Here is a 57,671-nt window from a genome sequence, read left to right as displayed (position 1 = left end):
CTTCCTGCGAATGTTGCCATCACTACCCAGAAGACTGCTTTGGACCGGTGACCGCCTCCCAGTGCACCCTGAATTTTCCCGGCGAAACCCCCGGCAAAACCGATAAAAGCAAAAGCGATGAAATACTCAATCACCATTTGGACCGGGGTCGCAATCCAGGCATCCCCAAGGGCAATCTGCAGGATCCCCCATAAAAAGCCCCCTATCAGTCCGGCTCTCAAGCCTCTTCGATAAGATAATAGAAAGATCGGAACCATGGCAATCGATATCGAGATACTCGGTGATAGCTTAATAGAAGGCAGCAAATCAAGGATGATCGCAAAAGCCGCCATCAATGACGCTTCAAGCAATACGACAAGTCGTGTGTTTTTCATAAAAAAAATCCTCCTTATGAACTGAAACGAAACCATAAGGAGGGAGAATGAACAATCGAAATAAGCACAATGCTGCCTATTTTCCACATCCCTACGCTAGTCCTAACTAACAGGTTCAGAGGGTCAGAACAGATTGTTCACTCTCAGCTTTCGCTCCCCTTGTGGTACCGTTTATAAAGTTGTTAAGGTTTATTATACATGAAGAAACATATTTGAAAAGCATGATAGGAACTTTTTCTTAAGGTGTCTCTCTCAGAGGATCATGAAGGATGATGACGGGCATTGACTTAGGGGTGACCATGAATCCATATACTTTACCATCCTTGTCCTTATACGCTACAGAATAATCTCCGAACTGGGGTGAGAATTCGACGTTTTGGTATTCAAGATCAAGGTCCTGGTATTTCAGGCTCACATACAGGTTGGTGGCGATCCTTGCTGTCAGATGTTGTACAGTGGAAATCCGGTTGGCTACTATTATGAGGATGATTGCGAAACAGAGTAACATGACTTTCTTTGTCCTGGACAATCTGATCATTCATCAAGCCCCCTTTCATTTCTCATAACTACTATACTCGTATACTCACTATTATATACCTATTCACTGAACCATGACAAAAGAGCTACTCTAATGAGGTGTGTCTAAATACCCATTTTTAGCAGCTCTTTTTAAAGTTTATATAGAATTCAAATACAACCTACCATTTATAATACCCACAGATATTTATCCTACTAAACAACTGTTTAACCCACCCAGGCCAGACCAACAAACGTTTTCACGTACTAATCAAACGTTTGTTTAGTTGTCTAACATCTCAGTAAGACGGGAAATTTGGCTGTGGAGTTCGTCGATTGGAACGAAACGTGCTTTTCTGAACATCTCCTTACCGTCTACAAATACGATGATGACAGGCACGGTGAAGATGGAAAATTCTCCTGCTATTTCCGGGATTTCTTCTGCATCGGCATGGATGGATTTCACAGATTCGAAATCCTTCAACATCTCTTCCACCTGGGGCAGGAGTGCGTGACATACAGAACAACCTGGCCTTGATATGTATAGTAGTACCACCTTCTCAGCTTCGAGCTTTTCACGAAGTGCTTTTAGTGAATGGACTTCTTCCATTTTACGGCCTCCTTTCTTTCTATTAGTGTATTGCTCTGGTAAATGATCACCCTGTCCCACCTTGATAAACATACACCTTTCCGTTGGAGGGTCTCCTGAACGACGGCCCGGTAAATCCCCGCTTTCGTAATTCTTTTCTCATAAATATCATGATTCCGCCATGACCTACGATGAGCACATCCTTCCCTTCATGGACGACCCTATCGACCACCACACGGATCCTCTCTTCGATTTCCCGCTTGTTTTCAGGCTGGGAACGATGATTGAACCACCAGGCGAGCCTGATGGATGCCATATGAAGAAAGAGCGGCAGCTTTATGTCAGACCGGAAGATGGGAGATAATCTGATTTCCCTCAGTTCCTTGAGAAAGGTGATTTCTCCTTCATAAACCGCTTCAGCCGTTATTTGTGCCCTGGATAAGTCACTGGAGTAGCAGCCTTCCCAATCAATATCTTTAAGATCAACTTCATTGCCTTCTACGTCCGAGGCATCATACTCTTCCACCCACTTCATCAGCTCATCACTCGTTACATATGAAGCCGGGTAGCCCCTCGTTACTTTAAAGTGCCTTATGAGACCAATCTTCATACACATCCCCTCCCCCATCCATTATACTAGTTTATGGAAGAGAAAAGGCATGCGCTTTGGACGCATGCCTTCTTTTTGATCATCCCAGGGAAACGTCCAGAATCATCATCACGACGAAACCGAGCATCAGTCCCAATGTAGCCAAGTCCGTACTTCCTGAAGATTGTGACTCAGGTATCAGTTCTTCAACGACGACGAATATCATCGCTCCTGCCGCAAAAGCAAGGGCATAAGGCAGGAGGGGCTGCACCATCAAGACTGCAGCAGCACCGATCACAGCGGCTATCGGCTCTACGATGGCTGACAGCTGACCGTAATGGAAGGATTTCAAACGGGACATTCCCTCTCCCCTTAGCGGGATGGAAAGAGCAGCCCCTTCAGGCATATTCTGGATCCCGATTCCAATGGCAAGACCAATGGCCCCCACTAACGTTGCATCCCCGAGGCCAAGTGAGGCAGCACCGAAGGCAACCCCGATGGCAAGACCTTCCGGAATATTATGGAGGGTGATCGCAAGGAATAATAAGGTCGATTTCTTGAATTTAGTTGGAGGTCCTTCCGCATCTTCCGATTCATTGCCCAAATGTAAATGCGGTACGACAAAATCTAAAAGTCTAATGAATACACCACCAAGTAAAAAACCGATGGCAGGTGCAAGCCATGGGATTTGACCGTTTTGCTCACTGAATTCAATTGAAGGCGCAAGCAGTGACCAGAACGATGCTGCTATCATGACTCCTGCGGCAAACCCGAGCATCATGTTCAACGTATGCTTTTCAATTTTCGTAAAGAAAAACACCGTGGCTGCTCCAAGGGCCGTCAGCCCCCATGTCACCAGACCGCCGAACAGTGCCTGCATCGTGGGATTAAATCCACTTAACCAGTCTATGAACATACGAACCACTCTCCTCCGATCAAACATTTTGAATACTACCATCTTGCATCAAGGAAACTTTCTTTGTCAAAGGAAATGTCATACTACCTATTTACCAGAGCCCATCATTTTTCTATGTATATGTCATTCGTTTCAAATGGTGTATGTATCGTTTATACTTTCCCTCCTTACCTAAGGGCTATACAAAAAAAACGCCCCTGCCTTGAAGACAGGAACGTGCTTCCTATTCGTCCCTTATGGCTGTTTTCCATAAAATAAGGTTCAGGACGAATAGAAGGATGAGATAGCCCGGGATACCGAATAGAATCTGCAGGGCCAGGTAATGGAGGCCGAAGAACACCCCTACAATGAGATAGAACGGCAGCACCTTCCAGCTGTCACTTTGCTGAACTCCTTCAAAACTTTCAGAAAAAGGTAACGATCCTCTCATCAGTCCCAGACAGATCACGGTAAAGATACAGGCGCTAATAAATACGATGATGATTTCAGGGATCACGCGGTACCCAAACAGGATGATGAAGACAATGCTTATGATGGCATAAAGCGGAAGGAATAGTTTCATAAGGAATGCCTTCAATGTCCCTTTGTAAATGGCCGCCCTGCCTGAGACAGGCGCTACTTTATATATCCAGGATCCCTTGTATTTACCTGAATAGCTTAGCATCATCACGACTGTCGGTATAACGATGAAACTTGAATAGATCGATAGGTACATGCTTGAAGTCAGGAGGTCTTCCCTTGTCCCATCCATCAATCCATTGAAGATGAAAATGAACGGCATGATGATGGCAAACCCAAGGGCGGGATACACCTTCAGCTTAAATTCCCTTTCATTTTTCATCATATAATGGGCGAACCGGTAAAATGCCCGCTCTTCATTCGACTTGGCGAGTACCTTCATGAGTCCATCCCCGAACCGGAAACGGGCTTTCTTCTTCTTACCGCCATGGGAGGATAATTTCTGAAGATTCTTCTCAAATGTCGGCAAAGCTTTCACATAAACGATAAGAGCCAGGAATGGAACCAGTACAGCTGTACATGAGAGAACCAGGATCATCGTCTCGTGATTACCGTTCAGGAACCATTCAAACGGAGCTCCGAACCAGATGGGAGGCAGAAAAATATTCCACCAATCCGGTGTAAAAGAAATCGTCAAATCCACAAATTCGAAGGAACGAGCCACAACCTGATATCCCACTGCAAGTCCGATAGATAATCCGATTTGCACATAGTTGATGATGTCCTTCAGTTTTTCCCCATCAAAGTATTGGAGGATGAAATAATAGAGCATGGCCGTAAACACAACGATGAAGATATTCATCAGGATGATCCCTGCCAGGAAAAGCAGAAAGAAGGAAAGACCCTGATTGATCAAGCCGACGACCAGCGGAATGGCGGTCAGGGAGCCTGTCAGGAAAAACAGATAAATAAACACGTGAAGCGTTTTAGCCAGGCTGATGGTTTTCCTTTCAACCGGCTTGGTAAAGAGAATCGTATGATCCCGGATGTCCAGTATGACGACTGAGAAATCTGAAATCATTGATGTCATGACGATGAAAATGAGCACGGTAAAGGTGATGCTCATCTGAAAAATATATTGATCTCCCATTACAATGAAAGGGATGACGAATAATCCAAACAGCGCATACACCCAGAGGGATTTAATAAAACGGTTTTCATCCTTCCCTTTCTTCCTGCCTTGTTGCTGGAATATCGTAGGCACACGTCTTTGATCCATTGTCAGCTTGACTTGAAGGATTCTTCTCAACAACCGGTAATCGAATCCAAGCCTTCTAAACAATCCTTGAAACCAATCCAGAAACAACAGGGTACGAAATTCCTTCATCACCCTACACCTCTTGCACAACAGAAACAATTTCCGCTGCCGTTTCTTTATGCTCATTGAATCCGGTTAATTGGTTGAAGATTTCCTCCAGGGATCCTTCCATATTCTGATTCTTTAAATCTTCAAAACTGCCATCCGCCACGATTTGCCCGTTATGCAGCAGAATGATCCGGTTACTGATCTTTTCCACCACATCCATGATGTGAGAGGAGTAGAAGATGGTTTTCCCCTCTGCGGCAAGCTTGGCGAGAAGCTCTTTGAAAATCATGACTGAGTTGGCATCCAATCCATTGATGGGCTCATCCAAAAATAAAACATCGGGATTATGTAATAAACTCGAGATGATCAGAATCTTCTGCTTCATCCCTTTTGAATAAGAGGCGATCCTTGACTCATACACTTCCGAAAGTCCAAACAACCGGGTGAGTCTCTCCGCTTTCTCCCCCGCCTTTTTTTGTTCCATTCCATATAGTTCCCCCATGAATGTGAGGTACTCTTCTGCCGTGAGGTTATCATAAAGATCCGCCATCTCAGGCACATAGCCGATCCGTTTCTTATATTCTACAGAACTATGGGATATATCTTCACCGAAGAGCGTCACCTGGCCCGAGTACCCTTCTTCAAGGCCGAGGATGATCTTGACCGTCGTACTTTTCCCAGCACCATTCGGACCGATATAGCCGATGATCTGTCCTTCATACACATCCAGCCGGACACCCTTCAACACTTCCTTACTCCCAAAATTCTTCTTCAAATCCCTTATCGACAAAACCGGTACACGTCCGTCCATAACAATCCCCTTTTTTCTTTAGATATGCCTATATGCTAACATAAATTCCATTTTATGGTCAGGATATGCGAAATATCACTAAACTTATTCCTGTTAAAATATTTTCATTTCCCCCCTTCCCAAACTGGCAGAACTTGTTATATACTTTAACTGTATTAAGACACGTAGTACACTACATACAGTCGGGAGGGTGGATATGTTTGAGCTTGATTTAAGAAGTCGTAAACCCATCTATGAACAATTAGTCGAAAAACTAAAAGAATTAATCATTAATGAAGTGCTGAAGCCGGATGAACAATTGCCTTCCGTTCGTGCCCTGGCACAGCAACTGACCATAAATCCAAACACAATCCAAAAAGCCTACAGGGAACTCGAATCTCAACGATTCATTTATTCTGTGAAAGGACGGGGTAGCTTTGTCAATCCTTCAAGTCACATTCAAAACGCGGAGAAAATCATGAAAGTAAAAGAAGAGTTGTCTAAACTTTTGTCTGAGGCCCTTTACTTAGGGATCACAACGGAAGACTTAAAGCAGATGATTGCAGAAATCGAGGCAACGGTTGGGGGTAATCAAACTGATGATCGAGATTAAATCCATAAACAAAGCCTTTGAAGGCACAGAAATCATACATGACATCTCTTTCTCTGTTCAAAAAGGTTCGATCTATGGCCTGCTCGGATCGAACGGTGCAGGAAAGACCACATTACTGAAAACCATTGCAGGAGTATTGAAGCCTGATAGTGGAGAGGTGTCCGTTAACACCCAGCCTGTCTATGAAAATATCCCGACGAAAGAGACGTTGTTCTTCATCCCTGATCAACCGTTTTTCTTCGCTCATTATTCATTGACTCAAATGGCGCGTTTTTACCAGAACACGTATAGCCGTTGGAATGAAGAACGCTTTCAATTATTGCGCACTTTATTCGGGATTGACTCCAATAAGAACCTTCATAAATTTTCTAAAGGGGTTCAAAGGCAGGCGGCGTTTATCCTCGCCCTGGCCACTCAACCCGACGTCCTGATCCTGGATGAACCGATGGACGGCCTTGATCCCGTTGTCAGGAAAAAAGCCAAAAGCGTCCTGATTTCAGAAGTGGCCAACCGGGACATGACCATTATCATCTCTTCTCATAATCTCCGGGAAGTGGAGGATATTTGTGATCATATCGGCATTTTGCATGAAGGGGAATTTTTGCTGGAGAAGGAACTCGATGATTTAAAGTCCGGCATTCACAAAGTACAGCTGGCATTCAAAGGGGATATCCCCGGGCAGCTCTTTAGTGATCTTGAAATCCTGCACAACGAAACGAGGGGAAGCGTGTCCCTCTGTATCGTCCGCGGTGAGGAGCAACGGGTGAGAAGCTTGATTCAGTCCTACCATCCGGTCATTTTCGACTTATTGCCCCTGACACTTGAAGAAATTTTCGTTTATGAAATGGAGGACGTCGGATATGCCATCCAAAACATCATGGATCAATAAAGAAATCATCGTTCAAAGCCTGAGGAATGTTGGATGGGTCGGCATCGTCTACTTTATCGGACTTCTCTTTTCTCTACCTGTCGACATCATCGGACAATTATCAAGGGATCCTCAATCGTACCCGGTTGCGATTTATGAAAATTTGTTTAAAATGCAATACCCGATCCAAATAGGTTTATTGCTAGTCATCCCGGTCATTCTATCTTTGTTCCTATTTCGTTATCTGCATGTGAAACAGGCTGGGGACTTCATGCACAGCCTACCGATCACCCGCAGAAAATTGTTTTTCCATTTTACCGGGACGGGGTTTGGGATCCTCATCCTGCCGGTTGTATTGAATACCGTAATTGTCCTTTCCCTTTATTCATTCACGGATCTTCAACAATATGTAGGGGTTCAGGATATTTTTGCCTGGTGCGGCATTACGATACTCATGAGTGTGCTCCTGTTCACAGCCTCTACCTTCGTTGCCATGATAACGGGACTGACTGCCGTGCAGGGTGCACTGACTTACATCCTGCTCCTATTGCCTGCAGGAATGTTTATGCTTGTTTGCTACAGTTTGAAAAATCTATTATTCGGATTCCCCGAGGACTATTTCTTTAATGTACAAATTGAGAAATACTCCCCGCTCATCAAAACGGTCTACCTTGAGAACAATCTCCTGTCCGGTACAGATGTCTTGTTATTCATCTTGATCACTCTCGTATTCTATAGTTTCTCATATGTGTTATACAAAATGAGAAAAGTGGAGGCTGCCTCCCAGGCGATTGTCTATCCTTTCTTGAGACCGTTGTTTAAATACGGTATCTCCTTCTGCTTCATGCTGGTCGGCGGGATGTACTTCGAAGGCATTTATCAGTCTGATGGCTGGACCTTATTCGGATATTTCTTCGGTTCACTCATCGGGTACTACATCGGTGAAATGATTTTGCAGAAACATTGGAGAGTATTCCGTCAATGGAAGGGTTACGCAGGATTCGCCATCGTCATTGCCCTTCTCGGGTTCATCATTCAGTTCGACGTGTTTCACTATGAACAGAAGGTGCCCGAATTGGCAGATGTAGAGAAAGTTCATGTCAGTCAGAGCTATTACTCCCTGACGGACAACCCTGAGAATCTGATTAAAGATCCTTTTATGACAGATCCGAAAGCGATTGAAGCCGTCCTGGATCTTCATGAAGCGATTGTGGATCATCAGCGTGATAAGAATGAAGCAACTGAGAAAAACGAGCAGATCTTTCTCTATTACAAAATGAAGGACGGCAGTAAAATCGTACGGAATTACCTGATCGATATTGAAGATGTGAAATCTCAGTATGCATCTCTTTATGAAAGCAAGAATTACAAAGAGAAAACTCAACAGCTTTTCGGTGTGGACTCAGATAAAGTCGACAAACTCACCATTTATAACGAGATGGGGAATAAACCTGCCATCACCGTAGCAGACCCCGCTGATATCAAGGAAGCCATCGATATCCTGAAAGAAGAAACGTACGATGATTCCTTTGAGGATCGTGACAAAATCAATCTTTATAATGTTGAATTCCTCATGTCCAAAGACAATTGGGCAAATACCGGCGTTAAAAAGAACGATAAGAAGTTTATTGCATGGCTCGAGGCTAAAGGATTCTTAAAAGATCTTAAGATGACGGCATCTGATATCGAGTGGATGTACGTGACGCAGCCACTTGATTACACCGATCCTTTCCCTCAACCGGTGGAAGAGGCGGTCCTCCAGTTAAAGAAAGAAAATAAGGGAATCGAAGTGAAAGATACGGAACAGATCGAATCCATCATGAATGATCTTGTATACGATCATATGACCAGTTCGTACACCGTCATCATCAAATACAAAAACCACGGATCCATCCAAACTTTCGGGTTACAAAAGGAAGATGCCCCTTCCTTTATCAAAAGAGAACTGAACGATTGAATAAAGAAAGTTGAGGTGACCCTATGGACACACTAAATACATCATCATCTCCTCTGACGATAGAGGAGGTGTATGAACAATATCACAAGCTGATTTATCACATCGCTTACAACATAACGAAGGACGTTCATTTATCACAGGATGTCAGCCAGGAAACCTTCCTGAAAGCTTATATCAAAATGGATACCCTTGAAGACCCGGCAAAAATCAAATCATGGCTCACCACGATTGCAAAATGTACAGCCATCGACATCATCCGTCAACGATCCAGGCGCAATGAAACCTGCATAGAAGAGCACGAAGAATTCCATTCCATAGAGGATCACCGCTCCCTGGAAGATGAAATCGATGCCCGCTTCCTTAAAAGCAGCATCCAGGATCATATCACGTCCCTTCCACTCACTCAGCAGGAAGTCATGGCACTGAAAGTCACGGAAGACTTGAGTGACAGTGAAATCGCCACAAAGCTGAACCTGCCCCCTTCCACCGTGAAAACCCGTTTTCACCGGGCAAGGAAGCAATTGTATACAATCGTTCAAACGAAAATATCGGCATAAGAAAAGGAGCCTTGGTGAGAAGGCTCCTTTTTAGTTAATGATAATAAGATGTATATAAATTATTGGTTTTTAGGAATTCTAACCCAAATGATTGACAGCCCTTCCAATAGGTTTCAAAATAGAAGAATAAGTCATTCTCAAAGGGAGAGTTTATGGACACTCATTCGTCTCATTTATATGAATACTTAACCCACCACGCCATAGATTTCACAGAAGACTGGCTGAGATTTCAGAATATTAAAACCGGATCTCACTATTCTCCGGATTCTCCGCCTGAGGTTCTGAATAAAGTCAAAGAACAAAATTCCAATTATGTAAAGGTCATTGCAAGATGTCTATTACTTTCAGATGAGGAATCAAAAGAATTGATCTCTGACTGGACGAAGGAAACGGCCACCGATCGAAGCAAATCCAGTACGACCCTTGATGAAGTCGTGCGAAACTCAGGTATTTTCAGAAGGGTGTATTGGACGTATGTCGAAAGATTCGTCGAAGATCACTCTGAACTACACATCCAATTGAAAGAGGTATTTGAGTGGGAGCGCAAGATTAACTTCGCCCTGGATTATGTGCTGGAAACGTTCACTTCGACATTCCTTGGGATCTTAATGAATAGGCTTCAGGCTCAGTCCACATTGATCCAGGAATTAAGTACACCTGTCATTTCTTTAACCTCTGAAGTTGGGCTGCTTCCGATCATTGGGGATATTGATACAACCCGTGCCCGAATGATCATGGACTCGACCCTTCAGCAAAGTGCTGATGCCCATCTGTCCATGCTGATCATCGACTTGTCCGGAGTCGTATTGGTGGACACCATGGTGGCACAGCAGATCTTCCGCCTCATTGATGCCTTGAACTTGCTGGGAGTCAAATCCGTCATCACGGGTATCCGGCCTGAAGTCGCCCAGACAGCGATCCACCTCGGACTTGATTTCTCCACCATCCATACTGAAAATTCCCTGGAACGGATCATCGCCGAAGTCATCCAGGAAAACAGCAGCTTTTTGCACATGTAAGTAGCGAACGAAAGAAAAGACTGATCCAATCCAAGGTGTGGCCGATGGATTGAATCAGTCTTTTTATTTTATGAAAAATGATGGGAAGCGTTGTAACTGGCCTTCACCATGTATTCATGCTGAAGAAGTTTCACTTCAAACAGGGTGATCGGATCGAAATATCGTTCCGGATTGGCTTTCATTTTCTTCAGTGCTTGCTGATCGGCTGCAATCTCCGCTTCCGTATCCTTGATCGTTACCTCCAGCTGCTTGAACGGGTCAGCGAAGAATGACTGAACATCCTGCTGCAGGGATTTCTCGAACAGATCAAACTGAAGGAAGAACTTCTGGACAACGGAGGCCGTAATATCCTGATAATCTTCGTTCTCCAGATAACGCTTGTACTGGTTGTATAATAATGACTTATTCTGCGGCAGGACCCCAAGTAGCTTTCCAGCGCTTTTCAGAAGGAACTGAGCCGGTTTAAACCGTAACAGGATATTCTCTTTGTCGATCTGTGCCCTCGTTCCCATTCTGCTGACGTCTCTGCGCCAATCATCAACCACTTGGAAATCGCATTGTAAAACGACTTTATCCTTCCCGAATAGACCGTTGAACGTTTCACTCATTTCATTCAAGTAGTCCTGGCTGTCCTGCAGTTCCTGTTTTGAAAAGGCAAGCCACTCCTCAAGGGACGTGACGTAACGAGGCATGAGATCGTCCTGGATGTACTCCTGGATCCTTGTGTTCATCGCATCATTTAATTCTGTGTGGATTTGTTTGAAATCACTTTCTTCGCTGATCAATTCCGAGCAGCCGCTGAGTATGGCAGGAATTTTTTCAGAGATTTCCTTCTTCATGGCTTCCTTCTTTTGATGGAAGGAATCCTTGATGATGGACACCTTATCGCTTTGCATGTCTCCCAAGTAGTTCTCGAATCCGTTTAGACGGGTGAGGATGTCCTCATTTTTTTCAATCGTTTCCTTTAAATCATTTTCATGATTCTTACGCTTCGAGTATAGATCCCTTAACGTTTTCCTCACTAAATAAAATAATTTGCTTCCACGCTCTCCCTTAAGGGCACCGCTCTTCACCTGATAATGCTCCCTGAGGAACGTCTCCACATCTTTACGCTGAAGATGAACGGCTTCAAGGGACGAGTAAGGCAGCACCTCCGCATCCGGGAACCATTCACGGGCTTTGTTCCGTGCAGATTCAATGATTTCTTCCGTTCTCTCGGTGTGGGATACTTTATCCATCTTATTTAATAAGAAATGTACGTTCACAGGCTGTCCGATTTCCGCTAATTTCCGTAGGGTCTGACGGTCTTCTGCATTAAACGGGGCATCGGCATTCAAGACATACAATAACCCGTCGGCTGCAGGATAAAAGGCAGTCAGATCGTCAAGCTTCCTCTTACCCGTTTGAACATCGATGAGGGCCGTTCCATTTTTCTTAAGGAACTCTGATGGAAGCTTATACTCGACAAAGGCTTCACGCTGCATCAACTCTTCGAAGTCTGCGATGCTTTCCACCTGATGAAGACCTTGATCATGGATCTCCTTCACTTCCACCTGCTGATCATGATAGCTGTAGATGATCGTTGATTCTTCAGCTTCTCCGACACTTTCACCCAGGACGGATTGAACGAAGGAAGACTTCCCGCTCGATGCACTTCCCGCAATCAATAGATGATGTTCACTCAGATCCATCAACTGCTCTGCGATCCACTGGGTTTTGTATCCGACAGGCGCTTCATTCCGTTCCGCCCACTGAATGATTTTATTCAAGAACAGAATGATGTCTTCAAACCGGGCCTGATAAGCATTTTCCTCCAGGAGGATCATCTCCGCTTCTTCCGTCACCATTGGTTCGATGCTGTAGGAAAAGACATCGTTCCAGGCCAAAACGGCTGCTGCCGGAAATAGCGGCTCTTGATCCCTGCTCACCTTCAACCAATTCGTCAACATACTTGGCATGAAGCCTTCAAGGTCTTTCACAAGGTAATCACCTTCAAGGAAGCCGATATATGCCTCTTTAAAGTGAGAAAGAATGTCCTGCCAAGAATCGTTCGGAAGGATCTCGACATATTCAAAGATCGTATTCACCGTCAGCATCCATTCGATATGGGCAGCGGAGTGGCCTCTGTAACTCGCCCAGAGACTGGATACGAGATCCTTGAATTGTTTACGGTCTTTTTCATACACTGCGATCAATAAATCATAGAAATAATCCGGAGCAAATGACCTTGTGTACCCTTGATCACCATACTCTCTCAAAATCATGAACCATGCAGGTTCCCTCGTCCGGATGGATTCCTTCACCGCCAGTTCCACTGCTTTATTCCAGTCCCCCTGCTCCTCATAAAAAGTCCTTGCGAGTTCAGTGACGTTCGGATAATCCGGTTCGATCGATAATGCTTTCTCGATCGTGTGATAGGCCGATTGGATCTTATTCCTCTCGATGTAGAGGGAGAATAGCTGCAGGGACACCTCCATGGTCAGCATCGTACTATCGGTTTGGATGGCTGTGTATACATCTTCGGCTGAAGACAGCATCCCGAGCTCATAGTAAGAATCCGCAATGTTCTTCTTAGCCCATGGCTCCAGTTCGTTCAGGATGCTTTCCCATTTGAAGATGGCTGCTTCATAGTCCCTGCTGTGAAAGTAAACCTCCCCTTGGGCATAGCGGATGTAAGTTAAATCATACGGTTCGTTTTGCTGTTCTTCGACAAATGCTCCTCCAAGTACTTCTATTGGATGACGGTTCGTGTCCTGATCTACTAAAAAAGTTCGATAAAATGACTTCTCCATCAGTAATTTTTCTTCTGTCATAATGTCCTCCGTTATATGTGGGCCTCCTTTGCCGGAAGCCTCACAGACTTGTCTATTTCTCTCATTCTAACAGAATTTCAGAGGGGATAAAATTTCATTTCCTTTTCATTTTCCGATTGATACTTTCTGCCGTGATTCAATGGAATTACTTCTATTACAGAAGAAAGGACTATCCATTACGAAAGGCTTTGCTCCCCCTCCAAAATAGATAGTCCTTTATACTTACCACTATTATTCTCCCATCAAACTATGTGGAAGTCTGATGGACAAGCTTTTTTTGTTTCCTGCCTTCAAAAATCGCCACTACGAGGGCAATGAGTAAAAACAGACTGGAAATTTGGAATAGTACACCCGTCTCGACATACTGAGCCAGCACGCCGAATACTAAGCCGCTCAACCCGATACCCAGATCGATGGAAGAGAAAAACATGCCGTTCGCTACTCCACGTCTATGATCCGGCGTCATGGACAATGTCCAGGATTGAAGGGTCGGGATGAGTGAACCGAATCCAACTCCGAAAAGAAGACCGGCGACGACGATCAGTAAATCGGAATGGGCGAAAGACAGTGCCCACATACCGATAAACGTCACGACGATACAGAATAGCACAAGCCCCTTTGGTCCCCGTTCATCAAACCACTTCCCTGCTATCGGTCTGGATAGGGACGCCATGATCGCGTTACATAAATAGAACAGGAAGATATGCTGTATTCCGCGTTCTTCCCCGAAGATAACGATGAATGTTACGATCGATCCGTATCCAAATGTCACCATGATGGTAATGAAAGCCGGGAACCAGCTGGATTTTTCGACTAATGAACCAAGATAGGAAAACTTCAAATCTTCTTTCTTCGTTTCTTTGACCACTTTAGGCGTCTGATAATGAACGATTCCCAATAAGAAGATCGCGATGACACCAAGTACACTTGATGTGATGATCAGATTCGTGAAGGTCGTCACCTGGAATAAATAGATTCCGAGACTCGGGGCGATGATCATCCCGATCGTAATCGACAAGCCGTAATACCCCATCCCTTCTCCCAATCGGGATTTAGGCACCACATCGACGGCTGCCGTTCCGTTGACCGTCGTGGACCAGCCCCAAGCAAGTCCGTGGACAAAACGGAATAATAGAAAGATGAAGACCACACTCGACAATGGATAAATCACCGTAATCGCGAGTAATGAGATCACCCCTATCAAGACAAGGGGCTTCCTGTCCCTGTATTCCAGCATAAACCCAATGAACGGCCGGCTCAACACAGCCCCGATTGAAAACAGCGTCGTCACCAATCCAATCTCAAGCCCTGAAGCCCCGATCGATTTAATATAAGGAGGAAGCGTCGGAATCAACATCTGAAACGACATAAACACAAACAAATTCCCCACCATCAACATAATAAAAGACCTCGTCCATAAAGGATCCTTCACCTTCATAAACAAACCTCCCTTCCCATCTATCAAACCCCACCAGCAGATGGGGATATTATTTCGGATTACTAAATAATAGCACATAAAACACAATTGCGATACGAATTAAAACAACGGAAATGTGTAAGTTTTTAACAGAATGCAAATAGTAACATTGAGAATAGATTCATTATTATATAGAAAATAATTCTACACTCTTTTTTGGCTTATTCCGGGTAGAGAAGGACAACCGAAAGAGCAAATGAATTTGCTCCTTTCGGTTGTCCTTCCCTACCCGGCCTTTCAGCGCACGCTGAAAGGCGAGTGAAACGGACGTTTCACTCGAATAAGCCAAAAAAAGCATGAACACTTACTTAGGTTCAAAGTCATAATCCATTCAATTATTCAGCTAATTCCCATACTTTTATTGAAAACACAAAGAATTATACTATAATAACAACATGGCCAAACTTTCTGAATTATCTTATTTGCGCGGCCACTCATACATATTTACTTTTTGCTCCTTATAAATAGACAACCATGAATGGAGGTCATTCTTTGAAGTATACGTTACGCCCATTAGGCGACCACGCCGTCGTCATCCAATTAGGCAGCTCGATCCAACAAGAAACGCACGACCTGGTGAAAGCGGTAACAAATCTAATCGAAACCCAATCATTCGACTGGCTGGTAGAATATATCCCGGCCTTCACAACCGTCACACTCTATTACGACCCGATCAAACTCACCGATTCTCACAAACCCTTTCAAAACACACTTCCATACACGGTCGTCTGTTCTGAAATTGAAAACATGCTTTCAACCCTGAAAACCGGAGAAAAAGGAGAAGCAAGAATCATCGATATCCCCGTTTGCTACGGCGGAGAATTCGGGCCTGACCTTGAAGAAGTCGCCAACCATCATCAGTTATCCACTGAGGAAGTCATCACCAAACACATGAACGGGGACTATCTCGTATACATGATCGGCTTCGCACCAGGATTCCCTTATATCGGCGGCATGTCTCCGGAAATCGCGACACCGAGAAGAAAATCCCCACGTCTGAAAATACCGGCAGGCTCAGTTGGAATAGCAGGGGAACAAACAGGGGTATACCCCATCGAAACACCCGGTGGATGGCAGCTGATCGGCCGTACACCCCTAAAACTGTTCCAGCCTGATAAAAACGACTCACCGAGCCTGCTGAAAGCCGGGGACCGGATACGCTTCACACCGATTTCACTTGAAGAATATAAAGCATTGGAGGAGGAACAATGATTACTATAATCAAACCGGGCCTCCTGACAACCATCCAGGATTTAGGAAGGTACGGATATCAAAAGTACGGCGTCATCGTGAGTGGAAGCATGGATCCCCTCGCCCACAAAATTGCGAACCTTCTCGTCGGCAACGAAGTGGACGAGGCAACCCTGGAAATCACCTTGATGGGACCTGTCCTTGAATTTAAGGAAACTTCCCTGATCTCGATCTGCGGGGGAGATTTATCTCCGACGATTGACGGGAAGCCCGTTCCTTTAAGGAGATCCCTCTTGATCAAAGCCGGAAGCACCCTTAAGTTTGGAGCATGCACGAATGGCTGCCGCAGTTATCTTGCTGTTGCAGGAGGTTTTCGTGTCGAAAAAGTCATGAACAGCAGGTCCACATATGTAAGGGCGGGAATCGGAGGATTGGAAGGTCGTCCCCTACAGGCGGGCGATACATTGGAAGCGGGACCGATCAACAAAGAATCAGCCAATATGATCGACTATTTACTTCCCTATATCGAGAAGAGTGACTTCACGGAAATAGACTGGTCGATATCATCCGAATTCATTTCCTCCTATCACCAGAAGAAAGTCATTCGGGTCATCCCTGGAACGGAGTACGATTTATTTTCCGAAGAGAGCCGCGAACAGTTTTTCAATCAGCCATTTAAAGTATCTTCCCAATCAGACAGGATGGGATACCGTCTTGAAGGTCCGTCCCTCTATCTTGATGAGGAATTCGATATGGTATCGGAAGCAGTGGTGTTTGGAACGATTCAAGTTCCGTCAAATGGTCAGCCGATCATTCTGCTCGCTGACCGGCAAACGACGGGAGGCTATCCGAGGATAGGATACATTGCATCCGTTGATCTTCCCCTCATTGCTCAAACGAAGCCGGGGGAATCCATTACATTCACCATGATCTCCCATGAAAAGGCGCAGGAGCTTTACATAGATCGTGAGCGCCAATTAAACCATTTGAGGCAAGGAATCGCCTTGAAATTTAACTCTTAGTTCACAACAAAGGAGAGAACCCCTTGAAGAAAAAATCAAATTTCAGCCTATTACTGGGAGCAGCGTTCCTGATGGCGACCTCCGCCATCGGACCGGGCTTCCTGACTCAAACAACCGTCTTTACTGAAAAGCTGGCCGCAAGCTTTGGTTTCGTCATATTAATTTCCATCCTAATCGATATTGGCGCCCAGCTGAATATTTGGCGTATCATTGCCATTTCTGAAAAAAGGGCTCAGGATATCGCAAATGATGTCCTTCCTGGATTAGGGTATTTCCTTGCCATCCTCATCGTGGCAGGAGGCCTTGCCTTTAACATCGGGAATATCGCCGGAGCCGGACTTGGTACGAATGTCCTATTCGGGATTCCACCTGAAATGGGCGCATTGTTCAGCGGAATCGTCGCAGTCGGGATCTTCCTGGTAAAGGAAGCGGGCAGATTGATGGACAAATTCGCTCAAATCCTGGGATTATTGATGATCATCCTTACGGTATATGTCATGTTTACTGCCAATCCACCTGTCGGCGAAGCCGTAACGAAAACATTCGCTCCCGACACCATCGATTTTCTCGCGATCATCACCCTGGTCGGCGGGACCGTCGGTGGATACATCACCTTTGCCGGGGGGCATCGATTATTAGAGGCTGGGATAACAGGGAAAAAAGCCCTTCCTGAAATCACAAAAAGCTCCGTATCAGCCATCGGAATCGCGTCCATCATGCGAATCTTTCTATTCCTCGCCGCGTTAGGGATTGTTGCTCAAGGGTTTGCATTAGACCCAAAGAACCCACCTGCGTCCGTATTCCAGCTGGCTGCCGGTGATATCGGGTACAAGATGTTCGGAATCGTCATGTGGTCTGCCGCTGTTTCATCCGTTGTCGGGGCAGCCTATACGTCGGTATCCTTCATCCGTACATTCAGCCCGCTCCTTGAGAAATATCATAAGTGGCTGATCGTCGGTTTCATTACGATCTCAACACTTGTTTTCGTGATTGTCGGTAAACCGGTTGCCATCTTGATCCTGGTCGGATCCCTCAATGGATTGATCCTGCCGATCGCCCTCGGTGTCATGCTGATTGCCGCCCATAAAACAAAAATCGTCGGTGACTACAAGCACCCGATCTGGATGACCGTATTCGGTGTGCTGATTGTCGTGGCCATGTCTTATATGGGTGTCTACTCGTTGATCCAAGGCATCCCTCAATTGTTTAGTTAAACAAAAATGGAAAGACCTCGGGTCCCTTTGAGGAGATCGAGGTCTTTTTGTGTGGGCTGACTTTTTTGTGTACCAGGTACATTCTGAACTTTTTGTACCTGGTACAATCCAATATTCTTGTACCTGGTATAATCCCAATAAATTGTACCAGGTACATTACTTTTCAAGACATAGAAAAAAAGAGACCGCTCCGGCCTCTTATTTCTGAATAATATTCTTCACCCGTCCAACCTGTCCATCTGCTAATCGGACTTTGATGCCGTGTGGGTGATTGGGGGAATTCGTTAGTATATCTTTCACGACCCCCCGAGTCAGTTTGTCTGTGCGCTGGTCTTTTTTCAGGACGATGTCCACTTCAAGACCCGGTTTTATATTGGAACGCTGTTGTCCGTTCATTGTATTCTCCATTTCTCAAAAAAATTTCTGGATTCGTCCAGTACTAGTCTTCATCCTTCACATCAATATCTTCAGGGATCGGTTCACTTAGATATTCTGCGAGCTGTCGTTTCATTTTCTCCATTTGCTCAAGATGCTGATTGAATTGATCCCGGTATAGTAAATACTGTTCTCCATCGTGGACTGCCCGAATCTTCCTTTGCTGCACGAGGCTTTCAATATACGATTCGGGGAGGGACAGATATTCGGCTGTTTCTTTAATGGTGAGATACATGGTGATCATCCCTCACTTTTCATTCAACTAACTCGATCTTCGCAACGGCTTCACAGTGCATGGTCTGTGGAAACATATCGACCGGCTGCACCTCCGTTGTTTTATACCCGCCGTCTTCCAATATTCTTAGATCCCGGGCAAGGGTTGCCGGGTTGCAGGATACATAGACCACCCGCTTCGGCTTCATGGCAAGGATTGTGTTCAGAAGGGCTTCATCACAGCCCTTTCGCGGAGGGTCCACGACAAGGACGTCCGCTTTGATCCCTTCCTTATACCAATCGGGGATGACCACTTCCGCAGGTCCCGCTTTGAATTCCACATTTGTCATATCATTCAATTCCGCATTTTGCTTCGCATCTTCTATCGCCTGTGGAACGATTTCCACCCCGTATACCTTCTTCGCCTTTTGAGCGAGGAATAAGGAGATCGTACCGATTCCGCAATACGCATCGATGACCGTTTCTTCTCCCTGCAAATCGGCATACTCCAACGCTTTATCATAAAGCACCTTCGTCTGCTCCGGGTTCACCTGATAGAAGGATCTTGCTGAGATCGCAAACTTCACGTCACCGATATAATCGTGGATCACTTCTTCCCCCCATAGGACTTGGGTTGTATCGCCCATGATCACGTTTGTCCGTTTAGGGTTCACGTTATGGACGACCGATTTCAAGCCTTCTATGTTTTCGATAAGTGCATCCACCATCGCCTTCTTATGTGGAAGCTCAGGCGTCCGCGTGACCAATACCACCATCACCTCACCCGTCGCATATGCCGTCCGGGTCATAATATGGCGGAGAGTCCCTTTATGATTCTTCTCATCATAGGGACGGACCTCCAATTTTCCACATACATCCTTCACATGCTGGATCACTTCATCATTTTTTTCATATTGAATGATGCATTTGTCCATATCGATGATCTCATGACTGCGCTTTTGATAGAATCCTGCTACAAACCGTCCGTCCTTTTCCCCTACAGGAACCTGGGCTTTATTGCGGTAGCGCCATGGTTCTTCCATTCCAAGGACCGGATGTACAGGGACATCCTGAAGTTTTCCGATACGCTGCATGACGTCCCTTACATTCTTTTCTTTCGCTTTCAGCTGGCCTTCATACGTCATATGCTGGATCTGGCAGCCTCCGCATTCCCTGTAGATCGGACAAGGAGGCTCCTGACGAAACGGACTTTCTTTCGTGCGTTCTGACAGTCGGCCGAACCCGTATCCTTTACTCGTTTTCACGACTTTGACCCGGCCTTCTTCCCCGGGCAGGGCATTGGGGACGAATAACGGGTATCCGTCGACCTTTGTGACTCCATTGCCGTCATGGGTCAAATCCTCGAATACGGCTTCATCTATATAATCATTTTTTTGAACGGGTGCTTTTTTACTCACGTATATCTTCCTTTACGAATTCCTTTTTAAGACTCTACTGATTGTACCATAAATGGATAAGGAGAATGAAATGGATGGAGGTCCGTCCCTCTCTATGAAAAAAAAGCATCGAAGGGCCGATGCTTTTTGAGTTCAGGAGGAGGCGGATTCTTCCCTGTCTGCGGACTGGATGGATTCGATTGCCTGTTTCAGATAAAGTTCGAAGGCTTCACCCTTTTCGACACGGGTCTCTCCGAGGGATTCCATGATGCACTTGAAATTATCGATGAGATGATCGGATTTCATGCCCCTGCTCACAAGCACGCTGTTCAGCCAGAGGGCATAATCGGAAAACACCTTCGATTCACCTACATCGGCAGCAGACTCCAGGTAATTGAAGTGATGGATATTATCTTCATAGCATTTCTTCCGGCCGGCTTCTCCAAACTTTTCATCCAATTCCGGGTATCGATCGTATAGTTTCACAACGGCTTCATCTATAACATGTTTATACTTATTTTCCATCAGTACGCCACCACTTTATACCGGTCAATGGACGGGATGATGGAGGCCAATTCCTGATCAGGGTATTTCTTTTCCAGATCATGAATCCGCTTATAGTCTTCACTTTGTACCCATTTCATGAAATCTTCTTTCGTATCCCACTCCATATGGACGGTGATCTCTCCCGGCTTTTTCTCATTTTGCAGCAGGAGGAACCGTTGGAATCCGTCTGCTTTGTCTACCAGACCTGAACGGGTATGATAGATTGATATGACTTCCTCTGCCTTCTCATCAGGCACTACAAATGTTGAATGTACGATATACATGATATTCTCCTTCTCACCGGCACATAATCAGACATGCTTTTTATTCACTGTAACACAGTCAGGGAGTGCCGGGGTATACAAAATTTAACAGGCTGTAAAGGAAAGAGACACAATGTACATTTTCTTGTTAGGATGTAAAAACTTACCGCGTTTTATCCGATCTACAAAGGGTACAATGGTATGTGCAACAATTCTAGAAAGAGAAGGTAGATAAATATGAACCAAGACTTCTTAGTAAACCTTATCCTTGTAGGGAATGTTTTTCTTGGAGTGTTATTCGCTCTCAAGTCAAGAAGGTGGTGGCTACCCTATATACTGATCGGACTCACCTTTTTAACCTTGACCTTTGGATTCGGGATATCCCTTTTGCTGAATAAAGAATCGATCCTTGCTTATTTATTTGTGTTCGTCGTCGGGCAACTCATATGGGTCTTTGCCTTTGTGATTGTCGCCCATCTTTTGTCCTGGATCGTCCGGAAGGTTCCTTTCCGTCATAAACAACAGATCGGATGGGGCTTTTTGATCGGATTTCCATTGACGTTTTTTGTGTTTTTACTTATCAACTGAGGAAGCTTTTTATGGCTTTTCCGAAGTGATTCATGGAAACATATATAGATTAAAGGGCTGTTTTCGTAAACATTGTTGCTTTTAAAGTAGCGAGTAGTAGTTGATTTCCGCTCCAGGTGCTCGCTTTCCGCGGGGCGTGAGTTGAGCCTCCTCGGGCGATGCCCTGTGGGGTCTCAACTTTCCCGCGTTTCCCGCAGGAGCTATTCCTGTGAGGTGAGAATTCATCTATTGCATAAAAAAAGACCCTCCGTTATGATGCAGGTGCTAACCAATCGCTCATAACTAAGGAGGATCTTCACATGCATGATAATCGAAATCAACGTATTAATCAAATTTCTGAAACTACACTGGTTGTTGGTATTGACATAGCGAAGCGGAATCATTACGCCTGTGCCGTAGATGAGCGTGGACGTGAACTCAAGAAAAGCTTTGTCATTCGCCAATCCCTTCAAGGATTTGAAAGCTTTTACGCTACTATCCTAAAGCTAATAAGTATTCATAATAAAAAGGAAGTCATCATTGGTTTTGAGCCTACCGGCCATTACTGGATGAATCTCGCAGCTTTTCTAACAGATCATGGCATTCCATATGTCCTTGTCAATCCTCTTCACGTTAAACAAACCAAAGAGCTAGACGATAACCTACAGAGTAAAAATGATCTGAAAGATGCCCGGGTCATCGCAAAAATGATGCCACAAGGATATTACAGTATGCCAAGGGAAATGACTCAAATCGATTCTGAACTTCGTCGGGGGACGGCCTATCGAGTCCGTTTAAAAGAAGAATCGGCCTCTATTCAAAACCGCATCCGACGATGGATCGACCTTTACTTCCCTGAGTTCGCTTCCGTCATCAAAGGTCTTGGAAAACAGGCTCAAGCTATCTTAAAATATGCCCCTTTACCAGAAGATCTTGTGATCTTCTCGCCTGAAGAGCTGATTGACTTTCTTCAGACAAAGGGTGTTCGCTATCTGTCAAAGAATAAAGTAGAGCGACTCCTTCAAGTGGCAGAGCAGTCTATAGGATTGAAAGACAGTCCTGAAATGGCACGCATGGAAATCAGAATGTTGCTTGACCAGTTATTCATGTATGAATCACAGATCCAAGAGCTTACTGAAAACCTTGTCACCCTTGCCCGCCAATTGCCTGACTTTGATTACCTAACATCGATTCCCGGAATTAGTGAAACAACCGTATTGGAGCTACTCTCCGAGACAGGTTCACTCAAACGTTACAAGGATCCACGCCAATTATTTAAACTCGCGGGATTAACACTGGTAACGAATTCTTCTGGTGAATCAAAGGGTAGAAAAAGAATATCTAAGCGAGGGCGAAGAAGGCTTCGAGCTTTATTGTACAAAGCAGTGTTCCCTTTACTACACTCAAACTCGGCGTTTCGAGCACTTTATGACTACTACAGCAATGATCGCGAGAAACCAGTAACGAAAAAAGAAGCACTTGTGATTCTGTGTCGTAAATTACTTCAAATTTGTCACGGACTCAGCCATTATGAAACGACCTTTGATTTAGAGCGCATGATGCGAGATATGCCTTTCCTCTCTCATCTCAAAGCAGCCTAACTATTTGAATTAGAACGTAGTTCTTCTACAACCCAGACACTGAGAAGCCGGCCCATACACGACTTTCGACGATCTACTGATCAGTCCATGCAGGAGCATACGCTGGCCTCTGCGTTAGGGAAAGACCCAACGAAGGAATGTAGGCACTCGATGCCAGGAGATATGGGAGGGTAAGTCTACCTAAACAAGCAGAGATCAAAAGTGCCCATCACTGAATATAAGGGAGACCCTTCCAGTCTCTTAACGCAACGCGTAAGCGTAAATCCCTTTATTTTGAACAAATAAGAAAAAAAGGGAATGCGTTTATCTAATATGATATTTAAAAAATTTTTAAAAGAGAATAAACCGGTTGTAAGCCCTGATATAATAACCTTTCCCGAGGGAGTCGAGCACCTTCCGCTCCAATCAACTGAGATCTTTACAAGAATAATTACTGTCACTGTTTTTTATTATATAGCTCTGTCACGACAAACTTATATAGAGGGAGAGGGGAACTGCGTAGACTCCTGCGGAAAACGGGCGTGGCGAGACCCCGAAGCGAATTTTGCTGAGGAGGCTCGGCCGAACGTCCGCGGAAAGCGGAGCAGTTCCCCTCTCCCTCTTGCAAACACTCAATGACAGAGCACTTGCAAACCATAATCAATGTAAACAAAAAAAGGAATGCCGTAACCCCAACGGCATTCCTTTTTATCATTCTGCTTTATCTTCCGGCCGGATCTTATCAAGTGGGACGAAGACTTGCAGGTGACGATACAGGTTTTCGAATTCGGCAGGAAGGACCCCTCCCAGCTCGCCGTCCACATTCAGCTGCACCTTTTCTTTCGCCTTGATCTTAATCCGATTCGCTTGTGTGTAAATGACGTTCGGATCATTCACATGCTCTCCACGTACTGCCAGGGAAGCAATGCGGATAAATTCTGCCAGATTCGTTTTCTTCAGAATCAGGAGTGAAAATAAACCGTCATTGATCGAAGCATCGGGAGCCAGTTTCTCGAAGCCGCCGACGGAATTGGTCAATCCGATGAGGAAAAGCATCGCTTGTCCTTCAAACAGCTTTCCATCATATTCGATCGATACATCCGTCGGTTTAATAGAAGGAAGCATTTCAATGCCCTTCAGATAATAAGCAAGCTGCCCCATCATGGTTTTAAGCTTACTCGGTACTTCATAGGTCAATTCAGTGATTCTTCCCCCACCCGCGATATTGATGAAATAGCGCTCATTCATGCGTCCAATATCGACTGGGATCGTTTCACCCTTCGTAATCACATCAATGGCCGAGCTGATATCCTTTGGAATGTGCAGGGCACGGGCGAAGTCATTCGTTGTCCCCATCGGAACAATCCCCAGCTTCGGCCGGTAGTCCTGTTCAGCTAATCCATTCACGACTTCATTTAACGTACCGTCCCCACCTGCAGCGACGACGATATCATATTTGCGTTCAACAGCGATCCGTGCCGCTTCGGTTGCATCCCCTTCACAAATGGTGGCGTGTACAGATGTTTCATATCCTGCCTGCTCCAATTTGATTAATACTTCAGCGAGGTGTTTTTTAAAAAGCTCCCGCCCCGAAGTCGGATTGTATATTATTCTTGCTCGTTTCATACCCATCATCCTAATCTGTATTGATTAAAAAAACTCGTCCATGTATATACCATCTTTTAACATCATATACCAATTTAATTTATTCATGCAAAATATGTTCAAAAGGCAGGATTTTTCAAATCGTCCACCGGTCAATATCATAACTCTTTTCATAGGAAAAATCTAATGAAATATGAATTTTCCCACGCCTGATGGGAGCCGGATCCATGATTGTCAGAAAGAATTCATAAATGGAGAGTTATACTGGGAGGGAAGCAAAAAAATAACCGTACAGAATATCACCCTGATATTCTGTACGGTTATGGGAATAGATGTATGTTCCGTTTTTGCAAAAAATGGATGGATTCGTCAAGGGACTTCATATCAAAATGATAGACTTCCCCAATGATGTCTTTCCACTTATCCAGATCCTTCATTTGATACTCCCGGATATTCCGGTAGGTCATGACCTTCAACGTCCGATTACGGAGAAAATAACACTGGTTCCCCTGGAAGCGGACGGCGGTGATTCTTCTCATGGTGATGTTGTCATCGGAATCCAGATAGGACGCCTGTATGTCCCTCTCCAGGTCTTCTTCTTCTAGCGGTATCCACTCTATGGTCTTTTTTACAAACGTCTTCCCGTTCGAACGGCGATCGACTTCGAACTCACGGATGTCCTTCTGGGTAAAGATGATTTCCTCTCCAAATCCGTGAAGCAGATGTTTCTGTCTCGCCTCGAGCTCCACAGGCTTCATGATGGGAGAACCATAACCGACATCGACATACAGCTTACGGTTATCAATCGAAATCATCAGTCCCAGGTGTCCCGGGTTCACTCTGACAAATTGACAATGGAAGCCTAGTTTTTTCAGCAACCTTCCAAAATTAATATTCAGCGTAAAGCACGTTCCTCCCCACCCTTTCAGATGGAGATTTTCCGCAAATGTCTCCAACGAGGGGACAAAGGAGCCACCCTCTGAGAAATAATAAAATTTACTGAATGTCTCATAGGGAATCCGTATCAGATGCTGTTGGATCAACCGCTGTAAGTAGTTCAACGTAGGGGGCTCGATATCCATATTTAAATAGTTCACATATTTTTTTACTGCTTCCAATCCGATCACTCTTTCTACTTTTTCATCAGGCAGACTGTAAACTGGTGCTGAAGAGTAAACTCATGGAGGGAATCGTGACGTCTGGATAAGAAGGTATGTAATGACTGCAGTAATCCTTCTATCTCCGTATCCTCTAAATGAGAGAGCAAGGAAAGGGATCCTACGCGCTCGCACCAGGACTGTATGGTGAAATCGACCATATAGTAAAATGTATAAAAATCTTTGATCGTAAAGTCGGCTTGCTGCCATTCTAACAACCATTCCACGGGAAATCCATTTACTTGATTGCCCGGATCAGCTTTTCCTTCCGGGGTTTCACCGATATATTCATGTAAAAACGTCATCGTATCCTTTACGAGTTCCTGATTTGGAAGGAAGCTTGAATCGCTTACAATGAACGTTCCTTTCTCCTTCAAAATCCGCTTCATTTCATGTATCGCTTTCGGGCGATCGAATAAATGCCAGCTTCTATGACTCATCGTGATATCGTAGTAGTGATCTGGCAGATTCGTTGATTCTGCAGTGCCGGTCAGATAAGGGATCTCGAGGTATTGCCTGCTTTCCAATGCCTTGGCCGTTTTCCTCAGGTCAATAGAAGGTTCGACTCCGATCACTTCGGCTCCACGCTTATGAAGCTTTCGTGTCAGGGCTCCGGTACCTGCACCAATTTCAGCCACTTTCCTTCCTTCCCACACGATTCCTCTTACCTTCAACGTATCAAAAAATTGATGCGGAATATCATCACAAGACGCAGCGTAACGGGAGGTCACATTACCAAAATTCACTTCCATTCACTCTCTTCCCCTATCATAATTGATTTTCACTCTGCTGAACGTTACGATTTCATGTCAACTCCATCACAACCGCCTGCACTAAGAGCCTTCCTACATACTACATTCTGTATGCCAAGGGGAAACTCCTGCCGAGGGACGGACCTCGCTTACCTTTATATCGTCATAATTTGTAATTCTTTGATTGATCGGTTACTTTAAGAAATTATCCTATTTCTACTCGTGGTAAACCTTATCGTAAATTATATTTCTATCATTTTAGAGGCGGATTTCATGAAGGAATAGAGGTCCGTCCCTAAAAAAAACGGTCATCAGAGATGACCGTTTGCTGGGTGGTGTTCTTTAGTTGTTGGCTCCGGCTGCGATCCGCTTTACGTTTTGTTCGGCGGTTTTCGTGAGGTCCGGGGTGAATCCGTTTTTCATTCGCTGATTTTCTTCGTTGAAGTAGTCTTGGACTTCCTGGTCGAATTCTATTTCAATTAGATCACGAATGTCTGTAATTCTGAGGGCGATCATAATGGATACAAGGTGAGCCACTGTTAAGGATTTCTTCTTGAAATTCACTAACTCATTGATCGTAGCCACTCTTAATCCTGTTAAGCGGTGAAGATCGCCTTGAGTCAATCCTCGTTCACGCAGGATTTCTCCCAATTTAATGTGAATTTTATGGGGAAATTTATTTAGCGCTTCTATAACAATTGTATTTGTCTTTTGGTGAATCATGATGCTTCAACTCCTCATCCTATATCATATTAACGTGAATACCCCCATTCGTGAACCGGCAATAAATACCATCAGAACGGGTACTTAAGACCATTCCATTTTGAGCATCATGAAGCACCATGAATTAAATGAAAGAAGACTCCCGGGACGTGTCCCGGAAGTCTCCCCCATCTTAATCGTGTTACATCAATACGTTTTGAACGAGGCTCGTCTTCAAGCTTTCGTATACTTCCTCCCATACCCTTCTATCCTTGATGTATTGGGAGGTCAGGCGCTGAATCATCTCTTTCTGCTTTTCAGGGAACAGTTCATGATCCCTCGGTGGAAGCTTCGCCCGCTCATCATCGACGATCTTTTTCACCATTGGAGCTCGCGGCCCCCATACCAGCTTCTCCTTTCCTTCCTTATCGATAAAAATGAAGATCGGGATCGCTCTCGACGTTCCATTGGTCAGATATTGATCCATCAGTTCAAGATTTTCGTCCCTCAAAATCATCCGGACGTCCAGATTGGCCGCCTCCGCAACAGTAAGAAGGATCGGGATGTTCAGCATGGCGTCACCGCACCAATCCTCCGTAATGGCAATCACCCGCAAAGATTGATCCCCAAGCCGATTCAACACATCTACGTCTTCTCGCGGAATCTTAAAGCCCTTCCGGATGGCTTCTGTATTTTCTTTATGAGCACTCATATTTTTTATGTATTCTTCCGGTGTCATTCCTTTATCAAACCATTGTTCCAAGTTCATCCTTTTTCCTCCTCCAGTGGTTCATACCTGTCGAATCACTGTGTTCTTTTCTTGGAGATTCTCTCTCTAGCATAGGCGTGTTTCTCGTAATCTACAAGTGAAAGTCATAATGGATTTACTCAAATTTTCAATTGTACGATTATGCCTGTAGGAATATAATATAAGAAAAGCAACTTCGTGAACAGGTTCGAATGAACTGCTCCAAGATGATTCATTTCCATTTAAAAAAAGGAATAGCGAAACCGCTACTCCTTATCCATTTTTCCAGAGGGGGATGGAAATAGGTAAGTATGGAAAGAAGCATCTCTTTCTTGCATCTTTCCCTGACAGAAAAAAAGCTGACTCAATTGTCAGTTTCATCCTCTCATTTTTCGGTTACATTAAATGGATATAGGACGACGCTTTCCAATGAACCATCTTAGACATCCTGTGATTTCTCAATTATTTTTGTCACTTTATTGTAGTAGTAGTCCAGCTCGACTAGGCTATCTGCCTCCTTCAGCCTCTTTAAATAGTGGTTCGCTTTTTCATAATCTTCTGGTGGCAGTTCAACCTTGATTCTTTTTTTCTTCCACTTCGCCAACAGGTTTCACCTCATTATGATTTGGAGATCCTCCCTTAGAGGTCGGTTCGAGCTGATAATGAGATAGCTCTTGAATATAGGTTGCTTTGGTCGCTGCTAAATTCTGTTCGATTTTTCGTGTGATGACGGAACTTCCCCCGATCCCTGATAATAAACTGATATAGATCACATACCAGATCGGGACTGTATCAACCACCGGTAACACGGACAGATACCCTGCCAGAACGCCTATGATAATATCCTTCGTTGAGCCAAAAAGATAATGTTTCTCACCCTGGTCATCAATAAATTTTCGCGGAAAAGTGAAATGACCGTTTTTGAAAACCAGAATATGTCCTAAGCCCCCAATACCACCCATCAACATTGGCAACAAGATCACTTCGAATAAGGACATTCTATCCACCCTCTGGAATCATTTACTATTATTATATATTATTTACAGAAAATTCAGAATAGATAATTGGACGCAATTTTGTCCACTAAAGGAGCGTCATTATGCGAAAAATTGTGATGAAAGTCTCGTCAATCGACAAACTTCGATTTCAAAACTATATGATGCAGCTCAAAAGGGCTGAATCGAAAGTAGAAGCCGATACGTATTACCGATTAGCCAAACAAATCCTGGAGAAGGCCAAAAGGAAGCAAATGTGATGATTTCTCACTGTACTTCCTTGTAAAAATACAAAAAAAGAAGAGCCATGACAGCCCTTCTCTCCTCTCTACCTGTTTAGTTGACGCCTACCGCATTATACGCAGCATTCACACTTGCCACTTCAGCACTTCCTGCACCATATAAATCCGTTGCTGCCTGAACCGCCGCTGAACGAAGCTGGCTGAAATTCGAGGATGGTGTTAAATATTGTGTAAGGGCACGGTAGTAAATCTTACCGGTCTTATCCGTTCCGATCCCCGTCACCTTCACACCATAGTGTGTACCACCTTGACTTAACAGGTATGCCGCCTTATTTCCGATTCCGCTGTTAATATGAACACCGCCGTTGTCCTGCGTTCCTGTGTATCTTACAGAATAGTGGTCTGGATCACCGTACTTCGCAGGATCAGACATGGAGCGAAGAGCATCTCCACTTTTGTTCGGTGTATAAATGTCTTCCCCAATTTCCCAATCAGGATTATTATTGGCATCGTATTCTACCAATGTTCCAAAAATATCGGACATGGATTCATTGATGGCCCCTGATTCATTTTGATAAATCAGGTCCGCTGTTGTATCTGTCACGGCATGTGTCAGCTCATGGGCGATGACATCAAGTCCGCCGGATAAGGATACGAACGTCGATCCATCTCCATCACCGTATACCATCTGTTGACCATTCCAAAAAGCGTTATTATAGTTTCTGCCGTAATGGACAGTCGATTTCAAGGCTGCTCCATTGCCGTCGTAGCTATTTCGATTATGGGTATTCTTATAATAATCATATGTCGTTCCTGCATAGTAATGTGCATCTACTGCAGCTGCGTCGTAACTTGCGTTAAATAGGTTATCGCTGTCTGCCCAAAGTGAGCCGGGAAGACGGGTACGGTTGGATCCATCATACGTGAAGATCCCTTTCCCTCTGGTGCGATCTTGTAAGTAATAAGTAGATGAAGAAAGGTACGTATTCAGCGATTTTGTATCACCCAACACTCCCTTACCGGATCCGACCGCGTCCGTCCCTCCGGTTGCTCCTCCACCGCCAGGCTTTCCGGCTCCTTTACCTGCTTCATGGATTTCATTCACCTTGGCAAGGATATCACCTGTGACAGCATCCACGAAATAATTCCAGTTCCCAGGCTCCGGTGCAAGGAAATTATAGTTTACGAGATACGCATAATGAGCTTCACCATCTTTCACATAGATCACTGATTCGGATTTCGGGGCGTATTCATAATCAGGCTGGCTGCCTACTGCCTTAACCAGATCCTTTTCAGCTGATGAAACGGCTTCTTTTTTCGATAGTTTCTTCGCTTGTTTCAGATTTTGTTTCCCATCCAGGTTCGCTGCCGGCGCACCCGATAGAGCTGTGAGCACCCCTTCTTTGTTTACATGTGCTGTCAGAACAGCCCCATAAACAGGAGTGCCCTTATATACCTGCTGGATGCGAAGATATGTAAATCCCAGATCATCCTTCTGCTTTTCTACTACTTTGAACGATAATTTCGAATCACCTTTAAACTTGAACGTCTTTTGTTTGTCTGTTAAATAATCAAATACAACTGTTTCCGGAGCCTTTGAAGATGCCTTCGTCAAATGACCCGAAATAAATTGAGGAGTCCCCATCTGTGAATTGAAATTCACCTTTTCACTCACATTCGAAGCCCCAAATGCTTCCGAGGCCAAGACCGGACTCATCATTAACCCTGCTGTCAATCCTAGTGCAACGACTTTCTTCTTCAATTACAACACCTCTTTGAAAGAATTTTCAAACTATTTGAAACATTAGATATACTATAATACAAGCCTTCTATATTACGAACGAGCCGAAAGACCTAATATTCACCTTTTCCAACCTCGGGTTAAATGACCTACACAAAACGGGTAAAAACCACTAGGGTCAGGAAAATTTGAACAAAAAGAGGGACGGACCTTGAACTATTTCAAGGTCCGTCCCTCTTCCCATAGGAAAGCCCCCTGAAAACCAAATGTTTTCGGGGGGCAATATGAAAAATGTTAGCGTTTTTGAATTTCTTGAAGCAATAATTTGTTTACAAGCGGCGGATTGGCCTGACCTTTTGTCGCTTTCATGATTTGACCGACAAGGAAGCCGATGGCACGATCTTTCCCGTTCTTGTAATCTTCGATGGATTGTGGATTCGCATCCAGCGTTTCCGTCACGATCTTGAGTAGCGCACCTTCATCAGAAATTTGAACAAGGCGTTTGTCTTTCACGATCTGCTCAGGATCTCCACCGTTTTCTACCAGCTCTTTGAACACTTTCTTCGCAATCTTGGAAGAAATCGTGCCTTTTTCGATCAACTCGATCATGCCCGCGAGTCCTTGTGGAGTCAGCTTAACATCTTCCAGTTCTTTCTGCTGTGCATTCAGGTATGCTGATACTTCACCCATCAGCCAGTTGGAGGCAAGCTTCGCATCTGCACCTGCTTCAACGGTATCCTGGAAGAAATCAGACATTTCCTTCGTCAATGTGAGAACCATGGCATCGTATGCAGGCAGTCCCATCTCTTCTACATAGCGCTTTTTACGCTCATCCGGAAGCTCAGGGATCTCAGCACGGATGCGGTCCATCCACTCTTGATCGATGTGAAGATGTAAAAGATCAGGTTCAGGGAAGTAACGGTAATCATCCGATCCTTCTTTGACACGCATCAGGATCGTTTTACCCGTCGACTCATCGAAACGAAGCGTTTCCTGTTGAATCAAGCCTCCAGATAAAAGAACTTTCTCCTGACGTACGATTTCATACTCTAATCCTTTTTTCACAAAGTTAAAGGAGTTCAGGTTTTTAAGCTCGGCTTTCGTTCCGAACTTCTCCTGACCGATTGGACGCAGGGAAATATTGGCGTCACAGCGAAGCGATCCTTCTTCCATCTTACAATCGGAAACCCCTGTGTATTGGATGATGGATTTAAGCTTCTCAAGATACGCATATGCCTCTTCCGGTGTACGGATGTCCGGCTCAGATACGATCTCGATCAGAGGTGTTCCTTGACGGTTGTAGTCGACAAGGGAATAACCGTCACCTGAGTGAGTCAGTTTCCCTGCATCTTCCTCAAGGTGAAGACGAGTGATTCCGATCCGTTTCTTTTCACCATTCACTTCGATCTCGATCCAGCCATTTTCACCGATCGGCTTATCGAATTGAGAGATTTGGTACGCTTTCGGGTTATCCGGATAGAAATAGTTTTTACGGTCAAACTTGGTATCCGTTGCGATTTCACAATTCAATGCGATCGCCGCCTTCATTCCGAACTCAATGGCACGCTTGTTTACCACCGGAAGAACACCAGGATATCCAAGGTCGATCACGTTTGTATTTGTGTTCGGCTCTGCTCCGAAGTGGTTCGGCGCCGGAGAGAACATCTTACTGTCCGTTTTTAATTCTACGTGGACTTCTAGTCCGATTACTGGTTCAAAGTTCATTGATTTCACCCCTTACAGTTGTGGTCTTTTTGTATGGAAATCTGTCGCTTGCTCAAATGCGTGAGCGACGCGATAAATCGTGCTTTCGTCAAAATGCTTTCCGATGATTTGAAGACCTAGCGGAAGTCCTGTTGAAGAGAATCCACAAGGTACTGAGATTCCCGGTACCCCTGCAAGGTTCACTGGAATCGTTAAAATATCGTTCGCATACATCGTTAATGGATCATCGATTTTTTCACCGATTTTGAAAGCCGGCGTCGGTGTTGTCGGGCCGATGATGACGTCATATTTCGCAAATACATCTTCAAAGTCTTTCTTGATCAGCGTACGCGCCTGTTGTGCTTTTTTGTAATAAGCCTCATAGTAACCGGAGCTTAAAGCAAACGTTCCAAGCATGATACGACGCTTCACTTCGTCCCCGAATCCTTCTGCACGTGTCTTCTTGTAAAGGTCAAGAAGATTCTCTGCGTTCGGTGTACGGTATCCGTAACGAACACCATCGAAACGTGCAAGATTGGCAGACGCTTCAGATGAAGCTAATAAGTAGTACGTCGACACACCGAATTTAGAGTGCGGCAGAGAAACTTCTTCCCATGTCGCGCCCATGCCTTCCAATACTTTCAGTGAAGCAAGCACAGCTTGACGGGCTTCTTCCCCGACACCTTCACCTAAATATTCTTTCGGTACAGCAATCTTCAATCCTTTTACATCACCTGTAAGAGCTTCCGCGTAATTTGGAACCTCCACGTTGGCTGAAGTCGAATCATTTGGATCAAGTCCAGCGATGGCTTGGAGTAAGTACGCGTTATCCTCAACATTGCGGGTGATCGGTCCGATTTGGTCAAGAGATGAAGCAAATGCGACAAGACCGAAACGGGATACACGTCCGTATGTCGGTTTTAATCCGACAGTACCTGTGAATGCGGCCGGCTGGCGGATCGATCCACCTGTATCTGAACCAAGTGAGAAAGGTACTTCCCCAGCTGCAACGGATGCTGCCGATCCACCTGAAGATCCGCCTGGGACCGTTTCAAGATTCCATGGGTTGCTTGTTTTCTGGAAACCGGAGTTTTCAGTAGATGAACCCATCGCAAACTCATCCATATTCAATTTACCGATCGTGATCGTATCGGCACTATGTAATTTATTGATGACCGTTGCATCATAAATCGGATTGAAGTTTTCAAGGATTTTACTTGCACAAGTGGTACGAAGACCTTTTGTGACGATATTATCTTTAATCCCAATCGGCATTCCGAAAAGAAGACCTTTACTTTCATCCGTCCCCAGTTTGGAATCCATTTCCTTCGCTTTACTGCGGGCATTCTCTTCATCCAGTGTTAAAAATGCCTTTACTTTATCTTCAACGGCGTCGATTCGTTTGTATGACTCGTCTACCAGATCTGTGACAGAAACTTCTTTCTTATGTAAAAGCTCATGAAGCTCTGATAATTTATGGTCAAATAATGACATGAGGTCCCCTCCTTAGTCCAAGATCGATGGAACGCGAACTTGTCCATCTTGTTTGTCTGGTGCGTTCTTCAATACTTCTTCACGTGGCAGGCCTTCAACAGGCTTATCTTCACGCATCACATTCTTCATATCCAGTACGTGACTTGTTGCTTCCACATTCGATGTATCCAATTCATTCAGCTGCTCGGCAAACCCGATAATCGCATCCAGCTGAGTCGTAAACTTCTTCGCTTCATCCTCAGTGATGGCTAGTCGTGCAAGGTGCGCAACATGCTTCACCTGCTCTTCAGAAATTCTAGACATCTTCTTCACCTCCGTATATGTTCGAACACTCACAATACTATTGATAATACCAAAATTCGCTTCATTAAAGCAACTATGATAAGAGATAACCATTGTTAGGGGCATGGCTGATTCTTGTCCATACCTCCGTCTATTCTATCACGAAATGAGGGGGTGGGTGTGATTTTGTGAGGAACACTGTTTTAGGATGTCCGCCACTGTATAAATGAAATCTTTTAATCGCGTATATCACCATATAATGGGTAGAACTACACTTTTCACTTTTCCAAATAAAGGACTCCCCCTCCCCTAAACCGAATCTATAAAAAGAGGTGATTTCATGAAAATATATAGTTTCAAACAAAAGACCGGAAAATCCATTCATCAATTCAACAGTCAAAACGTTACGATCCATCCTTTACTGAAGCCTGATGATCCATTCCAAATCGGGTATTTTTATTTAGAGGAAAACAGCGTGCTGGGCATGCATCCAGCCATGTGCGATCAGCTTCTGATGATCACGTCAGGACGTGGGTGGGTGAGGATCGAAGGGGGAGAAAAAATCATAGTGGAACCGGGCATGGCCGTCTTCTGGCAAGGGGGAGAAATGCATGAATCCGGATCTGAAGATGGTATGACCGCCATTGTAGCCGAAGGAAGCAGTCTCGACCCCGAGCGGTACCTGACTGCGAACTAAAGCATTCCATTTGCTTCCTTTCCTCCATTTGATTACCTTTAAATAGAGTATGTAAATGGAGAGGGTTTTCACAATGCATCCAATTCTACTAGCCTTCATAGCGGGTGTGGTAGGCGGCGGGCTGTTCACGCTCCTGCACCTTCCCCTGTCCTGGCTTCTCGGTTCCATGGTTTTTGTCTTTCTCATCAACAGATGGACAAAGTTTGAGCTTGCCTGGCCGTCTTACCTCCGGGATCTTGGATTGATCATCGTCGGCTATTCCATCGGGCAGTCGTTCAGTCAGAAAACGATGATTGAAATCTTTACTCAGCTTCCTTCCATGCTGACGATGACGGTTGCGATCATTGCCTTCAGTATGGTCCTTGCTTACATTACGTCCAAAATGACGGGAATCGGTTTGTCTTCGACGGTTACCGGTAGTATACCTGGCGGCCTTTCCCAAATGGTGGCTCTCGGAGAGGAAATGAAGGATATTGACTTAACCGTTGTGACGATCCTTCAGGTCATCCGGCTGCTGTCTGTCATTTTCGTGGTACCTTTCCTTGTGTTCAGTCCCCTTTTAGCTGGAGGAGGAACGGGTCCACGTCCTGCATCTGGTCAATTTGAGATTCCTTCTTTTCACTGGGGGTTTGTCCTTTTTTTCATGATTGCCATTGCAGCAGGCTTCATGGCTAGGAGAATCCACCTGCCCACCCCGACTTTACTTGGTCCGATCCTGGTGATCGGCGGCTTCATGGTGGCTGAATGGCCGGTCCCGCATATGCCAGGACTGTTCATTATCCTGGCTCAATTATCTTTGGGTATTTATTTTAGCTTCATGATGAATTTCTCGTCATCCAACTCGATGGGCAAGTTCATCTTATGGTCGTTATTTACTTCCCTGTGCCTGCTTTTGGGTTGTGTAGGACTCAGCTTTTTATTAAGCCGCTGGCATGATGTGTCTTTTTTGACTGCGTTCATTAGCATGGCTCCAGGTGGCATGGCAGAGATGGCACTGGTCGGACAAGCCGTCAACGCAGATCTTTCCATCATTACCGGATACCATTTATTCCGGATTTTATTTATTTTGTTCATCATCCCAGCGATTTTGAAAGGGCTTTTCAAACTGTCGATTTTCCAAAGGGGGCATCACGATTAGAAAAGCTTATTTTTAATGGATGAGAATAGGCTTTTCTTTGGCTTGGGTTTCGCCTTTGCTTCCATCACTTTCTCACTTTTTTTCTGCACAAAGATCTCTTCCTGATCAATGGCATGATCATAAGCGAGGACGAGTCCGATATCCGTCTCGATCTCCTTATTGGTCACCATGGAAAACGACACATGATACGTATCGGCAAGCTTGATGTATTTAGATAAAAAGGTATAGCTCATGTTCCCATTCAGTAAAAGTTTTGCATCAGGATGCTTCTTCAATTGATCCTGAACTTCCTTGTATATTCCCTTTTCCCTCACCTGGCTTTGGGTAAGGGCAATGACGATCCGCTCTCGCAGGGTCCCCAGAAACTTCCTTCTTTCATCAGGCTTGGTTTGTTTTTGCCCATATATTCCATTTTCCAAGTAATCATCTATGGTTGGCTTACTCAAAAACATTGCACCTCCAAAACGTCTAATTACAGTTTCTCCTACACTATATGTTTACATGTGTTCATTTGGTTCTGTCCCATTTTCTCTTATGGGAATGCTTTCAGGCAACTAAAAGGGTCCGCTCATTCACGTGAGCGGACCCTTTGCCATTTATATGAAAAACGATTGTAAAATTGCCTTCTGGACATGCAATCGATTCTCCGCCTGTTGAAATACGGCGGAACATGGACCGTCGATGACGGCTGCAGTGACTTCTTCTTCCCGGTGTGCCGGAAGACAATGGAGGAATGTCACATTTGGAGAAGCATGACTCAACAACTCCTCGTTCACTTGGTATCCTTTAAAATCCTGGAGACGCTTGAACGCTTCCTCTTCCTGCCCCATACTGGCCCAAACGTCCGTGTAAACGACATCAGCACCTTTCACCGCTTCATTCGGGTCATGGGTCAGGGTGAAACTCCCTCCGCTTTTCACGGCCAGATCCAACGTTTTCCCTATGATATCTTCCTTCGGTTCGTACCCTTCAGGACAGGAAACGACGACCTCCATCCCAAGCATGGCACAGAGGATCATGAAGGAGTGGGCCACGTTATTGCCATCCCCGATATAGACGACCTTCACCCCTTTCAGCGTCCCCTTGGTTTCCAGGATCGTGAGGACATCGGCCAACGCCTGGCATGGATGATACGTATCGCAAAGACCGTTGATGACGGGGACACTTGCATACTCTGCCAACTGTGTCACCTTCTCGGTTTCGAACGTGCGGATCATGATTCCGTCCACATAAGAGGACAGGACGCGTGCCGTATCCGCAATCGACTCCCCTCTTCCAAGCTGGATATCACGGGAATTCAAATAGATGGCGTGGCCTCCCAATTGGAGCATTCCCGCTTCAAATGACACCCGTGTTCTTGTGGATGACTTTTCAAAGATCATTCCGAGAGTCTTTCCTTCGAGGCTCTTCGAATAAGGGTTTTCCTTCAAGTACTGAGCCAATGATAAGAGCTCATGGACCTCTTCCGCCGTGTAATCGAGCCACGTGACGAGGTCTCTTCCTTTTAACGACATGTTCTCCGGAGTTGGTGCAATGGTTGAATGGTTCATACTCGGCTCACTCCCTGAATGGATTTTGAATGGACTAAAGGCTTCGGCTGGACGTATGCATTCTTGCTCCGCATGAAGGCTTGCAGGGTTTCCGCTTCCGTTATGACGGTGACACCCGCTTCCAATGCAGCGATTCTTTTCTTCGCGTCCGTTTCCTCATCATTGAAGTAGACACATGCATGATCGGTTTTGATCCATTCACTGAATGATGCTTCTTCAGCCGTTTGATATTGCTTAGCCTGCACACAATCGACGTAGATGGTTCCCCCTGCTTCAACTCCCGCATGCAGCTCTTCAAATACTTTGTATAGAGCTTCTTCAACGGTTTCCCCGAGACATAGACCTTCTCCCGTCGACTTCATATTCGCCCCGAGGATCTGATCGATCTCAGGTAAAGCATGGGATGAGAATACGGGATACTTCACCCCGACTCCGTTTATTTCGGAAGGAGGGTCAAAAGCATCGATGGTCAAACGCTCCCCGCACATGAGATCCGTAGCCATATCAATCAACGGAAAACCGAGGATCTTACTGACTATCGGTACGGTGCGGCTTGCCCGGGGGTTGACTTCCAATACATACACGTTTTGATTCTGCAGCAGGAATTGAATATTCATGATCCCTTTATACTGAAGCGCGGATACGATTTTACGGGCATACTCTTCAATCGTCTCCTTGATTTCCCCTGATAGAGATTCGGAAGGGAAGATGGACATGCTGTCCCCTGAGTGGACGCCGGCCCGTTCAATATGTTCCATCACACCGGGAACATAGACGTCTCCCCCGTCCCCTACAAGATCGATCTCCACTTCCCGTCCTTCTTTAAATTCATCTACCAATATAGGAAAATATTCTTCATCTGCGGTTTGGATGAAGCACTGCATTTCCTCAAGGCTCTTCACTTTCACCATCCCTTTGCCACCGATGACATAGGAAGGGCGGCATAGAAGAGGGAAGGCCAGATTCCCGGCAACATGCATCGCTTCTTCTTTACTGTGGCATATGTCCCCTTTCACACGGGGGATCATGCATCCATCTAGGAGTTGATAAAAACGCTCCCGATCTTCCACCCGGTCAATGATATCGGATGACGTTCCGAGCAGTGTGATTCCCTCTCCTTCTAACATACCGGCAAGGTTCAACGCCGTTTGTCCACCGAATTGAACCAGTACGGTATCGATCCTCTCATGCTTGATGATGGCAAGGACCGCTTCTTTCGTAATCGGTTCGAAATATAATCTGTCCGCGGTTTCATAATCGGTACTGACGGTTTCGGGATTGTTATTCACCATGATCGTGGTGTACCCGTGCTCTTTCAAACGCTTGATGGCCTTGACGGCGCTGTAGTCAAATTCGACTCCCTGACCGATCCGGATTGGTCCCGCCCCGATGATCAGGACTTTTTTCTCCCCTGGTAAAGACTCGATTTCATTTGTCCCATAATACGTTGAATAGGCGTAGTTCGTGATGGCCTCAAACTCGCCGGCGCACGTATCGACCATTTTAAATACGGGAACGATTCCTTCTTCCATTCTCAAATCGACGATAGACGCTTCAGCCATTCCCGTCAGCCCTGCAATGGTACTGTCCTCAAACCGTAACTCCTTCGCTTCTTTCAATAGCTCTGCACTCAATGAAGATGTACTGAGCTTATGTTCCATATCAACAAGATTGCTCATCACCGACAGGAACAGCTTATCGATCCCCGTCATTTCGTGGAGGGCATCGATGGATCGCCCCCCTCTTAACAACTCCATCAGTTCAAAGAATCGTGAATCCGTCGGCGTCACAACCTTTTTCTCCAATTCTTCCAATGTCAGATCTGACATTCCCCCATACAGGCTCTCCAGTGAAAGGTCCAACGATTGAAGCGCCTTTTGAAACGCCGCCTCTAATGAGCGCTCGATCGCCATCACTTCTCCCGTTGCTTTCATCTTGGTGCCGAGGATCCTGTTCGCTTCAGGGAATTTATCGAACGGCCATCTCGGGAATTTCACGACCACGTAATCAAGGGCAGGTTCAAAGCTTGCATAGGTGGTCCTGGTCAGGGGATTGATGATTTCATCCAATGTGTAGCCGACCGCAATCTTCACTGCTACTTTGGCGATGGGATAGCCCGTTGCCTTGGACGCCAGGGCAGATGACCTGCTCACCCGCGGATTCACTTCAATGACATAGTATTGGTTGCTGTTAGGGTCTAAAGCAAATTGTATATTGCATCCTCCCACTACTTCTAATGCGCTTACGATATCAAAGGCGGCCGTACGGAGCATATGAAACTCCCGGTCTGTCAACGTCTGGGACGGTGCCACGACGATGGAATCCCCCGTATGGACCCCTACTGGATCGAAGTTTTCCATATTACAGACCGATATACAATTTCCTTTCGAATCTCTCATCACTTCATACTCGATTTCCTTGAAACCGGCGATGCTTTTTTCCACAAGCACTTGATGGATCGGACTCGCTTTCAAACCGGATAGCACGAGTTTTTTGTATTCCTCCATGCAGGAAGCGATCCCGCCCCCTCTCCCCCCTAACGTATAAGCAGGGCGGACAATGATCGGAAGGGCAATCTCTTTAGAAAAATCCAGGGCCTCTTCCAGGTCATGGACGATGCTGCTTTCCGCCGTCGGGTGACCCAAAGCTTCCATTAACGACCGGAACTTTTCTCTGTCCTCCCCTTTTTGGATCGAATCAACGGACGTACCGAGCAGTTTCACACCGCACTTCTCAAGGACCCCTTTCTCATCGAGCCCGACAGCCAGATTCAAGGCGGTCTGCCCACCGAGACTCGCGACCAACCCTTGTGGTCGTTCCTTTTCGATGATGGCCGTCAAGGTCTTTACGGTCAGAGGTTCACAATACACTGTGTCGGCATAAGCGGTATCCGTCATGATCGTTGCCGGATTGTGATTCACCAGGACCACTTCATAGCCCTCTTCTTTCAGGGCAAGACACCCTTGCGTGCCGGAATAATCGAATTCAGCCGCCTGCCCGATGATGATGGGTCCCGATCCGATGATCAGGATTTTTTGAATACTGGAATCTTTAGGCATACATTTTCTCTCTCCCCGGTTGTTTAATCGAATGATAGAATTGCTGGAATATCCACGAAGCGTCTTCCGGTCCAGGTCGTGCTTCGGGATGGAATTGAACGGAAAGGATCGGCTTACTATTATGCTGCAGGCCTTCAAGGGAACCATCATTGACGTTCATAAATCGTGGCTCAAGCCCTGTCCCGATTAAACTATCTTGATTCACTACATAATTATGGTTTTGCGATGTGATGAACACCTCACCCGTCTCGTTGTCCATGACCGGGTGATTCGCCCCTCTGTGCCCGAATAACAATCGATCCGTTTCCCCTCCCAGTGCAAGGGCGATCAATTGGTGACCCAGGCAGATCCCGAGTGTCGGCATTTGCAGGATTTTTTCTTTCAGCTGTGGTAAGAAGGACATCATTTCCTTCGGGTCCCCAGGGCCGTTGGATAATACCAGTCCATCGACATTCAGTTGATCCAACTGCGCCAATTGGTGATACGGGATGACCGTCACGAGACAATCCATTTTCAACAAGCTTGATACGATCGATTTTTTTACACCGAAATCGATGACGGCGATATGCTTGCTGCCGCTTCCCATTTGAAAAATTTCTGAAGCAGCGACTTTTTCGATTTGACCGTTGAGTGTTTCTTCTTCAGGCAGCATTTCTGTATATGAAATGTACGCATTTTGACTTCCCTCATGACGGATCTCTTTTACAACCTGCCTCGTATCCACCCCTGTCATGAAAGGAATCTTCCATTTTTGAAGATAATCCTTAAGGGATGAAGCCGCTTTATAGTGGGAAAATGATTCGGCTGAACCGAGCATGACGACTCCTTTCACCTGGGGCTTACCGCTTTCGAAATCGTCTTCATTCACACCATACTGGCCGATGAGAGGGTAAGTGAAAACGACGATCTGATCCTTGTAGGAAGGGTCCGTCAGCACTTCCTGATACCCTGTCATTCCTGTGAAAAATACAATCTCACCCTGAACGGGGCCCTCTTCCTCCATCATGACTTTCCCTGTAAAGGTGCTGCCGTTTTGCAAACATAAATAGCCTGTCATGAGTTGACCTCCTATGAATAAATAATTATACTAAGGTATTTTTATGCATTCAACACGAAAAAAATTTAGTAGACTTCGGTTGATTGGTGTTGCTTGATTGTACGGATCAATATTTGAAGGGCCTGATCGAGTTCAGCATAGGTAACCGTCAATGGTGGTAATAACCGGATGACATGTGCTCCTGCCGGAAGGGTCAATAATCCATTATGCCGGAGCTCGGCAATGATATCACTCACTTCCTGATCAAAGGAGATACCGATCATAAAACCGATCCCTTTTACTTCCTGGACCATGTGATATTCCTGAAGCTTGAGGGTCAGTTGTTCCAGGAAATACTCTGATTTATGTTGAACCTCTTTCAGGAATCCCTCTTCGAAAATCGTTTCCATGGTTGCCGTCGCTGCCGACATCGCTAATGGATTCCCTCCGAATGTCGATCCGTGTGTGCCTTGTGAAAAGGATGGGATGAGTTCTTTCTTCCCCATCATGGCCCCCACGGGAAATCCGCTACCGAGTCCTTTTGCAGACGTGACGATATCCGGATCCAGGGAATAGTGCTGGTAAGCAAAGGGCAGTCCCGTCCGTCCCGCCCCTGTCTGGACTTCATCGATGATGAGTAACGCATCCAGTTCGCGGCATTTGGCTTCAACCGCCTGCAAAAAGGAAAGGGTTCCCGGGTTGACTCCCCCTTCCCCCTGGATCACTTCGAGCATGATGGCGGCCACATCCCCATCCTTCACTTCAGATAGTGTTTCCTCATCGTTGTATGGAAGATATTCAAAGGTCGGCAGCAGAGGACCAAATCCGCTGTGGATCTTCTCCTGTCCGGTCGCACTCATCGTTGCGAATGTACGGCCGTGAAAGGATTGCTCAAAGGTCAGGATCTTCGTCTTTCCTGTATGTTTCTTCGCAAGCTTAATCGCCGCTTCATTCGCTTCCGCTCCGCTATTGCAGAAGAAGACGGCATCAAGGCCACTTGCAGAAGCGAGGAGTGTGGCCGCCTCTTCCTGTTTCGTGATCGTAAACAGATTGGACACGTGCCAAAGTGTATCCATTTGCTTCTCCACTGCTTCTTTTACAATAGTAGGTGAATGCCCTAAGTTACAAACGGCGATTCCAGAGATGAAATCCAAATAGGATGTACCATTATGATCCTGGACCTCCGTGCCTTTACCCGAGACCAATTCAATGTCTAACCGATTATAAGTTGGGAATACATGACTCATATCGCTTGAACCCCTTTTTCTTCTGTCATTCGGGTGCCGATCATTTCCCCATCCTGGATGATGGAATCCCGGCATCCGACAATCATCACTTCTTTAATATGTTTGTTTAAAACCGAAAGAGCCGCCTGCACCTTAGGAATCATCCCACCGTAGATCACACCGGTTTCGATATAATGTTGAACGACGTCGATTGTTACACGTGGAACAAGTTCACCATCTTTCAAGATTCCAGGTACATCGGTGACAAATACCAGTTTCTCAGCCTTCAGGGCTTTGGCGACGGCTGCTGCAGCAAGGTCGGCATTCACATTCACCCTTTCTCCTTCCCCTGTCGTTGCAAGAGGGGCAATCACCGGCAAGTAGTTTAATGAGAGTAGATTGTGCAGCAGCGTGAGGTTGACCTCTTCAATTTCCCCGACAAACCCAAGAGACTCTTGATCTATGAAACTCGCCTCGAGTAATTGAGCATCGTACCCGCTTAACCCGACAGCTTTTACCCCATCCCGGTTTAGTCGGTGGACCAATGCGCTGTTCACCTTCCCCTTCAGCATTTGTTCAGCAATGTTTAAGACATCCTTCGTGGTCTTTCGCTGGCCGTTGATGAACGTGGACTGTATTCCAAGCTCTTTAAGTGTTGCCGTAATCTCAGGACCCCCGCCATGAACGAGGATCACATGGTAGTGCTTCTGAAGATCTTTTATGCTTTTATAGAAAAGGGACGACAGCTTCGAAATGATACTCCCACCGAGTTTCACTACAATCACAGGCTTATGTTCGGTAACTTGCATTGATTTTGACGTAATCATACGTAAGATCGCACCCCCATGCTTTTCCTAATCCTTCCCCACTATTCAGTAATACAGAGATGCAAACATATTCATCACTCATGTACCCGCTGACTTCCTCTTCATTGAACGGTTGGGGAGTCCCTTTTGAAAATACGAGGGTGTCCCCGATGCAGATATCACATTGATGAGGGCTGAAGTCGACGCCACTATGGCCCATCGCTCCGACGATCCTTCCCCAGTTCGGGTCCCCGCCGAAGAGGGCCGTCTTCACCAGATTGGAACCGACGATTTTTTTGGCTAGAATGTTGGCATCCTGATGGGACTGTGCTCCTGTGACATTGACTTCCACCAGTTTGGTTGCACCTTCTCCATCCCTTGCGATTTGTTTCGCCAGATCTTCACATACAAGGGTCAATCCTTTTTGAAAGTGAGTCCAGTCAGGATGATTTTCATGAAGAGTTTCATGATCCACCATGCCATTGGCCAAACTGATGACCATATCGTTGGTGGACGTTTCCCCGTCTACAGTGATTTGATTGAAGGATTGATCAATGGCAGTTTTAAGGGAAGCCTGCAAAACGTCCGATGATATGGTGGCGTCGGTTGTAATAAAACCGAGCATTGTCGCCATGTTCGGATGGATCATCCCCGAGCCTTTCGCACAGCCTCCGATGGTGACGGCTTTCCCGTCGATCATGACCTGATAGCACGACGATTTCTCGATTGTATCCGTCGTAAGGATCGCCTGTTGGAAAGACTGTGCACTTTCCGTGTCCTCACCGACCTGGATGTCACTGCAGCCCTTTTTCATCTTATCCATGAGAAGCCATTCTCCGATGACACCTGTGGATGCAACAGCGACGTACTCTTCGGGGATCTGGAACCGTTCGGCGGTCCATTCCCTCGTTTGATACGCATCCCTTAACCCTTGTTCACCTGTGCACGCATTTGCAATGGCACTGTTTACGACGATTGCCTGTAGTTTATGAGATTGTGAGATGCTTTCCTGTGTGACTTTGAGGGGAGCCGCTTGAAAATGACTTTGCGTATAAACCGCTCCGCATTGTGCAGGCTTCTCGCTGTAAATGACACCAAAATCTTTTTTGGCATATCTCAGGCCGGTATGCATACCGCCAGCCTTATATCCAAGAGGTGACAGAATCGTTCCTCCCTTGATAGGTTTCACTGTTTCTTCTTTTACCAGTTTCATTGATTCTCCCCCTTTTATGGATAAATTGGATAGTGATGAAGACCTGTCGTTTCGTCCAACCCAAGCATCACGTTCATATTTTGCACCGCCTGACCCGCCGCTCCCTTTACCAAATTATCGATGACTGATACGATCGTGACCCGGTTCGTCCGTGGATCTGCTTTGATGGATAGGTCACAGAAATTGGTGCCGAATACTTCTTTGGTGCTCGGGAACTGCCCGACCGGACGAATCCTGACGAATGGTTGCTTTTCATAAAAGCTTTCATAGCGGGTATGTAACTCCTCAGTGGTGCAGGTGTCCTTCAAGTCGGCATACATCGTCACCATGATTCCCCTCGTCATGGGAATGAGGTGGGTGGTGAATGTGATCGGTCCCGCTTCACTACTCCATTCCTTCAACTGCTGTTCAATTTCAGGAGTGTGCTGGTGCTGATGGACCTTATAGATTCGTAGATTTTCCTGTGTCTCGGAAAAATGACTGGATTGACTCGCCTTCCTCCCCGCTCCGGATAAACCTGTTTTGGCATCAATGATCAAGGAATGAGGGTCTATAAGATCCTGTTGATAGAGCGGAGCCAGCCCCAGCAGGGTCGCCGTCGGGAAGCAGCCCGGGTTGGCAATCAGATCCGCTTCCCGGATGGCGTGTCGATTGATTTCAGTCAGTCCATAGACCGCTTTCCCGAGGATATCCTGCGGAGCGGATTCTCCTTTATACCACTCTTCATATTCACCCGGATCCTTTAAGCGCAGGTCGCCTGAAAGGTCGATCACTTTCGCCTTTTTGCCCATGAGCTTCTGAGAGAGCTCCTTTGAAACGCCGGAAGGAACCGCCAGGAATACGAAATCAAGCTGCTGCATCTCTTCGATCATGATCGGCTTCACACTTTCTTGGGAAAGACCGGATAAATGTGGATACTGTTCCGCATATGAACTACCCTCCAAAGAAGATGAATATAAAATACAATTATTCACAATCGGATGGTTTGACAACAGACGGTACAACTCCACACCACCATACCCAGTACTACCAACAATACCAACATCCAATACCTCTCACCCCAAACAATAAATTTAAATTAGGTCTAATTATATGAGTGTATATTAATAAAATCAATAGTATATTTATAAATTTTTCTATAAAGTTACTTTATTCACAAATTCACTCCGATAGTACTAGAAACAGATAAAGGTCCGTCCCTCGCTATTGAGGGACGGACCTACATCTGTATATTAAAAACCATTTAGAATTGTGCTGCCTCCGTTGAACCTTTCAGAGCTGTTGTGGAGGATGTGCCACCTGAAATCACCATGGAGACTTCGTCGAAATATCCGGTTCCGACTTCACGCTGATGCCTTGTAGCAGAATATCCGTGCTTTTCGCTGGCAAACTCTGCTTCCTGAAGCTGTGAATAAGCAGCCATACCTCGATCTTTGTACCCTCTCGCAAGCTCGAACATACTGTGGTTCAGTGCGTGGAAGCCTGCAAGTGTGACGAACTGGAATTTATAGCCCATTTTTCCGAGCTCCACCTGGAATTTGGCAATCGTTTCATCGTCCAATTTCTTTTTCCAGTTAAAGGACGGGGAACAGTTGTAAGCCAGTAACTTTCCTGGATGTTCAGCATGAATTGCCTCTGCAAACCGGCGTGCTTCCTCAAGGCTTGGCTCTGACGTTTCACACCACACAAGATCTGCATACGGGGCATATGCAAGACCTCTTGCGATGGCTTGATCAAGACCTGCATTTGTGCGGAAGAACCCTTCAGGAGTTCGGTCACCGGTAATGAACTGGGCATCATACGGATCGACATCACTCGTGATCAAATCCGCGGCATTGGCATCCGTACGGGCAACGATCAAGGTCGGCACACCCATTACGTCCGCTGCAAGACGGGCGGAAATGAGGTTCTTTACAGAAGTTTGAGTAGGAAGGAGCACCTTACCTCCGAGATGACCGCACTTTTTCTCCGAAGAAAGCTGGTCTTCAAAATGGACCGCTGACGCCCCTGCTTCAATCATGCCTTTCATTAATTCAAACACATTCAACTGTCCGCCGAATCCCGCTTCTGCATCGGCAACGATCGGTACGAACCAATCAATCGATTCATCCCCTTCTACATAATGAACCTGATCTGCGCGCTGAAGGGCCTGGTTGATCCTCTTTACGACGGATGGTACGGAGTTAGCAGGGTACAGACTTTGATCTGGATACATATGACCTGAAAGGTTAGCATCCGCTGCAACCTGCCACCCGCTTAGATAAATGGCTTTCAGTCCGGCTCTTACCTGTTGGACCGCCTGGTTTCCTGTCAGGGCACCCAGGGCATTGATATAATCCTCCTCATGAAGCAAATTCCATAGTTTCTCAGAACCCCTGCGGGCAATTGTATGTTCGATATCAATCGATCCCCTTAGTCGAATAACATCTTCCGCTGAGTAAGGACGGGTGATCCCTTTCCATCGTTTATCCATTTCCCAGTTTTCCTGAAGTGCCGTTACACGTTCGTTATTTGCTTTTACCATGTTAAATCTCTCCCTTTTTTGTTTTTATACATACCGGTGTATGTTTGATGTATGGTCTTGCGTCATCGGTTGAGGTCCGTCCCTCATCCAGGTGAAGCGGTAATTGAACAAAGTGATTATGCGTGTTCTATTAACAGTTGACCGGGTCCGCCCCCCGTTAAAGGATCCGGTAGCCGGGAATGGTGAGGAAGTCTGTGAACTGGTCGTTCTTGATGAGCTGATCGAACAGGTCGACGGCTTCAGTGAATCGGCGTTCCTTGTATCGTTCTTCTCCCATTTGGCTTTTGAGTTTTGTCAGCTCTTCCTGCTTGAGCTGTTCGTAGAGCTCCATGGTGATATGCCGGCCATCCTCGAGGATCCCTTTCGGATGACGGATCCATTGCCATAGCTGGGCACGCGAGATTTCTGCCGTGGCCACATCTTCCATCAGATGATGGATCGGTGCCGCTCCTTGGCCGCTCAGCCAGGATGAAATGTATTGAATGCCTACATTAATGTTCAGGCGGACACCTTCTTCGGTTATCGCTCCTTGAGGAACTTCGAGAAGTTCCTGTTCAGATACTTCCAGCTCCATCAATGTTTTCTCTTCAATCTGGTTCTCTTTTTTCATTTCCCGATTGAATACGTCCATGGCAACCGGGACCAGACCAGGGTGCGCGACCCACGTTCCATCATGACCATCCCTTGCTTCCCGTTCTTTATCCGTTTTCACTTTATTGAACGCTTCTTCGTTCTTGACAGGGTCGTTCTTGACAGGAATCTGCGCCGCCATACCGCCTATTGCAGGAGCTCCCCTTCTGTGACAGGTCTTAATCGTAAGCAGGGAATATGCTCTCATGAATGGCGCCGTCATCGTGACCGATGAACGATCGGGAAGAATCACATTTTCCTGTTCCCGAAGCTTTTTGATATAGCTGAAGATATAATCCCATCTTCCACAATTCAACCCTGCTGAGTGTTCTTTTAACTCATAAAGGATTTCATCCATTTCAAATGCCGCTGTGATCGTTTCGATCAGCACCGTCGCTTTGATCGTCCCTTGGGGAATTCCAACATAATCCTGGGCAAATACAAATACTTCATTCCAGAATCGTGCTTCTTCATGGCTTTCTAATTTAGGTAAGTAAAAATAAGGGCCTTTATTCAGTGAAGTTAGGTGAGTCGCATTATGGAAGAAGAATAACCCAAAGTCGACAAGGCTTCCTGATAGAGACTCTCCATCCAGTTCGATGTGTTTCTCCTCCAGGTGAAGTCCTCTGGGTCTTACGATCAGAACCGCGTGCTCTTCGTTCAATTCATAACGCTTCCCGTTTGTCTCGAAGTCTATCGTGTGGTGTACAGCGTCTCGGAGGTTGATTTGTCCTTCTATGAGGTTGTTCCATGTAGGTGAAGTGGCATCTTCAAAACACGCCATGAAACATTTCGCTCCTGAATTCAGAGCATTGATGACCATTTTCCGATCGACAGGGCCTGTGATCTCCACCCTTCGATCCTGGAGTGCTGTCGGAATCGGAGCAACCTTCCACTCACTTTGGCGGATCGATTCGGTTTCCGTCAAAAAGTGAGGAAGCTCTCCTCCATTGATCCGCTCCTGCTTCTTCTCTCTGTTGTGTAACAGCTCCCTGCGTTTCTCCCCGAACCTGCGCTCCAGCTGTTCCAAAAACTGCAGTGCCTCAGAGGATAACATCTCATCAAAGCCCGGTTTAAGTTCCCCGGTTACCTTGATACCAACCATTTGAGTCGACATAGAACGTATTCACTCCTTAAGCGTATTAAACAAAACGTTATTGTTATAATACAGATTAATTAACATGTTTGTATTGTATAACAGATAGATTGGATTTGGAACACTTTTTTCAGAATTTTCATTCGACATTTTTCGCAAGGGGTGTTACTAACACAAAAAGAGGTCCGTCCCTCATCGCATAAAAGCGGTGAGGGACGGACCTTCAGTAACCATAACCATTTCGATATTTATAGTTTGTTCTCCAAGTCTTTCATTCTCTTCTCCATTTTTTTATTCTGTTCATAAACAAGCGTTGCAAATGTCAGGGACGTTCCAGCCACTATAAGAGCGATAAAACTCATCATCTCAGCTACCTCCTTATTCTTTAATTTTGTATATAAAAGTCTTACTTTCTGCACCACTCGATCGATTCACTAATCTTTTACGTATAAATCGACCTGATCGTTTCATTTTTTTGGAAATACGGAAGGTCCGTCCCTCAAAAAAAAAGAACTAACCCTTTTCTGGATTAGTTCTCTCTCTATTTATTCATATATGTGTAAATAGGTTTCTTTACTGCCGGGCTTCTTGATGATCAGCGCTTCCGGTCCATAGGAAGAGGAGACGAGGAGTTCTACATCCCAGCTGTCCGGGGTCTGTTTGCCGATCATATTGGTCAGATGCTGGGCGAATCCGATGGTTTCCGCTTTCCCCTGGAAGGACAGGGCCACCTCGAATTCCATTTTGGACAGCTTCTGATCTTGATAGAGCGCTTGTCCTGTCAGTCCTGTGTATACAGGAAAATACTTTTCGATGTCTGTTTTCAGTTCATTAAAGACTTTGTAATCGTTCGGATGGTTCTCCTGGGCTTCCGGGGAAGGGAATAAATAATAGTCTTCATTGATCCCTTTCCAGTCCTGAATGCCGGTTTGGTCCGGTTCCACGGTTGTGTAGGCGAAGAAGTGACCGGGTACGACCTGATCTTTCGGAGCCTGCTTATAAAGTGAAATCATAATCGGCACGTTCTGGAGTTCTTTCTTCTGGCGAAGTCGGTTGAGGACTTCACCCGCGATTTTCGCTCCCTGCTCTTTCAAAACCTCATTGGAAAGGTTCTTTACAGTTCTTGTACCATTTGACATATTGGTCTCATATTGAACAGAATTCAGGGACAGGGCGATGGCCACTCCACCAAGACGCACCTTATTATCTTCTTTTTTCATCAAGTAATTATGTTCGACGACGTGGGCCAAATAGATGGGGGCATTTTCCCCTTTTGACTGCACGGGATTAAGTCCGACATTTTCAGACTCCTTCAACCCTTTTTCCTTCAGCTGTTCACTGGTGTACTTTCGTTGCAGCCAGCTATCAACCGTCTTCTTGGTAAGGAATTGACCTTCTTTAAAGAAATATTCATCCGTCGAAAACCGATTTTGGGCAACCCTTAATAAGCCCGTCTCGATTTCATTAATATCATATCTTGAACCCAGGTCATTCACGACGACTCCCCGGGTATTACTCGTTTCATACGGAAGCATCGTCTTGTAGTATTCTTTCGAAATTTGAAAGCTTGGTATGATGGCTTTCTTGGCTTCGCTATCCTGATTTTCCTGGACGACCTGATCCTGTTTCTCAAATGTCGGTGCACAGCCTCCCAGTAACACTAATGCGGCGAGAGCGACCGAAATCCCTTTTTTCATTCCTCGTTACACCTCTTATCGGTTAAGTTCTTCCATCAGCTTATCCTCATCCCAGACTTCTATATTTAAGTCATTCGCTTTCGTAAGCTTCGATCCCGCTTCTTCCCCTGCAATGACAAGATCGGTTTTCTTACTGACACTGCCGGTCACTTTTCCGCCGAGCATCTCGATTTTTTCTTTTGCTTCATTTCGGCTCAATCGTTCGATTTTCCCTGTGAGGACTATGGTCTTGCCTGCAAAATACGAGTCGACGTCACTGGCTGATACAGGCTTCGGTCCTTTGTATTCAAGGTTCACACCTGCCTCTTTCAGCTCCTGCATGAGTTCTTTCACTTCATCGTTTTCAAAGTAAGCGACAATGGCGTCGGCCATTTTATCCCCGATCTCATTCACATTCGTCAGTTCTTCTTTCCGGGCGTCCATCAGCCTGTCCATTGAGCCGAATTCCTGTGCCAACGTCTTCGCGGCTTTGGCTCCTACGTGACGGATGCCAAGACCGAATAACAGTTTCTCCAGAGAATTCCCTTTCGACGTTTGAATGGCTTCCAACAAATTATCAACGGATTTCTCGCCCATCCGTTCCAGCTGAAGAAGCTGATCGCGCTCAAGTCTGTATAAATCGGCTACGTCTTCAATCAATTTTTCCCTGAACAGCTGACTGATCACCTTTTCACCCAGGCCGTCGATGTTCATGGCGTTGCGGGATACAAAGTGAATGAGCCCTTCCCGGATTTGAGCGGGACATTTCGGATTAATGCAGCGGAGGGCAACTTCCCCTTCAAGTCTCACAAGTTCACTTTCACACTCAGGACAATGAGTCGGCATCAGGAATTCCTGTTCGTCACCGGTTCTCTTGTCTTCCAGTACGTTCACCACTTCAGGGATGATGTCCCCCGCTTTTTTAATGACGACGTGGTCACCGATCTTGATATCTTTCTCCCTGATCAAATCTTCATTATGAAGGGAGGCACGTTGGACGGTCGTTCCAGCTACACGGACCGGCTCCAGGATCGCAGTCGGTGTGACGACACCTGTGCGCCCTACACTTAATTCAATTTCCTTCAGGACCGTGACGACTTCTTCGGCAGGGAACTTGAACGCGATGGCCCACCTCGGGCTTTTAGCAGTCGTTCCGAGTTCCTGCTGCTGATCAAGGGAGTCGACCTTAATGACGATCCCGTCAATGTCATAGGATAGATTCGGACGTTCATCTGTCCACTTCCCGACAAATTCGAGGACTTCTTCAATGGTCGCACAACGCTTGCGTTCCGGGTTTGTTTTAAACCCGAGTTTATCAAGCGTGTCCAATCCCTCGCTATGGGAGTCGATTCCTGTATCCCCGATATCAGCCAGGGCATACAGGAAAATGTCGAGATTCCGGGAGGCCGCGATTTTCGGATCCAGCTGGCGGAGTGAACCTGCCGCTGCGTTACGCGGATTGGCAAAGGGTTCTTCCCCTTTTTCTTCTTTGATCTTATTCAGTGCTTCGAAGGATCCTTTCGGCATGAATGCCTCTCCCCGAACTTCGAAGGACATTTTTTCTGAAATCTTTAACGGGATGGAACGGATGGTCTTCAGATTCGATGTGATGTCCTCACCTATGGACCCGTCACCCCGTGTAGCCCCTTGGACGAACGCCCCGTCTTCATATCTGAGAGAAACGGCCAAACCATCGATCTTCAACTCGCAAACGTAGGAGAAGTCCTCGCCGACCGCTTGACGGACACGGCGGTCAAAGTCACGAAGATCTTCTTCATTAAAGGCATTCCCAAGGCTCAGCATCGGCGTTCTGTGTTCGACTTTTTCGAACGAATCAAGAATGGTTCCACCCACACGCTGGGAAGGTGAATCCGCTGATTTTAATTCCGGAAACTGGTCCTCGAGTTCAATGAGTTCTCTGAGGAGTTGATCATACTCTGAATCCGGGACAGAGGGCTTGTCGAGGACATGATATTCGTAATTATATTGGTTCAATCGTTCGTGGAGTTCATTGATACGCTTTTCGGCTGATTGTCGATTCATTTCCACAACCCTTTCTTGCTTATATTCGGTTATAGCCGGAAGGGGATCCCTTCCGACCTGTTATGCTTTTTCAATTGGAGCAAATTTGGCCAGGAGACGCTTGATTCCCATTGGACTCGGGAAAGCGATATCGAGCTCGACACTGTCTCCTGATCCCTTCACGCTGACAACCGTTCCTGTCCCCCACTTCTTATGTTGGGCCTTATCGCCGACCTGCCACGCAACGGATTCTCCACCCGTTGTGGTTTGGACCGGACGTGCAACAGGCTTTCTGGGAGCAGGGCGTGAAGGTGATTTAGCCGCTGATTTCCCGAACGGAGTAAAGGCACTCTTCTTCTCTGCCATCACATCATCCAGCAGGTCTGCAGGAATTTCATTGATGAAACGGGAAACCGGGTTCATCTTCGTCTGTCCGAAGAGCGTCCTCATCTGGGCATTGGTCAGGAAGAGCTGCTCTTCCGCACGGGTGATCCCCACGTATGCCAAACGGCGTTCTTCTTCCATTTCATCCTCTTCCATAAGGGAACGGCTGTGAGGGAAGACCCCTTCCTCCATTCCCATGAGGAATACGACAGGGAACTCCAAGCCTTTGGCTGCGTGCAGTGTCATCAGGATAACAGAATCCTTCGGCTGGTCGTCTTCATCAAGTTTATCGATGTCGGCGACCAATGCAAGGTCCGTTAAAAATGCCACGAGGCTCTTATCGTCGTTGGATTGTTCAAAGCTTTTCGTGACAGACAGGAACTCGTCCAAGTTCTCGAGTCTTGATTGAGACTCTATGGACTTTTCCGCTTTCAGCATATCGGTGTAGCCTGATTTCTCAAGGATCTCTTCTACCAGTTCCGTGACAGACAGATACTCCTGCATACTTGTGTAGCCTTTCACCATTTCCATGAATTCAATCACAGCTTTGGTGATCTTGGGACTGAGCCCGATGAAGTCGGCTTCTGCGAGTGCCCTGAACATGGAAATGTCATGATCCTGGGCGTAGCGGGCAATTTTATCGATCGAAGTGGCCCCTACTCCTCTTTTCGGAACATTGATGACACGCTGAAGGCTGATATCATCATCCGGATTCGAAATGAGCCTTAGATACGCTAAGATATCCTTGATCTCTTTCCGATCGTAGAACTTGATGCCGCCCACGATGGAGTATTCGATATTTGATTTTAAAAGCACTTCCTCCATGACACGGGACTGTGCATTGGTACGGTACAGGATGGCAAAATCAGAGTACTTCTTCTTACCGGTTTCCATCAGTTCCTTAATTTTACCTGTGACGAATTGAGCTTCGGTCTGCTCCGTATCCGCCCTGAAATAGGAAATCTTCTCACCGTCATGATTTTCAGTCCAGAGGTTCTTCGGTTTTCGATTTGAATTCTTCTGGATGACTTCGTTCGCCGCCTGGAGGATCCGTTTCGTTGAACGATAATTCTGTTCCAGGAAAATGACGGTCGCCCTCGGATAATCCTTTTCAAATGAAAGGATATTGGCAATGTCCGCGCCGCGCCAGCGATAGATCGACTGATCCGAATCCCCGACGACACACAGATTTTGAAAACGGGAGGCAAGCAGCTTCACAAGCATATACTGCGCCCTGTTCGTATCCTGATACTCATCCACGTGGATGTACTGGAATTTACGCTGATAGTATTCCAGTACTTCCGGCACACGCTGGAATAATTGGATCGTCGTCATGATCAAATCATCAAAATCCAGGGCCTGATTCTTACGTAAACGCTTCTGATACTCTGTATACACATCAGAGACCACCTGATCATAATAACCGCCTATTTGCTTCGATAACTCTTCAGGAGTGGTCAGCTCATTTTTTGCAGAGCTAATGGACCCGAGAAGGGAACGGGGATCAAATTTCTTGGGATCGATATTTTTTTCTTTTAAAATCGCTTTGATCACCGACTGCTGATCGGTAGAGTCAAGGATCGTGAAATTACGGTTCATCCCGATGCGGTCAATATCGCGTCGCAGGATTCGTACACACATACTGTGAAAAGTTGAGATCCAGATATTCTCAGAGGCCCCGCCCAGGATGTTTTCAATACGATCCCTCATCTCTCTTGCCGCTTTATTCGTAAAGGTAATCGCTAAAATATTGTAAGGATTAACGCCTTTTTCCACCATCAGATACGCAATCCGATGCGTCAATACCCTTGTCTTCCCGGAGCCTGCCCCTGCCATGATCAGTAACGGCCCTTCCGTTGCCTTCACAGCTTCTGCCTGCTCGGGATTCATTCCATTCAACAGTCGATCAGTCAAAAATTGCATAGTCTCACACCACCATAACGAACATACGTTCTGTATTTTTATTTCTATTATATATCAATCAGGGAAGGACCACCAGTTCGATCCTTATCCTTTCACTGCTTTTACCGTCTTTAAAGCTTCTTTCAGATTGTCATAAACAGCATTTCCAACGACGACAACATCTGAGACAGCAGCCATTTCCCTCGCCTGCTCCCAGGTTTCAATTCCCCCGCCGTAGAATAATGTCGTGTTTTCCAATGAATCCTTTACCTCTTTTACCGTTTCAACATCTCCATATGTACCACTGTACTCCAGATAAAAGATCGGCAGGTTGAACATTCTTTCTGCCATCATGGCATAAGCTGCAGCGTCTTCACTTGAAATGTCTGTGTTCGCTTCCGTTACCTTCGCCGCCTTGCAGTCACGGTTCAATATACAATATCCTTCTACAAGGATTTCGTCCCAATTCATGATTTCTCCATATTCCTTCACAGCCTGATGATGCAGTCCTGTCACCCAGCTCATGTTCTGACTGTTCATCACCATCGGAATGAAATACAAATCGAAGCCGGGAGTAATCGACTCCAAATTTGATACCTCCAGAATACAAGGAACCGTATATCGTCTCACTCGTGCCATCAAATCAAGAACCTTTTCAAGGGTTACACCGTCCGTTCCCCCCACGATGATCGCGTCTGTTCCCGATTCACATACTGCTTCTAAATCTTCATCATCTATTCGTTTATTCGGATCTAGTTTAAACACATGGCTCCACTTTTGGACATCATACATGCTCTGTTCCTCCATTCATACATCCATCTAACGTATTATATCATTTGTGAGAAACTGTCGCATCACCTCAAAAGCGGAGGCGGCTCGCCCAGAGGCGACAAGCATAAGATGAACCTGCCGGAAAGGCGTTCTTTGCCTTTTTGGCAGGTTTAGCTTATGACCTCGAGCCTCTAGCCGCCGGAGCTAGATGACGCTCATTCAAAAACAAAGACCGCTTGTCATAGACAGCGGTCCTTCTCTTATTTTTCTTCCTGGTGTACACGATCCAGTACCAATTGATATGCATCATTTCCGTAGTTCAAGCAGCGTTTCACACGGGAAATCGTTGCCGTACTTGCACCTGTTTCAGTTTCGATCTTATGATATGTCTTCCCGTCCTGAAGCATACGTGCGACTTCAAGGCGCTGGGCAAGTGATTGAATTTCGTTGATCGTGCAAAGGTCATCAAAGAAACGATAACATTCTTCAAGGTCTTGCAGGGAAAGAACAGCGTTGAATAACTGATCCAGCTCCTTGCCTCTAAGTTTATTTATTTGCATTAAAAAGACTCCTTTTTCCTTCTATTCTTGATAGGATACCGAATCCGCGAGCCCCGGAGAGCTTGGGATGACGTTGATCCACGTCGAGCCCTTCCGCAGGCTCACAGGTTTATTCTTTTCATAAGGAAGTATCCGGCCATTCACATTCTTCCATTGTAACTTCCGGAGCTTCCCTTCCTGTATCAAGTAAGCATCTCCACCCGATTTGAGGTCAATATCCCGTCTTCCTTTGTCGTCGACTATCTTATGTGGAGCTTCTACGATGAAAAGATTTTCGATCAGGACGGGATCTTTTGAGTCATAGTCGATGGTTTGCTCCCCATTTGAAAAGCGTTCGTATCGGCCTTCTTTTTCATTAAAATCATACACAGCATTAAACAGGGGATTATGATTGTATGAAATCATCACGGAATTTGCAGCTTCCCCATTACTCTTCCCTTTATCACTGAAATTCAGTGAATCAGGCGGTCGCTCCATGTCAAAGCCGTTCTTTTCCGCTCCCTCTTTGATATGTTCATATGTGATATAAGAATTATGAGGGGCTTTCCGGAAGCTTGCCCGTTTGAATAACGTCCCGTCATATTGGATGCCGTTAAGGTCCTCGATAAAACCGTTGGTCAGCATTTCT

At 45.8% G+C, this 57,671-nt stretch carries 54 protein-coding genes and 1 riboswitch (2 of these 55 only partly in view); of the genes, 13 read left to right on the top strand and 41 right to left on the bottom strand.

Annotation, left to right across the window (positions count from 1 at the left end):
• The 7 genes from thiT to P8596_RS02080 form a co-directional block, all read right to left on the bottom strand.
• Nucleotides 1–374, bottom strand: the 5' portion of a protein-coding gene (gene thiT, locus P8596_RS02110; protein WP_224521544.1) for an energy-coupled thiamine transporter ThiT. The gene continues 223 nt to the left of window position 1, outside the view; the window shows 374 of its 597 coding nt (coding positions 1–374); the start codon lies at nucleotides 372–374; its stop codon lies beyond the left edge, outside the window.
• Nucleotides 375–445: 71 nt separating this feature from the next.
• Nucleotides 446–544: riboswitch (TPP riboswitch) on the bottom strand.
• A 68-nt stretch (nucleotides 545–612) separates the two neighbouring features.
• Nucleotides 613–912 (bottom strand): hypothetical protein, encoded by a 300-nt coding sequence (locus P8596_RS02105; RefSeq protein ID WP_034760911.1) that lies wholly within the window; start codon nucleotides 910–912, stop codon nucleotides 613–615.
• A gap of 261 nt (nucleotides 913–1,173) precedes the next feature.
• The gene (locus P8596_RS02100) at nucleotides 1,174–1,500 is read right to left on the bottom strand and encodes a thioredoxin family protein (protein WP_224521545.1); all 327 of its coding nucleotides are present in this window, start codon (nucleotides 1,498–1,500) and stop codon (nucleotides 1,174–1,176) included.
• Between the two features lie 46 nt (nucleotides 1,501–1,546).
• Entirely contained in the window at nucleotides 1,547–2,089 is a 543-nt protein-coding gene (locus P8596_RS02095; protein WP_224521546.1) for a histidine phosphatase family protein, read from the bottom strand.
• Nucleotides 2,090–2,168: 79 nt separating this feature from the next.
• On the bottom strand, nucleotides 2,169–2,984 hold the full coding sequence (locus P8596_RS02090) for a ZIP family metal transporter (RefSeq protein WP_034760906.1): 816 nt from the start codon (nucleotides 2,982–2,984) through the stop codon (nucleotides 2,169–2,171).
• Between the two features lie 223 nt (nucleotides 2,985–3,207).
• Nucleotides 3,208–4,830 carry a hypothetical protein gene (locus tag P8596_RS02085; RefSeq protein ID WP_279725695.1) on the bottom strand — a complete coding sequence of 541 codons (1,623 nt, stop codon included), beginning with the start codon at nucleotides 4,828–4,830 and terminating at the stop codon, nucleotides 3,208–3,210.
• A 4-nt stretch (nucleotides 4,831–4,834) separates the two neighbouring features.
• Entirely contained in the window at nucleotides 4,835–5,620 is a 786-nt protein-coding gene (locus tag P8596_RS02080; protein WP_159361107.1) for an ABC transporter ATP-binding protein, read from the bottom strand.
• A gap of 196 nt (nucleotides 5,621–5,816) precedes the next feature.
• Between P8596_RS02080 and P8596_RS02075 the strand changes: the two genes are divergently transcribed.
• From P8596_RS02075 to P8596_RS02055, 5 genes are all read left to right on the top strand, one after another.
• Nucleotides 5,817–6,212 carry a GntR family transcriptional regulator gene (locus P8596_RS02075; RefSeq protein WP_159361106.1) on the top strand — a complete coding sequence of 132 codons (396 nt, stop codon included), beginning with the start codon at nucleotides 5,817–5,819 and terminating at the stop codon, nucleotides 6,210–6,212.
• The gene (locus P8596_RS02070) at nucleotides 6,199–7,101 is read left to right on the top strand and encodes an ABC transporter ATP-binding protein (protein WP_279725692.1); all 903 of its coding nucleotides are present in this window, start codon (nucleotides 6,199–6,201) and stop codon (nucleotides 7,099–7,101) included. Before P8596_RS02075 ends, P8596_RS02070 begins: the two co-directional genes overlap by 14 nt.
• Entirely contained in the window at nucleotides 7,073–9,037 is a 1,965-nt protein-coding gene (locus P8596_RS02065; protein ID WP_279725689.1) for a DUF6449 domain-containing protein, read from the top strand. The genes P8596_RS02070 and P8596_RS02065 overlap by 29 nt, the downstream gene beginning before the upstream one ends.
• Before the next feature lie 23 nt (nucleotides 9,038–9,060).
• Entirely contained in the window at nucleotides 9,061–9,594 is a 534-nt protein-coding gene (locus P8596_RS02060; protein WP_159361103.1) for an RNA polymerase sigma factor, read from the top strand.
• Nucleotides 9,595–9,746: 152 nt separating this feature from the next.
• Nucleotides 9,747–10,613 carry an STAS domain-containing protein gene (locus tag P8596_RS02055; protein ID WP_159361102.1) on the top strand — a complete coding sequence of 289 codons (867 nt, stop codon included), beginning with the start codon at nucleotides 9,747–9,749 and terminating at the stop codon, nucleotides 10,611–10,613.
• A 68-nt stretch (nucleotides 10,614–10,681) separates the two neighbouring features.
• On the opposite strand, the gene P8596_RS02050 is transcribed toward P8596_RS02055, so the two are convergent.
• Nucleotides 10,682–13,426, bottom strand: a complete 2,745-nt coding sequence (locus P8596_RS02050; protein WP_159361101.1) for a GTP-binding protein — start codon at nucleotides 13,424–13,426, stop codon at nucleotides 10,682–10,684.
• Between the two features lie 247 nt (nucleotides 13,427–13,673).
• The gene (locus P8596_RS02045; RefSeq protein WP_279725687.1) at nucleotides 13,674–14,864 is read right to left on the bottom strand and encodes an MFS transporter; all 1,191 of its coding nucleotides are present in this window, start codon (nucleotides 14,862–14,864) and stop codon (nucleotides 13,674–13,676) included.
• 531 nt (nucleotides 14,865–15,395) lie between these two features.
• On the opposite strand from P8596_RS02045, the gene pxpB reads away from it, so the two are divergent.
• The 3 genes from pxpB to P8596_RS02030 all read left to right on the top strand — a co-directional run bounded on the left by pxpB (nucleotide 15,396) and on the right by P8596_RS02030 (nucleotide 18,330).
• Entirely contained in the window at nucleotides 15,396–16,115 is a 720-nt protein-coding gene (gene pxpB / locus P8596_RS02040; RefSeq protein ID WP_279725684.1) for a 5-oxoprolinase subunit PxpB, read from the top strand.
• On the top strand, nucleotides 16,112–17,116 hold the full coding sequence (locus P8596_RS02035) for a 5-oxoprolinase subunit C family protein (protein ID WP_279725681.1): 1,005 nt from the start codon (nucleotides 16,112–16,114) through the stop codon (nucleotides 17,114–17,116). Before pxpB ends, P8596_RS02035 begins: the two co-directional genes overlap by 4 nt.
• 71 nt (nucleotides 17,117–17,187) lie before the next feature.
• Nucleotides 17,188–18,330: an NRAMP family divalent metal transporter gene (locus tag P8596_RS02030; RefSeq protein WP_279726950.1), complete on the top strand. Its 1,143-nt coding sequence runs from the start codon at nucleotides 17,188–17,190 to the stop codon at nucleotides 18,328–18,330.
• Between the two features lie 198 nt (nucleotides 18,331–18,528).
• On the opposite strand, the gene P8596_RS02025 is transcribed toward P8596_RS02030, so the two are convergent.
• The 5 genes from P8596_RS02025 to P8596_RS02005 all read right to left on the bottom strand — a co-directional run bounded on the left by P8596_RS02025 (nucleotide 18,529) and on the right by P8596_RS02005 (nucleotide 21,205).
• Nucleotides 18,529–18,726, bottom strand: a complete 198-nt coding sequence (locus P8596_RS02025; RefSeq protein WP_279725678.1) for a YwbE family protein — start codon at nucleotides 18,724–18,726, stop codon at nucleotides 18,529–18,531.
• Between the two features lie 43 nt (nucleotides 18,727–18,769).
• On the bottom strand, nucleotides 18,770–19,000 hold the full coding sequence (locus P8596_RS02020; protein ID WP_034760887.1) for an excisionase family DNA-binding protein: 231 nt from the start codon (nucleotides 18,998–19,000) through the stop codon (nucleotides 18,770–18,772).
• A gap of 19 nt (nucleotides 19,001–19,019) precedes the next feature.
• Nucleotides 19,020–20,396, bottom strand: coding sequence for a 23S rRNA (uracil(1939)-C(5))-methyltransferase RlmD (gene rlmD / locus P8596_RS02015; protein WP_279725675.1), 1,377 nt, complete (start codon nucleotides 20,394–20,396; stop codon nucleotides 19,020–19,022).
• A gap of 132 nt (nucleotides 20,397–20,528) precedes the next feature.
• Nucleotides 20,529–20,900, bottom strand: a complete 372-nt coding sequence (locus tag P8596_RS02010; protein WP_279725672.1) for a hypothetical protein — start codon at nucleotides 20,898–20,900, stop codon at nucleotides 20,529–20,531.
• Nucleotides 20,900–21,205 (bottom strand): antibiotic biosynthesis monooxygenase family protein, encoded by a 306-nt coding sequence (locus tag P8596_RS02005; RefSeq protein ID WP_061810367.1) that lies wholly within the window; start codon nucleotides 21,203–21,205, stop codon nucleotides 20,900–20,902. The genes P8596_RS02010 and P8596_RS02005 overlap by 1 nt, the downstream gene beginning before the upstream one ends.
• A gap of 216 nt (nucleotides 21,206–21,421) precedes the next feature.
• Here P8596_RS02005 and P8596_RS02000 point away from each other — a divergent pair, with 216 nt between their 5' ends.
• Both P8596_RS02000 and P8596_RS01995 read left to right on the top strand, forming a co-directional pair.
• Nucleotides 21,422–21,772, top strand: a complete 351-nt coding sequence (locus tag P8596_RS02000; protein ID WP_279725670.1) for a hypothetical protein — start codon at nucleotides 21,422–21,424, stop codon at nucleotides 21,770–21,772.
• A gap of 299 nt (nucleotides 21,773–22,071) precedes the next feature.
• Nucleotides 22,072–23,352, top strand: a complete 1,281-nt coding sequence (locus P8596_RS01995; protein WP_279724108.1) for an IS110 family RNA-guided transposase — start codon at nucleotides 22,072–22,074, stop codon at nucleotides 23,350–23,352.
• Between the two features lie 690 nt (nucleotides 23,353–24,042).
• On the opposite strand, the gene P8596_RS01990 is transcribed toward P8596_RS01995, so the two are convergent.
• The 7 genes from P8596_RS01990 to P8596_RS01960 all read right to left on the bottom strand — a co-directional run bounded on the left by P8596_RS01990 (nucleotide 24,043) and on the right by P8596_RS01960 (nucleotide 29,293).
• Nucleotides 24,043–24,957 carry a diacylglycerol kinase gene (locus P8596_RS01990; RefSeq protein ID WP_034760879.1) on the bottom strand — a complete coding sequence of 305 codons (915 nt, stop codon included), beginning with the start codon at nucleotides 24,955–24,957 and terminating at the stop codon, nucleotides 24,043–24,045.
• A 299-nt stretch (nucleotides 24,958–25,256) separates the two neighbouring features.
• Nucleotides 25,257–26,054, bottom strand: coding sequence for an arylamine N-acetyltransferase (locus P8596_RS01985; protein ID WP_224521563.1), 798 nt, complete (start codon nucleotides 26,052–26,054; stop codon nucleotides 25,257–25,259).
• Nucleotides 26,055–26,068: 14 nt separating this feature from the next.
• The gene (locus P8596_RS01980; RefSeq protein WP_254652852.1) at nucleotides 26,069–26,845 is read right to left on the bottom strand and encodes a class I SAM-dependent methyltransferase; all 777 of its coding nucleotides are present in this window, start codon (nucleotides 26,843–26,845) and stop codon (nucleotides 26,069–26,071) included.
• A 342-nt stretch (nucleotides 26,846–27,187) separates the two neighbouring features.
• Complete coding sequence (locus P8596_RS01975; protein WP_034760875.1) at nucleotides 27,188–27,568, bottom strand: helix-turn-helix domain-containing protein; 381 nt, start codon at nucleotides 27,566–27,568, stop codon at nucleotides 27,188–27,190.
• Between the two features lie 181 nt (nucleotides 27,569–27,749).
• The gene (locus tag P8596_RS01970; RefSeq protein ID WP_279725668.1) at nucleotides 27,750–28,316 is read right to left on the bottom strand and encodes a thioredoxin family protein; all 567 of its coding nucleotides are present in this window, start codon (nucleotides 28,314–28,316) and stop codon (nucleotides 27,750–27,752) included.
• Nucleotides 28,317–28,734: 418 nt separating this feature from the next.
• Nucleotides 28,735–28,899: a hypothetical protein gene (locus P8596_RS01965; protein WP_156030061.1), complete on the bottom strand. Its 165-nt coding sequence runs from the start codon at nucleotides 28,897–28,899 to the stop codon at nucleotides 28,735–28,737.
• Nucleotides 28,865–29,293 (bottom strand): DUF4257 domain-containing protein, encoded by a 429-nt coding sequence (locus P8596_RS01960; RefSeq protein WP_034760872.1) that lies wholly within the window; start codon nucleotides 29,291–29,293, stop codon nucleotides 28,865–28,867. The genes P8596_RS01965 and P8596_RS01960 overlap by 35 nt, the downstream gene beginning before the upstream one ends.
• A gap of 101 nt (nucleotides 29,294–29,394) precedes the next feature.
• On the opposite strand from P8596_RS01960, the gene P8596_RS01955 reads away from it, so the two are divergent.
• A complete protein-coding gene (locus P8596_RS01955) occupies nucleotides 29,395–29,550 on the top strand; it encodes a hypothetical protein (RefSeq protein ID WP_156030059.1) in 156 nt (51 codons plus the stop codon).
• A 76-nt stretch (nucleotides 29,551–29,626) separates the two neighbouring features.
• Here the strand turns inward: P8596_RS01955 and P8596_RS01950 are convergent, their stop codons facing one another.
• From P8596_RS01950 to gatC, 4 genes are all read right to left on the bottom strand, one after another.
• Nucleotides 29,627–31,252 (bottom strand): M4 family metallopeptidase, encoded by a 1,626-nt coding sequence (locus P8596_RS01950; RefSeq protein WP_481900329.1) that lies wholly within the window; start codon nucleotides 31,250–31,252, stop codon nucleotides 29,627–29,629.
• Nucleotides 31,253–31,567: 315 nt separating this feature from the next.
• Complete coding sequence (gene gatB, locus P8596_RS01945; RefSeq protein WP_279725663.1) at nucleotides 31,568–32,998, bottom strand: Asp-tRNA(Asn)/Glu-tRNA(Gln) amidotransferase subunit GatB; 1,431 nt, start codon at nucleotides 32,996–32,998, stop codon at nucleotides 31,568–31,570.
• A gap of 12 nt (nucleotides 32,999–33,010) precedes the next feature.
• Nucleotides 33,011–34,471, bottom strand: a complete 1,461-nt coding sequence (gene gatA, locus P8596_RS01940; protein WP_034760866.1) for an Asp-tRNA(Asn)/Glu-tRNA(Gln) amidotransferase subunit GatA — start codon at nucleotides 34,469–34,471, stop codon at nucleotides 33,011–33,013.
• Nucleotides 34,472–34,483: 12 nt separating this feature from the next.
• On the bottom strand, nucleotides 34,484–34,774 hold the full coding sequence (gene gatC / locus P8596_RS01935; protein ID WP_034760864.1) for an Asp-tRNA(Asn)/Glu-tRNA(Gln) amidotransferase subunit GatC: 291 nt from the start codon (nucleotides 34,772–34,774) through the stop codon (nucleotides 34,484–34,486).
• Between the two features lie 319 nt (nucleotides 34,775–35,093).
• On the opposite strand from gatC, the gene P8596_RS01930 reads away from it, so the two are divergent.
• Both P8596_RS01930 and P8596_RS01925 read left to right on the top strand, forming a co-directional pair.
• Nucleotides 35,094–35,450, top strand: coding sequence for a cupin domain-containing protein (locus tag P8596_RS01930; protein WP_279725659.1), 357 nt, complete (start codon nucleotides 35,094–35,096; stop codon nucleotides 35,448–35,450).
• A gap of 73 nt (nucleotides 35,451–35,523) precedes the next feature.
• Nucleotides 35,524–36,588 (top strand): AbrB family transcriptional regulator, encoded by a 1,065-nt coding sequence (locus P8596_RS01925; RefSeq protein ID WP_279725656.1) that lies wholly within the window; start codon nucleotides 35,524–35,526, stop codon nucleotides 36,586–36,588.
• Here P8596_RS01925 and P8596_RS01920 read toward each other — a convergent pair.
• The 16 genes from P8596_RS01920 to P8596_RS01845 form a co-directional block, all read right to left on the bottom strand.
• Nucleotides 36,585–37,034, bottom strand: a complete 450-nt coding sequence (locus P8596_RS01920) for a YueI family protein (RefSeq protein ID WP_254652846.1) — start codon at nucleotides 37,032–37,034, stop codon at nucleotides 36,585–36,587. The genes P8596_RS01925 and P8596_RS01920 overlap by 4 nt on opposite strands.
• A gap of 150 nt (nucleotides 37,035–37,184) precedes the next feature.
• Nucleotides 37,185–38,138 carry an ornithine carbamoyltransferase gene (argF, locus tag P8596_RS01915; protein ID WP_279725655.1) on the bottom strand — a complete coding sequence of 318 codons (954 nt, stop codon included), beginning with the start codon at nucleotides 38,136–38,138 and terminating at the stop codon, nucleotides 37,185–37,187.
• A complete protein-coding gene (locus P8596_RS01910) occupies nucleotides 38,135–41,197 on the bottom strand; it encodes a carbamoyl-phosphate synthase (glutamine-hydrolyzing) large subunit (protein ID WP_279725654.1) in 3,063 nt (1,020 codons plus the stop codon). Before P8596_RS01910 ends, argF begins: the two co-directional genes overlap by 4 nt.
• Complete coding sequence (locus P8596_RS01905) at nucleotides 41,190–42,254, bottom strand: carbamoyl phosphate synthase small subunit (RefSeq protein WP_279725653.1); 1,065 nt, start codon at nucleotides 42,252–42,254, stop codon at nucleotides 41,190–41,192. The genes P8596_RS01910 and P8596_RS01905 overlap by 8 nt, the downstream gene beginning before the upstream one ends.
• Before the next feature lie 65 nt (nucleotides 42,255–42,319).
• Nucleotides 42,320–43,480 carry an acetylornithine transaminase gene (locus tag P8596_RS01900; protein ID WP_279725652.1) on the bottom strand — a complete coding sequence of 387 codons (1,161 nt, stop codon included), beginning with the start codon at nucleotides 43,478–43,480 and terminating at the stop codon, nucleotides 42,320–42,322.
• Nucleotides 43,477–44,286 (bottom strand): acetylglutamate kinase, encoded by an 810-nt coding sequence (argB, locus tag P8596_RS01895; RefSeq protein ID WP_279725650.1) that lies wholly within the window; start codon nucleotides 44,284–44,286, stop codon nucleotides 43,477–43,479. The genes P8596_RS01900 and argB overlap by 4 nt, the downstream gene beginning before the upstream one ends.
• Nucleotides 44,249–45,478, bottom strand: a complete 1,230-nt coding sequence (gene argJ / locus P8596_RS01890) for a bifunctional ornithine acetyltransferase/N-acetylglutamate synthase (protein ID WP_279725649.1) — start codon at nucleotides 45,476–45,478, stop codon at nucleotides 44,249–44,251. Before argJ ends, argB begins: the two co-directional genes overlap by 38 nt.
• A 14-nt stretch (nucleotides 45,479–45,492) precedes the next feature.
• Nucleotides 45,493–46,527, bottom strand: a complete 1,035-nt coding sequence (gene argC / locus P8596_RS01885; RefSeq protein ID WP_279725647.1) for an N-acetyl-gamma-glutamyl-phosphate reductase — start codon at nucleotides 46,525–46,527, stop codon at nucleotides 45,493–45,495.
• 194 nt (nucleotides 46,528–46,721) lie between these two features.
• On the bottom strand, nucleotides 46,722–48,002 hold the full coding sequence (gene aceA / locus P8596_RS01880; RefSeq protein ID WP_034760848.1) for an isocitrate lyase: 1,281 nt from the start codon (nucleotides 48,000–48,002) through the stop codon (nucleotides 46,722–46,724).
• 157 nt (nucleotides 48,003–48,159) lie between these two features.
• On the bottom strand, nucleotides 48,160–49,749 hold the full coding sequence (gene aceB, locus P8596_RS01875) for a malate synthase A (protein WP_279725645.1): 1,590 nt from the start codon (nucleotides 49,747–49,749) through the stop codon (nucleotides 48,160–48,162).
• A 524-nt stretch (nucleotides 49,750–50,273) separates the two neighbouring features.
• The gene (locus tag P8596_RS01870) at nucleotides 50,274–51,425 is read right to left on the bottom strand and encodes a CamS family sex pheromone protein (RefSeq protein ID WP_224521579.1); all 1,152 of its coding nucleotides are present in this window, start codon (nucleotides 51,423–51,425) and stop codon (nucleotides 50,274–50,276) included.
• Nucleotides 51,426–51,440: 15 nt separating this feature from the next.
• Nucleotides 51,441–53,447, bottom strand: coding sequence for an NAD-dependent DNA ligase LigA (gene ligA / locus P8596_RS01865; protein WP_279725643.1), 2,007 nt, complete (start codon nucleotides 53,445–53,447; stop codon nucleotides 51,441–51,443).
• 60 nt (nucleotides 53,448–53,507) lie between these two features.
• Complete coding sequence (pcrA, locus tag P8596_RS01860; protein ID WP_079530702.1) at nucleotides 53,508–55,733, bottom strand: DNA helicase PcrA; 2,226 nt, start codon at nucleotides 55,731–55,733, stop codon at nucleotides 53,508–53,510.
• Nucleotides 55,734–55,817: 84 nt separating this feature from the next.
• Nucleotides 55,818–56,504, bottom strand: a complete 687-nt coding sequence (gene pcrB, locus P8596_RS01855) for a heptaprenylglyceryl phosphate synthase (protein WP_279725641.1) — start codon at nucleotides 56,502–56,504, stop codon at nucleotides 55,818–55,820.
• 239 nt (nucleotides 56,505–56,743) lie between these two features.
• Nucleotides 56,744–57,043, bottom strand: coding sequence for a YerC/YecD family TrpR-related protein (locus P8596_RS01850; protein WP_034760840.1), 300 nt, complete (start codon nucleotides 57,041–57,043; stop codon nucleotides 56,744–56,746).
• A 21-nt stretch (nucleotides 57,044–57,064) separates the two neighbouring features.
• On the bottom strand, nucleotides 57,065–57,671 hold the 3' portion of the coding sequence (locus P8596_RS01845; RefSeq protein WP_279725639.1) for a DUF3048 domain-containing protein. It continues 431 nt past the right edge of the window; the window shows 607 of its 1,038 coding nt (coding positions 432–1,038); its start codon lies off the right edge, out of view; it ends in the stop codon at nucleotides 57,065–57,067.

Origin of the sequence: Rossellomorea sp. DA94, from assembly GCF_029834455.1 — a bacterium.
GTDB lineage: Bacteria > Bacillota > Bacilli > Bacillales > Bacillaceae_B > Rossellomorea > Rossellomorea vietnamensis.
The sequence above is the reverse complement of the archived record's forward strand: the minus strand, read 5'-3'. Positions and strand labels throughout refer to the sequence as shown.

Excerpts from the sequence above, each read along its gene's own strand:
- P8596_RS02105 (WP_034760911.1), bottom strand. The coding sequence starts at position 912 with ATGATCAGATTGTCCAGGACAAAGAAAGTCATGTTACTCTGTTTCGCA.
- P8596_RS02100 (WP_224521545.1), bottom strand. The coding sequence starts at position 1,500 with ATGGAAGAAGTCCATTCACTAAAAGCACTTCGTGAAAAGCTCGAAGCT.
- P8596_RS02095 (WP_224521546.1), bottom strand. The coding sequence starts at position 2,089 with ATGAAGATTGGTCTCATAAGGCACTTTAAAGTAACGAGGGGCTACCCG.
- P8596_RS02090 (WP_034760906.1), bottom strand. The coding sequence starts at position 2,984 with ATGTTCATAGACTGGTTAAGTGGATTTAATCCCACGATGCAGGCACTG.
- P8596_RS02085 (WP_279725695.1), bottom strand. The coding sequence starts at position 4,830 with ATGAAGGAATTTCGTACCCTGTTGTTTCTGGATTGGTTTCAAGGATTG.
- P8596_RS02080 (WP_159361107.1), bottom strand. The coding sequence starts at position 5,620 with ATGGACGGACGTGTACCGGTTTTGTCGATAAGGGATTTGAAGAAGAAT.
- P8596_RS02075 (WP_159361106.1), top strand. The coding sequence starts at position 5,817 with ATGTTTGAGCTTGATTTAAGAAGTCGTAAACCCATCTATGAACAATTA.
- P8596_RS02070 (WP_279725692.1), top strand. The coding sequence starts at position 6,199 with ATGATCGAGATTAAATCCATAAACAAAGCCTTTGAAGGCACAGAAATC.
- P8596_RS02065 (WP_279725689.1), top strand. The coding sequence starts at position 7,073 with ATGCCATCCAAAACATCATGGATCAATAAAGAAATCATCGTTCAAAGC.
- P8596_RS02060 (WP_159361103.1), top strand. The coding sequence starts at position 9,061 with ATGGACACACTAAATACATCATCATCTCCTCTGACGATAGAGGAGGTG.
- P8596_RS02055 (WP_159361102.1), top strand. The coding sequence starts at position 9,747 with ATGGACACTCATTCGTCTCATTTATATGAATACTTAACCCACCACGCC.
- P8596_RS02050 (WP_159361101.1), bottom strand. The coding sequence starts at position 13,426 with ATGACAGAAGAAAAATTACTGATGGAGAAGTCATTTTATCGAACTTTT.
- P8596_RS02045 (WP_279725687.1), bottom strand. The coding sequence starts at position 14,864 with ATGAAGGTGAAGGATCCTTTATGGACGAGGTCTTTTATTATGTTGATG.
- P8596_RS02035 (WP_279725681.1), top strand. The coding sequence starts at position 16,112 with ATGATTACTATAATCAAACCGGGCCTCCTGACAACCATCCAGGATTTA.
- P8596_RS02030 (WP_279726950.1), top strand. The coding sequence starts at position 17,188 with ATGGCGACCTCCGCCATCGGACCGGGCTTCCTGACTCAAACAACCGTC.
- P8596_RS02025 (WP_279725678.1), bottom strand. The coding sequence starts at position 18,726 with ATGAACGGACAACAGCGTTCCAATATAAAACCGGGTCTTGAAGTGGAC.
- P8596_RS02020 (WP_034760887.1), bottom strand. The coding sequence starts at position 19,000 with ATGTATCTCACCATTAAAGAAACAGCCGAATATCTGTCCCTCCCCGAA.
- P8596_RS02010 (WP_279725672.1), bottom strand. The coding sequence starts at position 20,900 with ATGGAAAATAAGTATAAACATGTTATAGATGAAGCCGTTGTGAAACTA.
- P8596_RS02005 (WP_061810367.1), bottom strand. The coding sequence starts at position 21,205 with ATGTATATCGTACATTCAACATTTGTAGTGCCTGATGAGAAGGCAGAG.
- P8596_RS02000 (WP_279725670.1), top strand. The coding sequence starts at position 21,422 with ATGAACCAAGACTTCTTAGTAAACCTTATCCTTGTAGGGAATGTTTTT.
- P8596_RS01995 (WP_279724108.1), top strand. The coding sequence starts at position 22,072 with ATGCATGATAATCGAAATCAACGTATTAATCAAATTTCTGAAACTACA.
- P8596_RS01990 (WP_034760879.1), bottom strand. The coding sequence starts at position 24,957 with ATGAAACGAGCAAGAATAATATACAATCCGACTTCGGGGCGGGAGCTT.
- P8596_RS01980 (WP_254652852.1), bottom strand. The coding sequence starts at position 26,845 with ATGGAAGTGAATTTTGGTAATGTGACCTCCCGTTACGCTGCGTCTTGT.
- P8596_RS01975 (WP_034760875.1), bottom strand. The coding sequence starts at position 27,568 with ATGATTCACCAAAAGACAAATACAATTGTTATAGAAGCGCTAAATAAA.
- P8596_RS01970 (WP_279725668.1), bottom strand. The coding sequence starts at position 28,316 with ATGAACTTGGAACAATGGTTTGATAAAGGAATGACACCGGAAGAATAC.
- P8596_RS01960 (WP_034760872.1), bottom strand. The coding sequence starts at position 29,293 with ATGTCCTTATTCGAAGTGATCTTGTTGCCAATGTTGATGGGTGGTATT.
- P8596_RS01955 (WP_156030059.1), top strand. The coding sequence starts at position 29,395 with ATGCGAAAAATTGTGATGAAAGTCTCGTCAATCGACAAACTTCGATTT.
- P8596_RS01950 (WP_481900329.1), bottom strand. The coding sequence starts at position 31,252 with ATGATGAGTCCGGTCTTGGCCTCGGAAGCATTTGGGGCTTCGAATGTG.
- gatB (WP_279725663.1), bottom strand. The coding sequence starts at position 32,998 with ATGAACTTTGAACCAGTAATCGGACTAGAAGTCCACGTAGAATTAAAA.
- gatA (WP_034760866.1), bottom strand. The coding sequence starts at position 34,471 with ATGTCATTATTTGACCATAAATTATCAGAGCTTCATGAGCTTTTACAT.
- gatC (WP_034760864.1), bottom strand. The coding sequence starts at position 34,774 with ATGTCTAGAATTTCTGAAGAGCAGGTGAAGCATGTTGCGCACCTTGCA.
- P8596_RS01930 (WP_279725659.1), top strand. The coding sequence starts at position 35,094 with ATGAAAATATATAGTTTCAAACAAAAGACCGGAAAATCCATTCATCAA.
- P8596_RS01925 (WP_279725656.1), top strand. The coding sequence starts at position 35,524 with ATGCATCCAATTCTACTAGCCTTCATAGCGGGTGTGGTAGGCGGCGGG.
- argF (WP_279725655.1), bottom strand. The coding sequence starts at position 38,138 with ATGAACCATTCAACCATTGCACCAACTCCGGAGAACATGTCGTTAAAA.
- P8596_RS01910 (WP_279725654.1), bottom strand. The coding sequence starts at position 41,197 with ATGCCTAAAGATTCCAGTATTCAAAAAATCCTGATCATCGGATCGGGA.
- P8596_RS01905 (WP_279725653.1), bottom strand. The coding sequence starts at position 42,254 with ATGACAGGCTATTTATGTTTGCAAAACGGCAGCACCTTTACAGGGAAA.
- P8596_RS01900 (WP_279725652.1), bottom strand. The coding sequence starts at position 43,480 with ATGAGTCATGTATTCCCAACTTATAATCGGTTAGACATTGAATTGGTC.
- argB (WP_279725650.1), bottom strand. The coding sequence starts at position 44,286 with ATGATTACGTCAAAATCAATGCAAGTTACCGAACATAAGCCTGTGATT.
- argJ (WP_279725649.1), bottom strand. The coding sequence starts at position 45,478 with ATGAAACTGGTAAAAGAAGAAACAGTGAAACCTATCAAGGGAGGAACG.
- aceA (WP_034760848.1), bottom strand. The coding sequence starts at position 48,002 with ATGGTAAAAGCAAATAACGAACGTGTAACGGCACTTCAGGAAAACTGG.
- aceB (WP_279725645.1), bottom strand. The coding sequence starts at position 49,749 with ATGTCGACTCAAATGGTTGGTATCAAGGTAACCGGGGAACTTAAACCG.
- P8596_RS01870 (WP_224521579.1), bottom strand. The coding sequence starts at position 51,425 with ATGAAAAAAGGGATTTCGGTCGCTCTCGCCGCATTAGTGTTACTGGGA.
- ligA (WP_279725643.1), bottom strand. The coding sequence starts at position 53,447 with ATGAATCGACAATCAGCCGAAAAGCGTATCAATGAACTCCACGAACGA.
- pcrA (WP_079530702.1), bottom strand. The coding sequence starts at position 55,733 with ATGCAATTTTTGACTGATCGACTGTTGAATGGAATGAATCCCGAGCAG.
- pcrB (WP_279725641.1), bottom strand. The coding sequence starts at position 56,504 with ATGTATGATGTCCAAAAGTGGAGCCATGTGTTTAAACTAGATCCGAAT.
- P8596_RS01850 (WP_034760840.1), bottom strand. The coding sequence starts at position 57,043 with ATGCAAATAAATAAACTTAGAGGCAAGGAGCTGGATCAGTTATTCAAC.